The sequence below is a fragment of the Brenneria tiliae genome, assembly GCF_023347575.1.
Lineage (GTDB): Bacteria > Pseudomonadota > Gammaproteobacteria > Enterobacterales > Enterobacteriaceae > Brenneria > Brenneria corticis.
On the sequence record NZ_JAKPCB010000085.1, the window covers coordinates 1 to 57,671 of the forward strand.

Below are 57,671 nucleotides of genomic sequence, written 5' to 3' on the forward strand. Positions count from 1 at the left end.
AGTTCAGGAAGTTGACGAAAACCAAAGGCGCATTCCCTAACGAAAACAGCCTGTTAAAGCTACTTTATCTGGGGCTGATGAATGCGCAGGCAAAATGGACAATGCCGCTCCAGAACTGGAATTTGACATTGTCGCAGTTAGCCATTTATTTTGACGGACGGCTGAATAACGTGATTACGCTATAACGATTTTATTGTGACACGGAATTCTGAACGCTCTCTTCCTGATATTCTCCTCTTGCCATATTCAGCCATGACCGTTTCCCCGTTATCCGACGGTTTGCTGTATATTACGTTTCTTTAGTCCTCCGAAAGGGACCGTATAGCCGTCGGTATTTCTATCAGCCCGTGGGCTATATGTTATGAGGTAAGCACGATAGCAGTGGTAAGGGAGTTTTATGATCGGTCCTTTGATTAATGCCGCCGCCATTATTATCGGCGGCGGGCTTGGCATCGTGCTGCGGCGTTTTATCCCGCAGCGATTGCAGGACGGGCTGCCGCCGGCATTCGCCATGGTGTCGATAGCAATGGGCATTACGCTGGTTATTAAAGTGCAGCAGCTGCCCGCGGTGGCGCTGGCGATCATCATTGGCGTCGCGGCCGGCGAATTATTGCGTATGGAGTACGGGGTACAGAAAGCGGGGACTGCGGTGCAACGCGCGCTCAGCCGTATAGTTCCGGCGCCTGAGCATCGCCTGCCGCAGGAGGTTTACTCGCAGAATTTCACCGCGCTTATCGTGCTGTTCTGCGCCAGCGGCACCGGGGTCGTCGGGGCGCTGACCGAAGGGCTGAACGGCGACTACCAGTTGCTGATTATCAAATCCGCGCTGGATATTTTCACCGCGTTGATTTTTTCCATTACGCTGGGTGTCGCGGTTATGTCGATCGCCATCCCCCAGCTTATTGTCCAGTCGCTGCTGTTTTTCTCCGCCAAGCTGATTATGCCGTTTATGACGGAGGTCTCGTCCGGTGATTTCTCCGCCTGCGGCGGCATTATCATGATTGCGGTGGGGCTGCGGATTGCGCAGATTAAGACCTTCGCCGTGGTGAACTTTCTCCCCGCGCTGTTTCTGGTCATCCCCATATCGCTGTATTGGCATCGATTCTTTGCCTGAAGTCCAAACCTGATTTTATGACGGGCTTCCTGCCCGTCACCCTACGGGCCGTTGCTGCGCAACGTTAAAAATTGTTCCCGACATTTGCTATGACGGGCTTCCTGCCCGTCACCCTACGGGCCGTTGCTGCGCAACGTTAAAAATTGTTCCCGACATTTGCTATGACGGGCTTCCTGCCCGTCACCCTGCGGGCCGTTGCTGCGCAACGTTAAAAATTGTTCCCGACATTTGCTATGACGGGCTTCCTGCCCGTCACCCTTCGGGTCGTTGCTGCGCAACGTTAAAAATTGTTCCCGACAATTTTTTAATGCAATAAACAAAAAAACGATATTTATGCAAAAACAGAGCGACTTCGCGCTTTTTTTTCGCTAATTTGTTTAGGATAAAAAACACTACGGCCTGAATGGGGTGTTTTTGCGCGTTCAGGCCCCTGAGTTGTCATCATGGAAATCCATAATGAACATCCTTTTTGATAGCAATGAAACTATTTATCCCTTTCCGGCGAAGCCTAAGCCGTTATCGGATGAAGCAAAGCAGCGCTACCGCAGCAGAATAAAAACGCTATTGCGGCAGCGCGATGCGGTGATGGTGGCGCATTACTATACCGATCCGGAAATTCAATCTCTGGCGGAGGAAACCGGCGGCTGCGTCGCCGACTCGCTGGAGATGGCGCGCTTTGGCAGCACGCACCCCGCCTCGACGCTGTTGGTGGCGGGCGTGCGTTTTATGGGCGAAACGGCAAAGATCCTGAACCCGGAAAAAACGGTGCTGATGCCGACGCTCGAGGCCGAATGCTCGCTCGATCTCGGCTGCCCCATTGAAGCCTTCAACCGCTTTTGCGACGCGCATCCCGACCGCACCGTGGTGGTGTACGCCAATACGTCGGCGGCGGTAAAAGCGCGTGCCGACTGGGTGGTCACCTCCAGTATCGCGGTGGAGCTGATTGAACATCTGGATAGCCTGGGGGAAAAGATCATCTGGGCGCCGGATCGCCACCTGGGAAGCTATGTGCAAAAGCAAACCGGCGCCGATGTGCTGTGCTGGCAGGGGGCCTGCATCGTGCATGATGAATTTAAAACCCAGGCCTTAAAGCGTATGAAAACGCTCTATCCCGACGCCGCTATTTTAGTGCATCCGGAATCGCCGCACAGCGTGGTGGAGATGGCCGATGCCGTCGGCTCCACCAGCCAGCTTATTCAGGCCGCCAGAACCCTGCCGCAGCGGGAGCTGATTGTGGCCACCGATCGCGGCATTTTCTACAAAATGCAGCAGGCGTGTCCTGGCAAAACCTTGCTGGAAGCGCCGACCGCCGGCGAAGGGGCGACCTGCCGCAGCTGCGCGCACTGCCCCTGGATGGCGATGAACGGGTTGCAGGCGATTGCCGAAGGCCTGGAACAGAGCGGCGAGACGCATGAAATTCATGTCGATGCGGCGCTGAGGGAAGGCGCGCTGGTTCCGCTGAATCGAATGCTCGAGTTTGCTGCTACACTGAAGTTGCGCGTACGCGGCAATGCCTGATGGATTATGGTTTTTATTTATGCTTATGCATTGATATACCTAAAAAACCTTGTGGATGATGATTAAGACAGGATGGCGAGATGGATTTTTTCAGTACCGGTAATATTTTGGTTCATATCCCTTTGGGGGCGGGGGGATACGACCTTTCCTGGATAGAAGCGGTCGGCACGCTATTCGGGCTGCTTTGTATCTGGCTGGCAAGTCAGGAAAAAACCATTAACTATTTATTTGGTTTGATTAATGTCACGCTGTTTGCGGTGATTTTTTTCCAGATCCAGCTCTACGCCAGTCTGCTGTTACAGATTTTCTTTTTTGCCGCCAATATTTATGGCTGGTACGCCTGGTCGCGCAAGACGGATGCGAATCAGTTGGAGCTCAAGGTCCGCTGGCTGCCGCTGCCGAAACTGCTCGGCTGGACCGCGGTGTGCGTGGTGGCCATCGGGCTGATGACCCGCTATATCGACGCCGTATTCGCCGTGCTGACGCGTATTGCGGTCTCCGCTATGCAGGCGCTCGGACTGGGCGCGCAGATGCCGGAATTACAGCCGGATGCTTTCCCGTTCTGGGATTCCACCATGATGGTCCTGTCGATCGTCGCCATGATCCTGATGACGCGTAAATACGTGGAAAACTGGCTGCTGTGGGTGGTCATTGACGTTATCAGCGTGGTGATTTTCGCCTATCAGGGGGTTTACGCCATGGCGGTGGAATACGCCATTCTGACGCTGATCGCCTTGAACGGCTCCTGGCTGTGGATTAAAAGCGCCGGGGAAAACCGCTCCAGGCCGTTATCGCGCAGCCTGTAAGCCGGGCATAAGCTCAGAGCGCCAACCTGCAACCTTCATCCTGCGTTGGATAGCCGTCGAGTAGTTGATTATGTAGACTCGACCTATTTCAACGCCATGAAGTCGTCTGCTTGATATATAATAGCCAGTCTGCACGATGAAAAGTTTTGTTTTTCAATCTTACGGCTATCTTGCATAGGGATGGCGCATTGAGGGCGGTGCGAAATACCGCCCTGGAATTGATGGAATGACGATGAATTACCAAAATGATGATTTAAGGATTAAAGAAATTAAGGAACTTTTGCCGCCGGTGGCGCTGTTGGAGAAATTCCCGGCCACCGACCATGCCGCAGAAACGGTGTCGCTCGCGCGTTCCGCCATTCACAAAATTCTTAATCGCAATGACGACCGCCTGCTGGTGGTTATCGGCCCTTGCTCTATTCACGACCCGGAAGCCGCCAAGGAATATGCCGCCCGTCTGCTTAAGCTGCGTCATGAACTGCGTGACGATCTGGAAGTGGTGATGCGGGTTTATTTTGAAAAGCCGCGCACCACGGTCGGATGGAAAGGGTTGATTAACGATCCTCATATGGATCACAGCTTCCAGATCAATGACGGCCTGCGCATTGCCCGCCGGCTGCTGCTGGATATCAATGATGCCGGCATGCCCGCCGCGGGCGAGTTTCTGGATATGATCACCCCGCAATATCTGGCGGACCTGATGAGCTGGGGCGCCATCGGCGCCCGGACGACCGAATCCCAGGTGCACCGTGAACTGGCTTCCGGCCTGTCTTGCCCGGTCGGTTTCAAGAACGGCACCGACGGCACCATCAAGGTGGCGATCGACGCGATTAACGCCGCCAGCGCGCCGCACTGCTTCCTGTCGGTCACCAAGTGGGGACATTCGGCCATCGTTAATACCAGCGGCAACCGCGATTGTCACATTATTCTGCGCGGCGGCAAAACGCCGAACTACAGTGCGGAGCACGTTAAAGAGGTTAAGAGCGGTCTGGAAAAAGCCGGTCTGCCGCCGCAGGTGATGATCGACTTCAGCCACGCGAACAGCAGCAAGCAGTTCAAAAAGCAGATGGAAGTGGGTGAAGACGTCGGCCGCCAGATCGCGCAGGGCGAAAAAGCGATTGTGGGCGTAATGGTGGAAAGCCATCTGGTGGAAGGCAACCAGAATCTGGAAGGCGGCGAGCCGCTGGTATACGGCAAGAGCGTGACGGATGCCTGTATCGGCTGGGAAGATACCGACGTGCTGCTGCGCCGCCTGGCGGCCGCGGTGCGCGATCGCCGCAGCCGGTAAGCGGAATGGCGCTCAATAAAAAACCCGGCACGGCGCCGGGTTTTTTATGACGGGCTTCCTGCCCGTCACCCTGGCGGGCCGTCGCAAGCGACGTTGAAAATCGCTCCCGGCGATTTTTTATCGGTTCAGGATAGTTACTTGGCTTTACCCTGATTGGCTACCGCCGCCGCTTTAGCGGCGATTTCATCCTGGTTGCCCAGATAGTAGCGTTTGATCGGCTTGAAGTTTTCATCAAACTCATACACCAACGGCACGCCGGTCGGGATATTCAGCTCAAGAATTTCATCTTCGCCCAGGTTATCCAGGTATTTGACCAGCGCGCGCAGCGAGTTGCCGTGAGCGGCGATAACCACGCGCTCGCCGCTTTTGATGCGCGGCAGAATGGTTTCGTTCCAGTAGGGAACCACGCGCTCAATGGTCAGCGCCAGGCTTTCGGTCAGCGGCAGCTCTTTGTCGCTCAGAGAGGCGTAACGCGGGTCGTGCCCCGGGAAGCGCTCGTCATCGCGAGTCAGTTCCGGCGGCGTAACCGCAAAGCCGCGACGCCACTGTTTTACCTGATCGTCGCCGTATTTTTCAGCGGTTTCCGCTTTGTTCAGCCCTTGCAGCGCGCCGTAATGACGCTCGTTCAGCTTCCAGGATTTTTCCACCGGCAGCCAGGCTTGATCCAGCTCGTCCAGGATGCTCCACAGCGTATGGATGGCGCGTTTCAGCACGGAGGTGTAAGCGAAGTCAAAGGAAAAACCTTCGTCTTTAAGCAACTTGCCTGCGGCTTTCGCTTCTGTACGGCCCTTGTCGGACAGATCAACGTCGTACCAGCCGGTGAAACGGTTTTCGTTGTTCCACTGACTTTCACCGTGTCGTACCAGTACCAGCTTAGTTACAGCCATAGCTAAACTCCTTCATGTGCTAAGATTTCTGTGATAATTGGCTCCATTATAGGGGCGGGAAACGGTTATCGGCAATCGATAGTCGCCGGCGGCGTGATTTATCAGCCCGATATTTGTTCAAAATCACGCTCCGGCTTTATCGTTTCAGCTATTGCGCATCGTTCCTATGCAATAACAGATACACCGCCGGGATCACCAGCATGGAAAGCAGCGGCGCGCTGACCATTCCGCCGATCATCGGCGCGGCGATGCGCTGCATGATTTCCGAACCGCTGCCGCCGCCCCACATAATGGGCAGCAGGCCGGCCATAATGGTCGCGACGGTCATCATTTTCGGCCGCACCCGCAGTACCGCCCCTTCATGGATGGCGTCCATCAGCTGCCGCCGTGATAACGGCTGTCCCGGCAGACGATGTTTTTCCACCGCATGATTGAGATACAGCAGCATAATAACGCCAAATTCGGCCGAGACGCCCGCCAGGGCGATAAATCCCACCGCGCCGGCCACAGAGAGATTATAGCCGAGGATATACAGCAGCCAGACGCCGCCGATCAGCGCAAAGGGCAGGGTCGCCATAATCAGCAGGGCATCCTTGACCCGGTTAAAGGTGACATACAGCAGCACGAAAATAATCAGCAGCGTGAAGGGCACGACGATTTTCATTTTCTCCGTCGCGCGCTCCAGATATTCGAACTGCCCCGACCAACTTAGCGAAACCCCTTCCGGCAGCGTCACCTGCTGCGCAACGACCTGCTGCATTTCCTCAACGGCCGATTTCAGATCCCGGCCGCGCAGGTCGACGTAAATCCAGTCGGAAAGGCGGCCGTTCTCGCTTTTCAGCATCGGCGGACCTTCACTGACGCGGATATTCGCCAGCTCGGACAGGGCAACGCGGGCGCCGCTCTCCGTCACCACCGGCAAATCCCGCAGCTTTTCCAGCGAGTCGCGCAGTTCGCGCGGATAGCGGATATTGATGGGGTAGCGCTGGCGCCCTTCAATGGTTTCGCCGATATTCTGCCCGCCGATCAAGGTCGCCACCAGCGACTGCAACTCCTCCACCGACACGCCGTAGCGGGCGGCCCGCTGGCGGTCGATATCGATATCGATATAGCGGCCGCCGGCCAGACGTTCGGCCAGGGCGGACGTCACGCCCGGCACGTTTTTCACCACCCGTTCGATTTGCGCCGCAATACGTTCGATATCCTGCAGATTGTTGCCGTTCACCTTGATGCCCACCGGGCTTTTGATGCCGGTCGCCAGCATATCCAGACGGTTGCGGATCGGCGGCACCCAGACGTTGGCGATCCCCGGCAGGTTGACGGTGGCGTCCAGTTCGGCGATCAGCTTGTCCATGGTCATTCCCGGTCGCCACTGGTCGCGCGGTTTCAGGCGAATGGTGCTTTCCAGCATGGTGAGCGGCGCGGGGTCGGTGGCGGTTTCCGCTCTGCCGGCTTTACCGAAAACCGACTCGACCTCGGGAATGGTTTTGATCAGCCGGTCGGTCTGCTGCAGCAGCCGCGCCGCTTCCCGGGCGGAGATGCCGGGCAGGGTCGACGGCATATACAGCAGATCCCCCTCATCCAGCGGCGGCATAAATTCACTGCCGAGGCGGCTGAGAGGGAACAGGGTGAGCAGCAGTAATGCGCCGGAAATCAGCAGGGTGGTTTTGGGGTAGCTTAGCACTTTCTGCAGCACCGGGTGATAGGCGGCGATCAGCCAGCGGTTGAGCGGATTAGCCTGCTCATCGGGGATTTTCCCTCGCACGAAATAGCCCATCAGCACCGGCACCAGGGTGATCCCCAGTCCGGCGGCCACCGCCATCGCATAGGTTTTGGTGAAGGCCAGCGGGGAAAACATGCGCCCCTCCTGCGCTTCCAGCGAAAATACCGGCACGAACGACAGCGTAATGATCAGCAGGCTGCAAAACAGAGCCGGGCCGACTTCGGTGGCGGCGCGCTCGGTCAACCGCCACCAGTCCTTCTCGCGCGGCGTTTCCCCCGGGTGATCGTGACGCCACTGCTCAACCACCTTGTGCATGTTTTCTATCATTACGATGGCCGCGTCCACCATGGCGCCGATGGCGATCGCGATACCGCCCAGCGACATGATGTTGGCGTTCACCCCCTGATAGCGCATGATAATAAACGCCCCGAGGATGCCCAGCGGCAGGCTGATAATCGCCACCAGCGCCGAGCGGAAATGAAACAGAAACAGGGCGCAGATCACCGCCACCACCGCAAACTCTTCCAGTAACTTATGGCTGAGCGTTTCGATGGCGTGTTCAATCAGCTGCGAGCGGTCGTAGGTGGGGACGATTTCCACCCCGGCGGGCAGGCTTTTCTGGATTTCATTTAGCCGCGCCTTGACCGCATGCAAAGTTTCCAGGGCGTTTTTGCCATAGCGCAGCACAATGATGCCGCCCGCCACTTCGCCTTCGCCGTTCAGCTCGGCGATGCCCCGGCGCATTTCCGGTCCTTCCCGCAGGGTGGCGACGTCCTGCAGCAACACCGGAATGCCGTTACGAACGGTAATCACCACCTGATTGAAATCCTGCGCGCTGTGCAGATAGCCGGAGGTGCGCACCATATATTCCGCTTCCCCCAGCTCCAGCACCGAGCCGCCGCTCTCCTGATTCGCCGCCTGAATGGCGCTGATAATCTGCTGATGGGTAATATTCTGCGTGCGCATCCGCTCGGGATCGACCACCACCTGATACTGCTTCACCATGCCGCCGACGCTGGCGACCTCGGCGACGTTAGGCACGGTTTTCAGTTCGAACCTGAGCAGCCAGTCCTGCAGGGCGCGCAGGTCGGCCAGGCTATGCTTACCGCTGCGGTCCACCAGGGCGTATTCATAGATCCAGCCGACGCCGGTGGCATCCGGTCCCAGCGCGGTTTTGGCTTCCGCCGGCAGGCTGGACTGCACCTGGCTGAGGTATTCCAGCACCCGGGCGCGCGCCCAGTAAGGGTCGGTGCCGTCATCGAACAGAATATAGACGTAGGCATCGCCGAACATCGAGAAGCCGCGCACCGTTTTCGCCCCCGGCACCGACAGCATGGTGGTGGTCAGGGGATAGGTAACCTGATTTTCCACCACCTGAGGGGCTTTGCCCGGATAGCTGACGCGGATGATGACCTGTACGTCGGAAAGATCGGGGAGGGCGTCCAGCGGCGTTTTCTGCAGGGACATTATCCCCCAGGCCGCCATAAGCAACGCGGCCAGCAGCACCAGCAGCCGGTTTTTCAACGACCAGCGGATAACGTAGGCGATCATTGGTGGCCTCCATGCTCGGCGTGGGACGCGTCAAGGGGCGAGATCTGCTGAATATGAATGCCGCCGTCGTCCATGCGGAACTGGAAGCCGACCTGGCTGCCGATGCCGATACCCGGCGGCAGGCCCTCTGGCGGCAGGGTGAAATCCATGGTCATCGGCGACCAGTTAAGCGCCGGCACGGCGTCATGCTCGATGGTGAGCCGATTGCCGTTGACGGCCTTGATCACCCCCTGGGTTTGATAGCTGGCGCTATTTGCCCCATCGTTCTCCTGCCGTTCATCGCCAAACTGGGCGAGCGAGCTGCGCAGGCTGGCCTCGGAGTCAATCAGGAACTGACCTGACGTCACGACGTCGTCGCCTTCGTTCAGCCCGGCGGTGATCTCCGTCCAGTCGTTGTGGGTGATGCCGACGGTGACGTTGCGCGGTACGAAATGGCCGTCCCCTGCGCTCAGCAGTACCCGGTTGTGGCTGCCGCTCACCAGCAAGGCCTGTTGCGGTATCATCAATAGCCGTTGCGGCTGCGGGCCGGCAATCCGTACGGAGAGGTACATGCCCGGTTTTAGCTGATGCTCGGGGTTCTCCAGGATGACGCGGGCTTTCAGCGTTCTGGTGGCGCTGTCCAGCACCGGCAGCAGTTCGCTGACTTTTCCGCTGAAGGTTTTTCCCGGCCAGGCGCTGCTGCCGGCGACCACCTCGCTGCCAACGCTCAGCTGCGCGGCCTGGGCTTCCGGGTAATCCACTTCCACCCAGACCGGGTCCAGACTCGCCAACTCGAATAACGGCTGCGCCGGGGTGAGCTGCATCCCGGCGCGCACTTCCAGCTTATTCACGTAACCGGCTTGCGGCGCGGTAATCGTCATGCGCGGCTGTGGCTTGCCGCTGCGCTCCACCTGGCGAATCACCGCTTCCGGCATAAACGACAGCGCCAGCTTTTGCCGCGCCGCCTGCGTCAGCGAAGGGTCGCCGAATTGCCGCACCGCCAGATACTCCTGCTGCGCCGCCGCCCAGGCCGGGTTCCACAGCGTAGCCAGCGTTTCCCCTTGCTTTACCTGCTGTTGCGGCGCGTTCACCGCAAGCTGTTCGACAATGCCGCCGCTGGGGGCGACCAGCGTGCGCAGACCGCGTTCATTCAGCGCCACGGTGCCATAGCCCGACGTTTGCGCGTTGACGGTGCGTATTTCCGCCCGGGCGATGCGCACCCCCAGATTCTGCTGCTGGCGGGCGCTGATGGTCACGCCGCCGTCGTCCTGCGCCTCATCGGCGTAACGCGGAACCAGCTGCATATCCATAAACGGCGATTTACCCGGTTTATCGAAGCGTTTATCGGGCACCATCGGATCGTACCAGTACAGCACGGGACGTTCGGCCGCCGCCGGAGAGGCGGGCGCCGCCGCCCGATATTGCTGGCTGCCCCAGAAATAACCGCCGCCGACAGCGCTGACGATCGCCAGGGTAAGCAGGCCGAGAGTTAATGGCTTATTCATTGTAATGGGTTCCCCTGTGGCGTCAGATAGCGAATGGCCGCCCAAAGCTGCGCCATTTCCCGCGTGGCGTTCAGCGTGGCGATTTGGCTTTCCAGCATGGCGCGCCGCGCCTCCAGCACGTCGGCAAGGTTGCTGCCGCCGGACTGATACTGGGCCTGCATCAGCTTGTTGCGCTGCTGCTGGAGGGGAAGCACCTCATTTTTCTGGCGCTGCCAGCGTGACTGGGCCGCCTGATACTGCGCTATCAGCGTATCGAGCTGCGCCTGATGCTCCCGGCCGGTCAACAGCACCCTGTCGCGGGCCTCCTGGCTGCGGGCCACGTCGGCGGCGTAGTCTTTATCCTGCCGTTGGGATTTAAACAGCGGCAGGTCGACCGTCACCATCATGCCGGCCATATCGTCGTAGTTATCCCCGCGTTTGGCGTAATAGACTTCGACGCCCACGTCGGGGATGGCCGCCACCGCGGACTGCGCCGACCGCGCCTGAGCCAGCTCGGATTCGCGCTGCGCCAGCTGCATTTCCGGGTGCAGGTGGATGGTTTTACTCAGTTGTTCAGGTGAGGCGGGCAAACGTTCGATGCGGGGCAGCGCGCCGCGCACGTTGATATCCGGCACGCCGGTAAGTTGCACCATTCGCGCTTTCGCTATCTGCACATCCCGTTCGGCATCGGCCAATTTATCCTGCATCTCCGCCAGCGTCAGGCGGGCCTCCAGCACGCTGCTGGCTTCTCCTCCCGCGGCGACGCCGGCTTTTTGCAGTGCAATCTGCCGCTGGCTTTCGTTGACCAGCGAGCGCACGTCTTGCAGCGACTGTCGCGACAGCGCCAGTTCCAGCCAGGCCTGAGCGGTTTCCCGTTGCAGCCGGGCGCGAATGATGTCGTGATTGCTGCGCAGGCTGTCGGCTTCCACGCGCAAAGTCCGCGCCTTGTTGTCGCGTTTGGTGCTGCTGACATAGGTTTGCATAACGCCGATACGCTGCATCGTCATGCCTTCACGCGTCAGGCGGCTGCCGTTATTGCCGCCTAACGGCAGGTTTTCCACGCCGAACTTGAGTTGCGGATCGGGGAGTTGCGTGGCGGAGTCGGCCATGTTTTGCAGCGCGCGGATCTGGTGCTGATTGGCCGACAGGTCGGCGGAATAGCGTTCCGCCGCCTGTAAAGCCTGTTCAAGGTCCAGATCCGCCGCAAAGGAGGCGACAGGCAGCCACAGCAACATCGCCAGCCACGCTCCGGTTGAGAGCCGCTTGGATATGTTCATGTTCGTTCCCCGCTTATTTTTGCTGTGGCGTAATCGCGGTCAGGGTATAGCCGCTGTCGCTCTGGATAAAACTGAACGCAACGGGGGTCTCCGCCGGCAACGGCGCAAATTTGCCGGACTGCTGCGGCAGCCGGAACGCCATGGTCATCGCCGGCCACTGTAAATCGGCAATCGGACCGTGGGCGATGGTGACGCTGTCGGCGTTCCACTGTTTAACCGTACCGCTGGCCTGATAGGTCTTGGCGGCGGTATCCGCAGGGATCGCGGCGTGGTGCTGATGGTCGTTAGCCCACAGCGGGGAAGAGACAAGCAGACAGGCGAGAAACGCCGTATGAGTGACACGCATAATAATAGCTCCATAAAAACGATGAATAACAATCAATTACGCCAGCTGGCGCAGGTTGGTCATCAATCGTGGAGCTATTCTCTAAAGCGGCAGAAACGGATTTCAGCCGGGGGACCGGCGGCGGGGGGAGAAAACCAGGCCTCGCTGGCGCAGTTGACCGCGTGCGGCTGATCGGCCAGGGCCAGCTCGCTGCTGACCGGAAGAGCCAGCAACACCAGGGAGGCGTTGTCCTTCTTGATGGAGTCCGGCACGCAGTGTTTTTCGCACAGCGGCGTTTGCTGGTCGGCCGTAGGTTTCGGCATCACATCATGGTGGGAGTGATGAGAAGTTGTCTGTTGCAGATGCGCCTGATGCTGCATCAGCGGGGAATCTGGACCGACGGCCAAATCGCATTGATGCCCGGCGATGGCCAGTTGCGCATTCAGAAACAGCCAGCATAATGCCAACAGCCATCCCCACCTGCCTTTGTTGCGCAGATGATGAATGAACGACGGCGATAAACGGGATGCTGACATAACGTTTCCTTACAGAGCGTTATGCCAGTGTAATCGCCGGGATTTGTGCCGGGCAAGCACCGAATTGAAGAGATTTGTAAATTGGCGGGGGTAGGGTATTTTCTGCAACCTCGGGCCGCCGGCGGAAGCAGGTCCCCGCCTACAGCCGCGGGGACGACGAAAAGGCGTCATTCCCGCGCAGGCGGGAATCTCTTGCCTTGGTGCCGTATGCGGAAACGGGTCCCCGCCTACAGCCGCGGGGACGACGGAAAAGGCGTTATTCCCGCGCGGGCAAAAGTATTATTCCCGCACAGGAAAAGTGTTATACCCGCACAGAAAAAGTGTCATTCCCGCGCAGGCGGGAATCTCTTGCCTTGGTGCCGTATGCGGAAGCGGGTCCCCGCCTACAGCCGCGGGGACGACGGAAAAGGCGTTATTCCCGCGCGGGCAAAAGTATTATTCCCGCACAGGAAAAGTGTTATACCCGCACAGAAAAGGCGTCATTCCCGCGCAGGCGGGAATCTCTTACCCTCGGCGCCGTTTGCGAAAACAGGTCCCCGCCTGCGGCCGCGGGGACGACGATTCGGCAATAACCGCGGCAGTATGTCGTCGCCTACTGCGAAAAAAACTGGTAAGTCGTGTCGGAGCGGTACACCTGTCCCGGCCGCAGCCAGCAGTCTGGCTGCGGCCACTCCGGGTGATTGGGGCTGTCGGGCAGAAATTCGCTTTCCAGCGCTATCCCGGCGTAATTTTCATAGCCGCCGCCTTCCCGCGACGGCGTACCGGCCAGGAAGTTTCCGCTGTAAAGCTGTAAGGCGGGAGCGCTGGTAAATACGCTCATTAACACCCGCCTATCGGACGACCACAGATTCGCCGCCGGACTTTCACTGGCGCCGCAGGTGCCGTGCAACAGATAGGCATGATCGTAGCCGCCGACGGCAATCTGATCCTGGTCGCGCAGAAAGTCCTGCGCCAGCGTTTTAGGCTGCCGGAAATCCATCCCGCCGCCCTGTACCTGAGCGAGATGGTCGCCGGGGATACCCGCGGGGTTTACCGGCAGATAATAATCCGCGAACAGTTGCAGCTGATGTTGGCGTACGTCGCCCGGGCTGCCGTCGAGGTTAAAATAGGCGTGATTGGTCAGGCACACCGGACAGGCTTTCTCCGCGGTGGCCTGATAGACGATTTCCAGCGCGTTATTTTCGCTCAGCCGATAACATACCTGGGCGTTAAGCTGACCCGGATAGCCCTGATCGCCATCCGGCGAATAGAGCTGATAGGTGACGTGCGACGCATCCTGACTGAGAGTGCGCCAGCGCCGGGTGTGGAACCCTTGCGGTCCGCCGTGCAGCTGATGCTGGTCCTGATTGGCGTCCAGTTGGAAGATATCATCACCGCGACGGATCGTGGCGTTGGCGATACGGTTGGCGTAACGGCCGATCGAGGCGCCGAGATAGGCGCTTTGCCGTGGATATTGATCCGGCGATGCGCAGCCCAGCAGCACCTCCCGGATGTCGTCCTGGATGGGTAGCTGACAGGAAAGCCAGGTGGCGCCCCAGTCCATCAGGCAAACGCGCATACCGGCCGCATTCTGTAACCAGGTCAACTGAAACGGCCGTCCGTCCGGCGCCGCGGTTTTTTCATTCAGCATCGTTTGCTCCTGTGGCTCAAGTTAGTCCGGGTAGCCGTTAGGATGGGCGGATTGCCAGCGCCAGGTATCCTGCGCCATCTCTTGCAGCGAACGTTTTACCCGCCAGTTCAGGTCGTCGGCGGCTTTTTGCGCATCGGCCCAGTAGGCGGCCAGATCGCCCTGACGGCGCGGGGCGAAGTGATGGGCAACTGGCTTGCCGCATGCCCGACTGAAAGCCTCAACCACCTGCAAAACGCTGTAGCCGACGCCGGCGCCCAGATTGTAAATATGCACCCCGGCGCGGTTTTGCAGCGTATTCATCGCCGCGACGTGACCGTCGGCCAGATCGACAACGTGGATATAATCGCGCACGCCGGTGCCGTCCTCCGTCGGGTAGTCATTGCCGAAAATGGCCAGCGATTCGCGGCGGCCGACCGCAACCTGGGCGATATAGGGCATCAGATTGTTGGGAATACCCTGCGGATCTTCGCCCATTTCGCCCGAAGGATGGGCGCCGACCGGATTGAAATAGCGCAGCAGGGTAATGCTCCACTCAGGCTCCGCATGCTGCAAATCCTGTAAAATCTGTTCGACCATCAGTTTGCTGCGGCCGTATGGGCTGGCGGGATGGCCCGTCGGGAAGCTCTCCTGATAGGGGATGCGCGGCTGGTCGCCGTAAACCGTGGCGGAGGAGCTGAAAATCAGGTTTTTCACCCCGGCCCGCTTCATGGCTTCGACCAGCGCCAGCGTACCGTAGACGTTGTTGTCATAGTAGTCGATCGGTTTGCGGACGGATTCCCCTACGGCTTTCAAGCCGGCAAAGTGGATCACCGCATCAATCGCGTGGCGGGAAAAAATGTCATTCAGCAACGCGCCGTCGCGGATATCGCCCTGGTAAAAATCGGGGGCTTTGCCCGTCAATTGCGTGATGGTTTTAACCACGCTGGCTTTGCTGTTGCATAAATTGTCGAGAATGACGGGATGATGCCCGGCGGCCAGTAACTGTACGCAGGTATGGCTGCCAATGTAACCGCTTCCACCAGTAACAAGAACGTTCATAATGACCTCTATTGTGACGTTTCAGCAAAAATAACATGGCTGGTGGCTGAAAAAGGTGATCTACAGCGAAAACAGCGCCCGTTATCGATGATTATTTTAACAGGTAAACGTAAGTAAAAAGTTTAAGTAGCCGCTTCTGCTACGTGGATATTTTTTGAGTGGTATCGTTATCACCGCTTATATTTCCACGTACCAGCGTCATAGGATTGTGACTTTATGCCGGGAAAGCAATCAGAATCCTGAACATCTTCACTCTTCAGCCTGTTATTGCCGGGAAGCGGGAGGAATTTCTTCCGTTTGGTAGTCATACGCCTCATCTCCGGCGATAAAGGTTAGCCGGTGGGTAATGCACTGCGGCGCGTCCTCGGCGTGGTGGGAGACAAACAGCAGTTGCGTATCGCCTTCCCCAATCAGGATATCCAGCCAGCGGCGCACCAGCTGGCGGTTAAGGGGATCCAGCCCCTGCAACGGTTCATCGAGGATCAGCAAGGCCGGGTGTTTAACCAGCGCTCTGGCGATCAGCGCCAGTCGCTGTTGTCCCCAGGATAAAGCCTGGAACGGCGCATCCGCGAGGGGACCGTCCAGGCCCAGCAGGGTCAGCCATTGACCGGTCAACTGGCGCTGGCGGTCGGAAACGGCCTGATAAATGCCGATCGAATCGAAAAAACCGGACAGGATAACGTTTCGGACGCTGACGCTGACGCGATAATCAAGATGCAGGCTGCTGCTGACGTAACCGATATGCCGTTTGATATCCCAGATGGTTTCTCCGCTGCCGCGCCGGCGGCCGAACAGCGTGAGATCGTTGCTGTAGCCTTGCGGGTGGTCGCCGGTGATCAGGCTCAACAGGGTGGATTTTCCCGCGCCGTTCGGGCCGACGATCTGCCAGTGCTGGCCGGGCAGCACCTCCCAGTTCAGCCCGTGCAGTATCGGGCGATCGTTATACTGCACGATCCCGTTGCGCAGCGTGATGCGCGGTTGATCGGCGGGAAGCCTTGCGTGCTGCCGCGGATTTTCCGCTTCGGGAAGGGCGCTGCCCGACAGTTTCTCGCCGTAGGCCAACTGGGCGATAAGGGCTTCCGAAAGGATCTGTTCGCGTTCTCCGATGCGGGTCAGCGTACAGTCGGCAAGAATGCCCAGGTGATTGATAAAATCAGGAATATCGTCAAACCGATTCAGGATCAGCACCAGCGTATATCCCTGGGCGGCCAGCTCGGGCAGCTGCGCGGCAAGTTGCCCGCGGGAGGCGACGTCAAGCCCGTCGAAGGGTTCGTCGAGAATCAGCAGATCCGGCTGCGGCATCAGCGCCTGACACAGCATGGTCTTGCGCGTTTCGCCGGTGGAGAGATACTTGAAGCGGCGCTCCAGCAGCGGTTCAATGCCAAACTGCCGGGCAAGCCGTTGACAGCGCGCCCGATCTTTTACCCTATCCTGAATCACCTCGGCGGTGGTGCGCCCGGTATCGTCTTCGTCGGCGCTCAGCATATCGGTGTTATTACGCTGCCATTCCTCGGCGACCAACTGCTGCAACTGCTCAAACGACAAGCGGACGACTCGCTGAAAATCGCAGCGGCGTTCACCGCTCAGCAGCGGTAATTCGCCGGACAGCGCCCGCGCCAGCGCCGATTTCCCGCTGCCGTTTGCGCCGACAAACGCCGAGCACTGATTTTTCCTCAGCGTCAGTTCATCCAGACGCAGCATGCGGGTATCACTCAGCCGAAATAACCCTTGCGATATATGTAATAACGACATCTTTTATCCTTCGTCAGCGAATCGGACGGCAACTGCGAATGCGGGAGCGTATGGCCTGCCGGCCAATATTTAACAGAGCGTGGCGATAATGACTTTATCGGCGTCAAAATAAGCGCTGACATCCCCATCCTGCCTGAGCTGCTGTTGCGAGACCACCTCATTGGGGACGGTGGCGCACAGCGTTTCCCCGCCGGCCAGCGTCACCAGCACTTCGCTGTTTTCGGCACCGGGCTGAATGCCGGCGATGCGCCCATGCAGCACGTTGTCCGCTGACGCATCCGGGGGCGACCCCGCGCGTAAATTCACCCACGGCGCCTTAATCAGCGCCAGCACTTCTTTACCCGGCCGGAGCTGTAAACGCTCGGCGCTTTGCCGGGTAATCAACGCGCCGATGGTGGTTTTTCCGTCCGCGAGCAAAATTTCCAGATGCTGTTGCACCGGTCGATCGCTGCGGGCGAGCACGGTGCCAAAAAACTGATTTCTGGCGCTGGTCTGTAGCGAAAAACGGGCGATGGCGGCCAGCAGGCTATCCAGCGGCAAACTGTCTTCCTGCAGGACGTCAAAAGCCTTTTGCTGAATTTGCCCCAGCAGGTCATAAAGCTGAATCAGCCGTTCGCCATAGCCCGTTATGCGGGCGCCGCCGCCGCCTTTTCCGCCGGTCATGCGCTCAACCAGGGTGTGCTCGGCCAGCTGATTCATTTCGTTGATGGCGTCCCAGGCGCTTTTATAGCTGATCCCGGCCATTTTGGCGCCCTGACTGATTGATCCGCTTTGGCGGACCCGCTTCAGTAATTCGATGCGGCGCGGATCGGCAAATAGACGCTGCCGGAGTTTCAGGGTAAGGAGGATTTCAGCTTGCATGGCTAAGGGCCCGGGTAAGTGATGCCTGATTTTAATGTTTTGTATTGTCGCCATTTTCTTCATCAGGGGCAAATCGCACAAATGGCAGCGCTATTTTCTCTTGTTGAGGTACACTCCCGATCGAAGATTATGATAGCTTACGGTGAAACCGTTCGTTGAGTAAGCGACTGAAGTAACGGTAGCCGTTCGATAAGTGAGGTAAGCATGTTGGAATTATTGAAAAGCCTGCTGTTTGCAATCGCCATGGTACCGGTGATGATGGCGATTATTCTGGGCGCTATTTACGGCCTCGGCGAAGTATTTAACGTTCTTTCCAAAATTGGTCATACCGAAGAGCGTCGCGCTAAAAAGCAGTCTTGATTCATTTTTTATTCCCCTCCGATTCTGACGCCCGGCACGCCGCCGGGCGCTTTTCTGATGTTTGCGCAAATTGCCGTTAAACCGCATAGACACTGGCGGAATTATCGTTATATCATCAATTACACAACGATAATAATCGGGAGACGGAAATGAAACGGCAATGGTTTAAATGGTTGACGGCGCTGGTGCTCGGCGCAGGTATGGCGGTGCCGGCAATGGCGGCGGAAGAAAAGGTGACGGTATTCGCCGCGGCGTCGCTGACGAACGCGCTGCAAGAGATTGCGGCACAGTACCAGAAAGAGCAAAACGTTACGGTTGTCGCCTCATTTGCGTCGTCGTCAACCCTGGCCCGGCAGATTGAGCAGGGGGCGCCGGCGGAGCTGTTTATCTCCGCCGATCAGCAGTGGATGGATTATGTCCAGGATAAAAATCTGATCGACGCGGATAGTCGCCATACGCTGTTAGGTAATGAACTGGTGGTGATTGCCCCCAAGAGCAGTCAGCAAAAAGAGATCGCCATCAATGATAAAACCGACTGGAAAAGTCTGCTGCAAGGCGGACGTCTGGCGGTTGGCGACCCGGATCACGTTCCGGCCGGCATCTATGCCAAAGAAGCGCTGCAAAACCTGAAAGCGTGGGATGAACTTTCTCCGCTGATGGCGCGGGCGAATAGCGTACGCGCCGCCATGGCGCTGGTTGAACGCGAAGAGGCGCCCTTGGGTATCGTGTATGGTTCCGACGTGATCGTCAGTAATAAAGTCAAGGTTATCGGACAATTCCCGGCCAGCAGCCACAAACCGGTGGAATACCCGGTGGCGATAGTAAAAGATCGCCAAAACCCGGCGGTCAGCGCCTTTTACGCCTATCTGAAAACGCCGCAGGCCGCCGCGGTGTTTAAACGCTATGGATTTACCCCCCGTTAATGATGTTAAGCGACTACGAGTGGCAGGCGGTTGAGCTGAGCCTCAAGGTTTCGGTTGCGGCGGTGATTTGCAGCCTGCCGCTGGGGATACTGACGGCGTGGATTCTGGTACGCTGCCGCTTTCCGGGTAAATCCCTGCTGGATAGCGTGATCCATCTGCCGCTGGTGTTGCCGCCGGTGGTCATCGGTTATCTGTTGCTGGTGGCGATGGGGCGCCGGGGGGTAATTGGCGTCTGGCTGTATGACTGGTTTGGTTTCAGCTTCAGTTTCAGCTGGCGCGGCGCGGCGCTGGCGTCGGCGATCGTCGCTTTTCCCCTGATGGTCAGAGCGATACGTTTGTCGCTGGAAGCGGTGGACCGGCGTCTTGAACAGGCGGCGCGCACGCTGGGCGCCGCGCCCTGGCGGGTATTTTTCACCATTACCCTGCCGCTCTCTTTTCCCGGCATTGTGGTCGGTACGGTTCTGGCTTTCGCCCGTTCTCTGGGCGAGTTCGGCGCCACCATCACTTTTGTTTCCAATATTCCGGGGGAGACGCGAACCATCCCGCTGGCGATGTATACGCTGATCGAAACGCCCGGCGCGGAATCCGCCGCCGCGCGGCTGTGCGTTATTGCGATTGCGCTCTCGCTGGTGTCGTTATTATTGTCGGAATGGCTGACGCGCTGGAGCCGTAAGCGGTTGGGGGAATAATGCTGCAACTCGATTTTAACCAGCAGCTTGGCGATCTGAAGCTCAGCGTTAAAGAGGATTTACCCGCCAGCGGCATTACCGCCGTTTTTGGCGTCTCCGGCGCGGGGAAAACGTCGTTAATCAATGCCATCGTCGGCTTAACCCGGCCCGACTCGGGGCGTATCCTGCTCAACGATCGCGTGTTGGCGGACACCGGGCGGGGGATTTTCCTGCCGCCGGAAAAGCGCCATATCGGCTATGTGTTCCAGGATGCGCGCCTTTTCCCTCATTATCGCGTACGCGGTAATCTGCGTTATGGCATGGCCGCGGCCATGGGCAAACAGTTTGATGATATTGTCGCGCTGTTGGGCATTGCCCCGCTGCTCAATCGCTATCCGCTGACGTTATCCGGCGGTGAAAAGCAGCGCGTGGCGATCGGCCGCGCATTATTGACCGCTCCCCAACTGCTGCTGATGGATGAGCCGCTGGCCTCCCTCGATCTGCCGCGCAAGCGCGAGCTGCTGCCTTATCTGGAGCGGCTGGCGAAAGAAGTGAATATTCCCATTCTGTATGTCAGCCACAGCATGGAGGAAATTCTGCGGCTGGCGGATCGGGTGCTGGTGCTGGATCGGGGCAAAGTGAAAGCGCAGGGGCTGCTGGAGGAGGTCTGGGCCAGCAGCGCGTTACGTCCCTGGCTGCCGCGGGAAGAGCAGAGCAGCATACTCAATGTGCGCGTGCTGGAGCACCATGACCGCTACGCGATGACGGCGCTGTCGCTGGGCGACCGGCGCCTGTGGGTGGGGAAGGTTGACGCGCCGGTTAATACGCCGTTGCGTATCCGCATTAACGCCGCGGACGTGTCGCTGGTGCTTCAGCCGCCGCAGGTGAGCAGCATCCGCAATATACTGCCGGCCAGGGTGGCGGAGTGTATTGAGGTCGAGGATCAAATCGAGGTGAAGCTCGCCGTCGGCGAGCAAATCCTGTGGGCGAGAATTACGCCCTGGGCGCGGGACGATCTGGCGCTGCGCCCGAATCTGCCGCTCTATGCGCAGGTGAAAAGCGTGTCGATCACTCCCTAAGAGTGGTATCCGCCGGGGCGGGCCGTCTTGCCCGCCGCCCTTCAGGCCGTCTCTGGCAACGTTGAAAATCGCACCCGGCGATTTTCAAAATTTATGGAGGATTATTCCAAAGTTCACAATAAGCCCAACGCCAGGATGGCTATCAAGGTGTTATCGATAGTAACATCATCCCAATTCTGGAGCGGATGCAAGTCATGAACGTACAGCGGCCGCACGTGGCGGCAATGTTGAAGAATATGGCCCACAACCCCGCCAAAGCGAACCGTTCCCTTAGCGTTTTACGCAATCTGTCCGAAGTGTGGGGTTATCGTCCCGATGGCATAAACCCGTGCGCAAGACAGTCGAACGGGTGGGCGGCGTAAGGCTATCACGGTGGCACAATAAGTTCAGGGAGGAGCCGTATGATCAAACGTAAGGCATCCGTTACTCACGCCGAATCATCGGTTTTGCTAGGAGATATTCGAACACTGATCGCAGCATCGCGTCAGCGCACCGTTTCGGCGGTTAATGCCGAGCTGACTCTGTTATTCTGGCGCATTGGATATCGTATTCACACGGAGATTCTGGCGGGCCAGCGAGCAGACTATGGGGCAGAAATCGTACCAACCCTGGCGACTCAGTTGGTTCACGACTACGGTCGCGGATTCGCGGAGAAGAACTTGCGCCGGATGGTCAAATTCGCGACTGTCTTTCCGGACGAACAAATTGTCGCGACATTGTCGCGACAATTGTGTTGGTCTCATTTCGTCCTGTTGCTACCGCTTAAAGTGTCTATACAGCGGGAATACTACGCACACATGGCTAGCACTGAACGCTGGAGTGTACGAACGTTACGTGAACGTATTGACTCAATGCTCTATGAGCGTACGGCGCTGTCCCTGCAACCGGATGAATTAATCGCACGGGAATTGGCAACGTTGCATGGTGCGCAGCGCATATCGCCAGCGCTGGTCATGCGCGATCCCTATATCCTCGATTTCCTGGGACTGCGTGATAGCTGGCAGGAAAACGATCTTGAAGGGGCTATTGTCCGGGAAATGGAATCCTTTCTGTTGGAGCTTGGCGTCGGATTTACTTTCGTCGCCCGTCAGAAACGCATCCAGATCGACGACGAGGACTTCCATTTAGACCTTTTGTTCTATAACCGTAAGCTGCGGCGTCTGGTCGCGGTTGAATTGAAAGTGGGTGAGTTCAAGGCCGCCTACAAGGGACAGATGGAGCTTTACCTGCGCTGGCTGGACAAATACGAACGTGAGCCACAGGAAGCGCCACCTTTAGGTATCATTCTCTGTACCGGGAAGAAATCCGAGCAGATTGAACTGCTGGAACTGAACAAGTCAGGTATCCACGTCGCGGAATACCTGACTAGCCTGCCGCCGCGGGCTGTTCTGGTGGAACGGTTGCAACAGGCGACTCGGCGGGCGCAGTTACAAATCGAGCAGAATAAAAACAAATAACGGGAAAAATCGCTTCCAGCCATTTTTTATCTCAACACCCTGCTGCGGATCACCTCGGCGATGCCGGGCTCTTCGTTATGGCCGATAACCAGATCGGCGCAGGCTTTGATTTCATCCGCGCTGTTGCCCATCGCCACGCCGAGCCCGGCGCTCTTAAGCATGCTGAGATCGTTAAAGTTATCGCCAAAGGCGACAACCTCCTGCATGCGCATGCCTTGCTCTTCAACCCATTGGCGCAGCAGCTTACCTTTGCTATTGCCGGTTTGCGCGATATCCACCTGATCCTGCCACGACCACTCGCAGGCTAAACCGAGTTCCTGCTCCACGGTGCCGGAGAAATCGTTTAAGGTAGGGATATCCGCGTGGTGGGTGGCGAACTTCCAGATGGCGTGCGATAAATCCGCCTGTTGCGCCAAATCACCGACCTGTATGAACGACGGGCGTTGCAGTTCCGGCAGTGAAGCGGCCCAGGCCTGGGTGCGGGTAACATGTCCGGTCGGATGCTGGTAATACATGGCGTCATCGGCGTACATCAGGCCGTGGATGGCGAATTTTTGCAGCAGCGCCAGTACGCTTCGCGCCTGATCGGCGGAGAGCGGGCTGGTATGAGACGCCTGACCAGACAGATAGTCGTACACGTAGGTCCCGTTGCAGCAGATGGCGGGGGTATCGAGTTGCAGCGCCTGGTAAAAAGGATGGATCGCCGAATGATGGCGGCCGGTAACGATAACCACTTTGATGCCTTGCTGGCGCGCCAGCGCTAATGCGGCAAGTGATTCCGGCAAGATTCTTTTCTGTCGATCCAGAAGCGTTCCGTCGAGATCGAGCGCAATTACACGATAGGCCATAGTAGTCTCGTAAAGTGGTTGTAGAATAAAGGTATGGGCAATGATGGTACACCGTAAGTCAGGTTGCGCAAAATATGAGAAAGATGACTCATCTCTGCTTTTGATAAAAATTCTACGTATGCCTGAGCAGTAAAATTCGCATGAATGTAAAGGAGAATAGGATGCAGCAAGTAGTTTATGTCGCCAGTCCGGAGAGTCAGCAGATCCATGTATGGCAACTTGGCGCCCAGGGCGAACTGACGTTATTACAGGTGGTTGAAGCGCCCGGACAGGTACAGCCGATGGTGATTGCGCCCGATAGGCGTCATCTATACGTGGGCGTGCGCCCGGCGTTTCGCGTTATCAGTTACCGTATTGATAATAAAGGCCTGTTGACTGAGGCCGGGTCGGCGCCGTTACCCGGCAGCCCCACGCACCTATCTACCGATCGCCAGGGGCGTTTCCTGTTCAGCGCCTCCTACAGCGGCGCCAGCGTCAGCGTCAGTCCGATCGATGAAAACGGTCTGGCAGGCGCGCCGATCCAGCAGTTGGACGGTCTGGAAGGTTGCCATTCCACCAATATCGATCCGACCAATACGCTGGTGTGGGCGCCCTGTCTGAAAGAAGATCGCATTCGTCTGTATGATTTGAGCGCCGCGGGCGAACTGAGCGCGCATCAGCCGGCGGATTTGACCACCGTCGCCGGCGCCGGCCCGCGTCATATGGCGTTCCATCCCAATCAGCGTTTCGTCTACTGCGTGAACGAGCTGAACAGCTCGGTGGATGTTTACCAGCTTAACGCGCCGGACGGCAAGCCGCGCCGGGTTCAGACGCTGGATGCCATGCCCGCCGATTTTGCCGATACGCGCTGGGCGGCGGATATCCATATTACGCCGGACGGCCGCTTTCTTTACACCAGCGATCGCACCGCCAGCCTGTTAAGCATTTTCCAGGTATCGGAGGACGGCAGCGTGCTGTCATTAAGCGGCCATCAGCCGACGGAGACGCAGCCGCGCGGTTTCAATATTGACCATCGCGGTGAATTCCTGATTTCCGCCGGACAGAAATCCCGGCATATCGAGGTATATCGTATTAACGCCGCGGACGGCGCATTACAGCCGCTGGCGCGTTATGCGGTAGGGCAGGGGCCGATGTGGGTCAGCATTCTGGCGCTGGGCTGAGTCCAATGGCAATCATGTCGTCCGCAGCGAAGAGTATCACCGGTCATCTCGTGCAAATATTATCACCGGTCATTTCCTGTGAATATTAACGCCGTCATCCCCGCGCAGGCGGGGATCCTCTTCTTACCGCTCTGCGGTATCCGACAAAGCCGCTATCCGAAGTCGTCCGGTCAGCCGCGATACTCGATGATCGACAGGCCCGCGTTGTAGTCGGTGCTATAGATAATTCCCTCGGCATCGACAAACACATCGCAGGACTGGATCACCCGCGGCCGGCCGGGACGTTTGTCGACCATTTTCTGCGGCGCCGCCGGCACCAGCGCGCCGGTTTCCTTCGGCTGATAAGGGTTGCTGATATCGTAAGCCCGGACGCCGGCGTTCTGATAGGTGGCGAAAATCAGCGATGAGCTGATAAAACTCCCCGGCCGGTTTTCGTGCAGGTTATGCGGACCGAAATGGGCGCCTTTTTTCACATAATCCGTTTCGTTGGGCTGCGGGAAAGTGGCGATGCTGACCGGATTGCGCGGTTCCCGAATATCAAATACCCAGATAAGCTTCTCGCCGTCTTCCTGATTGTCCAGCACAGCTTCGTCCAGCACGATAAGCAGGTCGCGATCGGGCAACGGCAGCGCGGTATGCGTTCCGCCGCCGAATGGCGGGCTCCAGTTGCGGTGGCTGATAAGCTTGGGATGACGGCGATCGCTGACGTCCAGCAGTGTTAATCCGCCGTCGCGCCAGCTGCCGTAGGCGGTATCGCCGCTGACGATGGCATGGTGCAGCGCATAGCGCTTTCCTTGCGGCCAGTCCGCGGTTTCGCCGCCGGCGGTATGCATGCCGGGCAACCAGTAGCGCCCGGCGACCTCCGGACGGCGCGGATCGGCCAGGTCGATGGTGAGGAAAATGTAGTCGCTGTAGCCGTCCAGCAGCGCGGAAACATAGGCCCAGCGGCCGCCGACGTACCAGATACGGTGGATGCCGATGCCGTCCAGCGGCAGAAAGCTGATTTCGCGCGGCGTATCCGGCGTGGAAATATCAAAGATGCGCAGCCCGGCGCTCCAGCTTTTGCCCTGCTGTTTGGTGCTTACCGTCTCGGCGACCGAACGGGTGTAGTAAACTTTCTCTTCGGCGAAGCTGGCATCCGCGAACAGATCCCGCGCGTTGACCACCAGCAGTAAATCATCGTGCGCCTGCAGGTGTATGTTCCAGGTTCCGGGCGGCGCGGCGATAAAGCCGGCCGGCCGGGGATTTTTGGCATCACGGACGTCGACGATGGATACGCCCTGTGAAACCATATGTCCGATATAGGCGTAGCCGCGATGGACCATGACTTGCACGCCATCGGGTCTGCCGCCCTGGTCGCTGTGTCCGATCAGCCGCATATTGCGGCTGTAGTCCGGCGTCGGCAGGGGTTGTGATGCCATCGGTTGTCTCCGTTGTTATTTAGCCTTGGCCTGGGCTTCCAGCGTGGCGAACCACGGGGCGATAAAATCATCGGTCTGGCCCCAGCCGGGAATGATTTTACTCAGTCCGGCCACGTTTACCGGTCCCGGCTGGCTGGCTAACAGCGCCTGCGGGATCACCGCGGCTTTGAATTCATAGGTGGCCGGCGTCGGTTCACCGGCGATTTTATTGGCCACCAGGCGCAGGTTGACTTTGCCGATCAGTTTGGGATCGACCGCCACGCTCACTTTCCACGGACTGTTGGCTTCGCGCATCAGCTGCAGGTCCTGATTCGAGATATCAATACTGTAGATTTTGATTTCGGTGCGGCCGTTTTCTTTCAGCGCCTTATAAGCCCCCTGGGTGAATGCGTCCCATGAGCCCCAGATGGCGTCAATCTTGCCTTTCGGGTATTTCGCCAGCACCGCGCCGACCTTGTTGGCGGTGTCGCCCTGCACGTCAGATGATACCGCGCCGATGGATTCCAGCTCTTTGATGCCGGGATTTTCCTTAAGGAGCTGCTGATAGGCGAGCTGGCGGCGTTCCATCGGCGGGAAACCGGCTACCCAGAGTTTGATGATATTGGCCTTGCCGTTGAAGTCCTTGACCAACTGACCGAACGACCCGTGGGTGAGGGAAGCGTCATCCTGCTGAGAGACGGTCACGCCGGGGATTTCGCCGTTGACGGCGGTATCAAACACCGAAACCGCGATGCCGCTGTCGACGATGCGTTTGATTAAATCGGTGGAGTAGGGGTCGCGTCCCTGGGACAGAATGATGCCGTCGTATTTCTGGCTGATGGCCTGATTGACGAAATCCTGAAAGCGGGCGTCATCGCCGTTGCTCAGAAAGGTGCTGACCTTGAAGCCCAGCTTTTTGCCCTCTTCGAGCACGCCGGAAATAAACTGCGTGGTGTTGTCGTCAGACCCCAGATTACGAATAACCGCGATACGCACCGGGCCGTCATGCTGCGCCAGCGCCTGCGGGAGTGGCGCAATGGCGGCGGTCTCGGCGGCGAATACCGGGAAAGCGGTCGCCAGACTCAGCGCGAGCAGTGCAGGGGTAAATTTTTTCATTTATCGGCTCCATGGTGTATCAGCATTATATTGTGTTGGCAGTGGGCGACAGTTTTATAGCTGTCTTTATGTCTGGATGTCTGTTCCGCGACGATAGCGCATCATAACCGCTATGTTATAGGGGAGGAATGGGGCGGCGTTATGACTTTTGGGCGTAAGTTATAACCGTTGGTTTGTTTGGGGGAGCGCTGTTTCTGCATTGTCGCGCCTGAAGGTCCCTGCCTGCGCAGGGACGACGGAAAAGAGGCATCGGGATTTATCGCAGCCCGGTTACTTCTTCGCCTCTTTCTCTTTCAGGCTGCGCGCCCAGCGCGGATGGTGCTTTCTCGCCCACTTCTCGGAAACCTTCCCTTCAATCATGCCCTTGATCGATCCCTTGACCCAAAACGCCATATACATATGGATCAGGATGGCGTGGATCAGCACGATCGCCGCGGTGGCGTGAATCAGGATGGCGTAGCGCACCACGTCAATGGGAAACAGATGGGCGAAATAGGGCCGCCACATAATGATGCCGGTAATCAGCAGTACCAGCGTCAGCCCCATAATGCTCCAGAACATCATTTTCTGGCCGGGGTTGTATTTGCCCACGTCCGCCACTTCGTGCTCGTTGCCTTTCAGCACCTCGATGATATTGAGAAACCAGGGGATATCGCGCAGTTGCGGAATATTATGGCCGACAAAACGGATAAACATCGGGATCAGGCAGATAACGATCAGCACGCCGAAAATCGGGTGCATGATACGCCCCATCTGCGGCGTGCCGAATGTTTGCGTCAGCCACTGCAATGTCGGGAAAAACAAGGCGATTCCGGACAGTGAGACCAGAAAAAAACTGATGACGACAATCCAGTGACAGATGCGGTCAATGAATTTGGTGCGCAAAATCATTTTCTGTTTACTCATGTTTGTCCCCTTCCTCATTTTCGTGCTCTATTTCTTCGGTATTGGGGCCGATGCCCACATAGTGGAAGATTAATCCGGCAAACGTCGCGACGAACCCGAGCGCCGATAATGGTTTCAGAATGCCTTTCCACAGATCCACCGGCGTGGAGATTTGCGGGTTGTCAGGCAGGTTGTGATACAGCGACGGCCGGTCCGCGTGGTGCAGCACGTACATGACGTGGGTGCCGCCGACGCCCTGTGGATCGTAAAGGCCGGCCTGGGCGTAGCCGCGTTTTTTCAGGTCGATAAGCCGCTCTTCGGCAAGGTGTTTCATTTCCGCCTTGGTGCCGAAACGGATGGCGCCGGTCGGGCAGGTTTTCACGCACGCCGGCTCTTGCCCGACGCTGACGCGGTCGACGCACAGGGTGCATTTATAGACGCGGTTATCGTCTTTATTCAGCCGCGGGATATCAAACGGGCAGCCGGCGATACAGTAGCCGCAGCCGATGCAGTTTTCCGACTGAAAATCGACGATGCCGTTGGCGTACTGAATGATTGCCCCGGCGGACGGGCAGGCTTTCAGGCAGCCGGGGTCGCTGCAGTGCATACAGCCGTCCTTGCGGATCAGCCACTCCAGGCGGTCGTTTTCCTCCACTTCGGAAAAGCGCATCAGCGTCCAGGACTTGGCGCTCAGGTCGGCGGGGTTATCGTAGACCCCGGCGTTATGGCCCACCTCATCGCGGATATCGTTCCATTCGGAGCAGGCCACCTGGCAGGCTTTGCAGCCGATACAGGTGGTGACGTCGATAAGTTTGGCCACTTCGCTTTTATCGCTGCGCACCTGTGGAGGCGGTGTAAAGTCATTGGTGGCCGAACGTTTAATAATATCTTGAGATTGCATTGACATGGTTGGCTACCTTTACACCTTCTCTATGTTAACCAGAAACGCTTTATATTCAGGCGTTTGTGTATTAGCGTCACCGACGCTGGGGGTGAGTGTATTAGCCAGGAAGCCTTTGCGGGTCGCGCCCTCAAAGCCCCAGTGGCAAGGAATACCAACGGTTTCTACCGGCCGGCCGGCAATGTTCAGCGTTTTGATGCGCTTGGTGACCACGGCTTTCGCCTTGATATAGCCGCGCCGGCAGGAAACCCTGACTTCGTCGCCGGCCTTGATGCCTTTGTGCTGCGCCAGGTTTTCGCCGATTTCGATAAATTGCTCCGGCTGCACGATGGCGTTCAGCCTGGCGTGTTTGGTCCAGTGGCGGAACAGTTCGGTAATCGAGTAGGTGGTGGCGACGTAAGGGAAATCTTTCGCCGACCCCATGGTTTGCGCATCGCGGGCGAACAGCCGCGCCGCCGGGCTGGAAACCACGGACGGATGCAGCGGATTGGAGTCCAACGGCGTTTCAATCGGTTCATAATGCTCAGGGAACGGACCGTCCACCAGTTTGTCCACCGAGAACAGTCGGGCGAGGCCTTCCGGCAGCATAATAAACGGTCCGGTATCTTTGCCCGGCGGGACGGTGGCGGCGAAGTCGGGGATATCGATGCCGTGCCATTTCTTACCGTTCCACTCCAGCAGCTTACGCTTGCCGTCCCACGGTTTTCCCTGCAGGTCGGCGGAGGCGCGGTTGTACAGGATGCGGCGGTTTTGCGGCCATGCCCACGACCAGTTCGGCGTGCAGCCCAGACCGGCGTCGGCGTTATCGCGCTTATCCATCTGGTTGCCGGCTTCGGTCCAGCTGCCGGCGTAAATCCAGCAGAAACTGGCGGTGGTGCCGTCGTCGCGCAGCTGGGAGAAGTCGGCGAGCTGCTGGCCTTTTTGCAGGATAAGTTTACCGCTGTCGTCATAGATATCGGCCAGCGCCATCCCGTTCCCTTCGCGCGCGATCTCCTCGGGGGTCGGATCTTCCGGGTCCTGATAGTTCCAGTTGATGTTCATCAATGGATCGGGATAAGCCCCGCCTTCTTCGCGGTAGAGCTCGCGCAAGCGCATCAGCAGCTTGCCGAGGATCTTGCCGTCGTGCAGCGCTTCTCCCGGCGGCTCGGCCGCCGCCCAGTGCCATTGCAGCCAGCGGCCGGAGTTGGCGATGGAGCCGTTTTCTTCGGCAAAGCAGGAAGAGGGCAGGCGGAACACTTCGGTCTGGATCGATTGGGGAGCGACGTCGTTGAATTCGCCGTGGTTCTGCCAGAAGGTGGACGTCTCGGTCGCCAGCGGGTCGATGATCACCATAAATTTCAGTTTGGACAGCGCGGCGGTGGCCTTGTTTTTATCGGCGAAGGCGGCGATGGGATTAAAGCCCTGAACGATATAGCCATTTATTTTGCCCTCCATCATCAGCTCGGTCTGCGCCATGATGTCGTAGCTGCGATCCCATTTCGGCAGCCAGTCAAAGCCCCAATTATTCGACGCCTGCGCGTTTTCTCCGTAGAAGCTCTTCATCATGCTGATAAAGAATTTCGGCGTGTTTTTGAAGTAATTCACCTGATCGGGCAGCAGCGCGGTGGGCGTGATTTGCCCCAGATAGGTTGGCAAATCGATTTGTTTTTCCGACGGCAGCGGCATATAGCCGGGCAGGTTGGTGGTCAGCAGGCCGAGGTCGGTATAGCCCTGAATATTGGAGTGGCCGCGCAGGGCGTTGATGCCGCCGCCGGACATGCCGATATTCCCCAGCAGCAGTTGGATAATCGCCGCGGCGCGGATAATCTGCGCCCCGTTGGTATGGTGGGTCCAGCCCAGCGCATACATAAAAGTAGTGGTTTTGTCCGGTACGCAGGTTTCGGCCAGCGTACGGCAAATTTCTTCATAATCCCCGGCCGGCGTTCCGCACAGCGACGTCACCATTTCCGGGGTATAGCGCGCGACGTGTTTTTTCAGCAGATTCCACACGCAGCGCGGGTGAGACAGGGTGACGTCGCGTTTGGCGAAGCCGGAGGCGTCCAGTTCGTATTGCCAGCTGGATTTATCGTACTGGCGCGTCTGTGGGTTATAACCGCTGAACAGGCCTTCGTCGAAACTGAAATCATCGCGCACGATCAGGCTGGCGCTGGTATAGGACACCACATATTCGCGGTGAATTTTATCGTGGGTGATAAGGTAATTGACGATGCCCAGCAGGAAGGCGGCATCGGACCCGGCGCGGATAGGGGCGTAGAGATCGGCCACCGCGGCGGAGCGGTTAAAGCGCGGATCGACGACGATCAGCTTGGCGTTGTTGTGCGTTTTTGCTTCCACCGCCCATTTGAAGCCCACGGGGTGCGCTTCCGCCGGGTTGCCGCCCATGACGATGACCACATCGGCGTTTTTGATATCGACCCAGTTATTGGTCATGGCGCCGCGACCGAAGGTCGGCGCCAGTGCGGCGACGGTCGGTCCATGACACAGACGCGCCTGGCAATCAATGGCGACCATGCCCAGCGAGCGCACGAATTTTTGATCGAGGATCCCGGTTTCATTGCTGGCGGCGGAGGAGCAGAGCATTCCGGTGGTCAGCCAGCGGTTAACGGTGACGCCCTGGGCGTTGGTGCGCTCAAAGTTGGCGTCGCGGTCGGCCTTCATCAGCCGGGCGATGCGGTCGATGGCCTCATCCCAAGTGATACGCTGCCACTTGTCCGAGCCGGGCGCTCGGTACTCGGGATATTGCAGACGGTTTTCGCTGTGAATGTAGTCCACCAGGCCGGCGCCTTTCGGGCATAAGGACCCGCGGCTGACCGGATGGTCGGCGTCGCCTTCAATATGGAAAATGGAGGGTTTGGCGTTTTTGGCGCCGTCCCCCAGGCTATACATCAGGACGCCGCAGCCAACGGAACAGTAAGTACAGTTATTGCGTGTTTCTTTTGCTCGTAACAGTTTGTATTGACGTACTGACGCCATTGCTTCCGTAGGAGTGAAACCCAGCATTGCCAGCGTGGTCCCGGCCATCCCGCCCGCGCAAACTTTAAAGAAACCTCTTCGGTTCAGGTTCATTAGCTTCCCTATAATTATTATGTATCATTATTGTTACGGGCAATTTAACAATACAAAAAATGTGGGTTTTGCGCGAAATCAAAATTTAAGTATTTAAAGTATCTGATTAGCCCTTGATAGGTATGAATTGTGTGCGCTGTATCACGTTTTATACGGCGAGGGGTTAAATATGTGTTGAATTAGGGTTCGATAGTGGTAACGAAACGGGCAAGGAAAAACGGCGGACGGCAAGCGGGAAAAGCGGCGAAAATAGCAGGCCGAACGGATGTTCGGCCTGAGAGCGAGATTATTTAACCTGCATACCGGGTTGCGCCCCGCTGTCCGGGCTGAGCAGGAAGATATCTTTCCCGCCGGGGCCCGCCGCCATCACCATTCCTTCGGATAGGCCAAAGCGCATTTTGCGCGGCGCCAGGTTGGCGACCATTACGGTCAGCCGCCCTTCCAGCACCGACGGATCGGGATAAGCGGTACGGATGCCGGAGAATACCTGGCGGGTTTCACCGCCCAGATCCAGCGTAAGACGCAGTAGCTTATCGGAGCCGTCAACCAACTCGGCCTGTTTGATCAGGGCGATACGCATATCCACCTTGTCAAAGTCGTCAAAGCCGATGGTTTCCTGCACCGGTGTCTCCGCCAGCGGGCCGGAAGCGGTTTTTGTCGCCGTCATGTCCTCTTTGGAGGCGTTCACCATATCGTTGACTTTATCCACATCGATGCGGTTGAACAGCGCCTTGAAGGCGTTGATGCGATGGCCCAGCAACGGCACGGCGATCTCATTCCAACGCAGTTCCTGGTTCAGGAAAGACTCCGCCCGCTCAGCCAGCGACGGCAGCACCGGTTTCAGGTAGGTCATCAGCACGCGGAACAGGTTGATGCCCATGGAGCAGATGGCCTGCAGGTCGGCGTCGCGGCCTTCCTCTTTCGCCACCACCCACGGCGCCTGCTCGTCGACGTAACGGTTGGCCAGATCGGCCAGCGCCATCACCTCGCGGATTGCCCGGCCGGACTCACGCTGATTAAAGGCGTCGGCAATGCTGGCGGCGGCGTCGGTAAAGGTTTTATACAGCTCCGCGTCGGCCAGCTTATCGGCCAGCCTGCCGTCGAAACGCTTGTTGATAAAACCGGCGTTACGGGAGGCCAGATTGACCAGCTTGTTGACGATATCGGCGTTCACGCGCTGAACGAAGTCTTCCAGATTAAGATCGATGTCGTCGATGCGCGAAGAGAGCTTGGCCGCGTAGTAATAGCGCAGGCAGTCCGCATCCAGATGCTTGAGGTAGGTATCGGCCTTGATAAAGGTGCCGCGCGATTTTGACATCTTGGCGCCGTTGACCGTCACATAACCGTGGACAAACAGGTTGGTGGGTTTACGGAAATTACTGCCTTCCAGCATGGCGGGCCAAAACAGGCTGTGGAAATAAACAATGTCTTTACCGATAAAGTGATACAGCTCGGCGGTGGAACCCTGGCGCCAGAACTCATCGAAATCGATATCGCCGCGCTTATCGCACAGATTTTTGAATGAGCCCATGTAGCCGATTGGCGCATCCAGCCAGACGTAGAAATATTTGCCCGGCGCGTCCGGGACTTCAAAGCCGAAGTAAGGGGCGTCGCGGGAAATATCCCACTGTTGCAGGCCGGCGTCGAACCACTCCTGCATCTTATTGGCTACCTGCTCCTGCAGCGCGCCGGAGCGCGTCCAGGCTTGCAGCATGTCGCTGAAGGCGGGCAAGTCGAAAAAGAAATGCTCGGATTCGCGCATCACCGGCGTGGCGCCCGACACGGCCGACTTCGGATCGATAAGTTCGGTCGGGCTGTAGGTCGCCCCGCAGACTTCACAGTTATCGCCATACTGATCGGCCGCTTTACATCTCGGGCAGGTGCCCTTGACGAAACGGTCCGGCAGGAACATGCCTTTTTCCGGATCGTAAAGCTGCGAGATGGTGCGGTTTTTAATAAAACCGTTCTCCTTCAGCCGGCGATAAATCAGGCTGGACAGCTCGCGGTTTTCTTCACTGTGCGTGGAGTGATAATTGTCGTAGCTGATGTTGAAGCCGGCGAAATCCTGCTGATGTTCCTGACCTATCGCCGCAATCATCTGCTCGGGGGCGATCCCCATCTGCTGGGCTTTCAGCATGATCGGCGTGCCGTGGGCATCGTCCGCACAGATAAAGTAAACCTGGTTGTCGCGCATTCGCTGGTACCGAACCCAGATATCCGCCTGAATGTGTTCAAGCATATGACCGAGGTGGATCGAACCGTTGGCATAAGGCAGCGCGCACGTTACCAATATTTTCTTTGCGACTTGAGTCATGAGGAACTTGCTTTCTTTTGTGATAGAGGGAAGTTGATGTTAACCGATAGCGCCTTGCTGCGTAAACCGCTGCCTCGCCTAAATCCTTTCCGCAGGGATATGGCCGGGCGGATGATTCAGTATGAATGTCGGGGTCTCCTTCTGGTATGCTATAACCGTTTTCTATCGGTTAAATAATGAAAAATTCAAGGAGCCGGAATGAACTCTAAACTCCCCGATCGGCGTCCGGACGCTCTGCGTGCCCTGGTTACCGGGGTTCTGTCGACTTTTCAGCACCCGACGTTGAAAAATAATCTGACCACGCTGCATGCGCTGCACCACTGCGCGCTGCTGGACGATGTGCTGCATATTGAACTGACCATGCCGTTTGCCTGGCTGAGCGGTCTGGAAGCGTTAAAAGAAGCGGTAAGCGATGAGCTGCTGCGCCTGTCCGGGGCGAAAGCGCTGGAGTGGCGTTTGACGCACAGTATCGCCACCTTGCGACGGGTGAACGATCAGGCCGGGATAAAAGGGGTGAAGAATATCATCGCGGTCAGCTCCGGCAAGGGCGGCGTCGGCAAATCCAGTACCGCGGTGAATATGGCGCTGGCGCTGGCCGCGGAAGGCGCCAACGTCGGCATTCTGGACGCCGATATCTACGGGCCGTCGATTCCGACCATGCTGGGCGCGGCGAGCGAGCGGCCCACCTCGCCGGACGGTCAGCATATGGCGCCGATTATGGCGCACGGACTGGCGACCAATTCCATTGGCTATCTGGTCACCGATGATAACGCCATGGTGTGGCGCGGGCCGATGGCCAGTAAAGCGCTGTTGCAGCTGTTGCAGGACACCCTCTGGCCGGACCTGGATTATCTGGTGCTGGATATGCCGCCGGGCACCGGGGATATCCAGTTGACGCTGGCGCAGAGTATTCCGGTCACCGGCGCGGTGGTGGTGACCACGCCGCAGGATATCGCCCTGATGGATGCCATGAAGGGTATCGCCATGTTTGAGAAAGTCAGCGTGCCGGTTCTCGGCATCGTGGAAAACATGAGCGTCCATATTTGCAGCCATTGCGGCCATCTGGAGCCGATTTTCGGCGCCGGCGGCGCGCAGCGGCTGGCGGAGAAATACCACTGCGCGCTGCTGGGACAATTGCCGCTGCATATTTCGCTGCGCGAGGATCTGGATCGCGGCGAACCGACGGTGGTCAGCCATCCCGACAGTGAATTTACCTCATTATACCGCGAGCTGGCCGGGCAGGTCGCGGCGCAGCTTTACTGGCAGGGCGAGATTATTCCAACCGAGATTTCTTTCCGGGCGCTGTAGCGTCGTTGATGACGGAGTTGGGTGGGGGAGAGTAACTTGGCTATGGATGCTTAAACCGCATCCCCATTTCCGTCGTCCCCGCCTCCTCTCCGTCGTCCCAACCTCCTCTCCGTCGTCCCAACCTCCTCTCCGTCGTCCCTGCGTCTGTAGGCAGGGACCTGCTTCCACTGGTGGCTCGAAGTACCAGAGATTCCTGCTTTCGCAGGAACGACGGATGGGGAAGGCGGCGTTTCCGCTCCGTCGTCCCCGCTTCCTCTCCGTCATCCCCACCTCCTCTCCGTCGTCCCTGCCTCCTCTCCGTCGTCCCTGCGTCTGTAGGCAGGGACCTGCATTTGCTGGCGACTGGGTACAAAAAACGCCCTCTTACTCATCCATTCCTGGGACTCGCCCTACAGGTCGCCGCAGGCGGTATCAAAAACACATCTGGTGTTTTTGTGCGCAGGAATAACGGAAAAGGTTTCAAATAAGATGATGATATAGATCGTCCCAGCGGGGATTTATGCTTTCAATCAACCTGATTTTCCAGGCTCTTTTCCACTTTTTCATCTGTTTTTCTCGCAAAATGGCATTATTCATATCCTCAAAATATTCGTAATAGACCAGCATATGTAAGTGATATTTTTGAGTGAACCCACCAGTAATGCGATTTTTGTGTTGCCATATCCGTTTGGTCAAATGACTACTTACACCGATATAAAGTGAGCCATAAGGCTTGTTGGTCAAGATATATATACAAGGTTGTTTGCTCATATCCGCATTCTTAAAAACGGTTCTACGTGAGATAACTCGTTTTAATCTGAAAAATGCAAAGAGTCAGGTGCTCTAATTGAAATCAGGAATGCTATTCGCAGATTTAGGCCTGTTTCTGAGGTAATGTACCGCTGTTGGGTAGATTCCTCTCCGCGAAAGCGGGGACCTGCGGGAATGACGGATGGGGAAAGGCGGCGTTCCCTCTCCGGAGTTCCATCTCCTCTACGTCGCCCCGATTCCTCTCCGTCATCCCAACCTCCTCTCCGTCATCCCAACCTCCTCTCCGTCATCCCAACCTCTTCTCCGTCATCCCAACCTCTTCTCCGTCATCCCTGCGGCCGTAGGCAGGGATCTGCTTTTCGCTGGCGACTCGGAGTCCCAGAGATTCCCGCTTGCGCGGGAACGACGGAGGAGAAGGACTTGACTGCGGTGCTTATTTTACCACCGGTCATCCGCGTGTTTTACCATTGTCATCCCCACGCGGTAGGCGGAGACCTACTTTCACTGGAGGCTCAGAGTTGCTGAACTGCCTCCTCTCAGTGGTGGAAAGGCTGGCGCGAACAGCGCTAACTCCTTATAATTGCCGCGTCGCAGCACCATTGGTGTATCCCTCTCTTTTTTATGTTAATCAGGTCGTTAATTACCATGACTGATAAGTCTCATCAGTGTGTCATCATCGGGATAGCGGGTGCGTCTGCTTCCGGTAAAAGTCTTATTTCCAGCACGTTATACCGTGAATTGCGTGACCAGGTTGGTGACGAACATATTGGTGTGATACCCGAAGACAGTTACTACAAAGATCAAAGCCATCTGACGATGGAAGAACGGGTCAAAACGAATTACGACCATCCCAGCGCCATGGATCACAGCCTGCTGCTAACGCATCTGCAAATGTTAAAAGCCGGCCAGGCGATAGAACTTCCCCTCTATAGCTATGTTGAACATACCCGGATGCGGGAAACGGTGCATCTTGAGCCGAAGAAGGTCGTTATTCTGGAAGGTATTCTGCTATTGACCGAAGCCCGCCTGCGCGACGAGATGAATTTTTCCATTTTTGTCGATACCCCGCTGGATATCTGCCTGATGCGCCGTATGCGCCGCGATGTCAACGAGCGCGGCCGTTCCATGGACTCGGTGATGGAGCAGTACCAGAAAACGGTACGCCCGATGTTCCTGCAATTCATCGAGCCATCCAAACAATATGCCGATATTATTGTACCGCGCGGCGGCAAAAACCGTATTGCGATTGATATTCTGAAAGCCAAGATAAGCCAGTTCTTTGAATAATCTTTTTGGGCTTTTTTACCCATTACCGATTCGAGTGGAGAAAAAATGAGACTGTGTGATCGTGATATTGAAGCCTGGCTGGATGACGGCCGGTTATCAATTACGCCCCGTCCGCCAACAGAAAGAATTAATGGCGCGACCGTCGATGTCCGTTTAGGCAATCAGTTTCGGGTCTTCAGAGGACACACCGCGGCCTTTATTGATTTAAGCGGGCCGAAGGATGAGGTCAGCGCGGCGCTGGATCGCGTAATGAGCGATGAAATCAATCTGCCGGAAGGCGAAGCCTTCTTTCTGCATCCGGGCGAGCTGGCGCTGGCGGTCACGCTGGAGTCGGTAACCTTGCCGGATAATCTGGTGGGCTGGCTTGACGGACGCTCCTCGCTGGCGCGTTTAGGGTTAATGGTTCACGTTACCGCGCATCGTATCGATCCCGGTTGGCAGGGAAGAATTGTGCTGGAGTTCTATAATTCAGGTAAGTTGCCGTTGGCGCTACGCCCCGGCATGATGATTGGCGCGCTGAGTTTTGAGCCGCTTTCGGGGCCGGCGGCCCGCCCGTACAACCGCCGTCAGGATGCCAAATATAAAGATCAGCAGGGCGCAGTGGCGAGCCGCATCGACAAAGACTGACTGATTGCTGCCGTAGGCGAATGACAATGAGGATGGCATGAGAAGATTTCTGACGACACTGGCGATTCTGCTTGTTGTGCTGGTGGCAGGAATGACGGCGCTGGTGGTGCTGGTTAATCCCAATGACTTTCGCGCTTATATGGTCAGGCAGGTCGAGGATCGCAGCGGCTATCAGCTGCGGCTGGATGGCGAACTGCGCTGGCATGTCTGGCCGCAGCTGAGCATTCTCTCCGGCGGCATGTCGCTGAGCGCGCCGGGCGCGACCGCGCCGCTGGTCAGCGCCGAAAACATGCGTCTGGATGTTAAACTCTGGCCGCTTCTCTCCCATAAGCTCGCCGTCAAGCAGGTGATGCTGAAAGGCGCGGTTATTCGGCTGACGCCGGAAAGCGAAGCTAAATCCACCGGCAACGCCCCCATCGCCCCGCCAGGTTCGCCGGCGCCCGCCGAGACGCAAGGCTGGAAGCTGGATATTGATAAGTTAAGGGTTGCGGACAGTCTGCTGATTCTGCAACGCAACGACAATGAGCAAATAAACGTTCGCGATATCAACCTATTAATGGAGCAGGACGGCGACCGTCAGGTGAGCATCGAGCTGTCCAGCCGCGTCAATCGCGATCAGCGGGATATCGCTGTCTCGCTGTCCGCCGATCTGGATATGCTGCATTTCCCGCAGCAGGTCAATGCGAATATTGAGAAGCTGGATTACCAGATTCAGGGGGCGGACATTCCGGCGGGCGGCATTACCGGCAGCGGCAGCTTGCAGGTCAGCTATCAGCGCCAGCCTGAAAAGATTACCCTAAGCCAGCTGGCGCTGAGCGCCAATGAGAGTCAACTGACGGGAAGCGGCAGCGCCGCGCTTGGCGATATTCCCGACTATGTACTGGATTTGAAGTCCGACAAGCTCGATTTGGATGCTCTGCTCGGCATCAAGCTTGGCGTAGAGCACGGTTCCTCACCTGCTCAGGTTAAAGCGGGCAAGCCGGTTATCTCTGCTAAAAGCGCGGTGAAACCCGGCGAGAGTCCTCTACAGGAATTCACGGCGCGTTTGTCATTGCAGGCGGAATCATTGATTTATCGCGGGCTTAACATTAACCAGTTTACCGTGCAGGCGACCAATCAGCAGGGGCTGCTGAATATCGCCACGCTGAGTGGAAAATTGGGGGAGGGGCATTTTTCTCTGCCGGGCAAGATGGATATCACCGCGTCTCCCGCCATCACGCTGCAACCGGAATTGAATAATATCGATATCGCACCGCTGACGGCGGCATTTGCCTTGCCGGAAAGCCTGAGCGGTAAGCTCTCCATGCGCGGCGAGTTCGGCGGCGATGCCTTTACACTGCCGGCCTTGACGCAGCAGTGGCGGGGGAGCGCGGCGCTGCAAGCCCGCAATCTGCGTTTCCACGGATTGAACATTCAGCAGATGGTGCAGATGGCCGTCGCGCGCAGCAGCAACAGCGTGCGGGGTCAGGAACGCTACGAACGCTATACCGAAGTCCGGCAGTTGACGGCAAACATTCAGTTGAACGCCGGCAAGCTAAAGATAAATGAACTGAGCGGCAGCTCTGAATTCCTGGCGCTGACCGGGGCCGGGCAGATTGACCTCCCGGCGAGAACCTGCGATACCAACCTGAACGTGCGGGTTACCGATGGCTGGCAGGGCGATGAGCAGCTGATCGAGGTACTGCGGGATACGGCGATTCCGTTACGGCTATACGGTTCGTGGGACAAGCTGAATTATCAGTTGCAGGTAGATCAACTGCTGCGCAAGCGCTTGCAGAATGAGATGAAAAAGCGCTTAAACCAGTGGGCGGATAAGAACCAGCAAAGCCAGAAAGGTAAGGATCTGAAACAACTGCTCGATCGGCTTTAAAGCAGCGTATTCCAGCATTTTTGGGGTAGCTCCTCCCCCTGGAAAGGGGGAGGCCGGGAGGGGGTCATTAATGGCAAATCTCCGAACTTGGTCAAGCAATCTAACTACTCTTTTTCAGCCAACTGCGCCACTTCTTCAGGCGTAAGCCCGGTGATTTGCTGCACGGTTTCTTTATCCATGCCTTTGAGCAGTAATTGGCGGGCGATTTGCCGGGTACTGGTTTTGATTCCTTTTTCCATGCCCTTTTCTATACCTTTCTCGATTCCCTGCTGCATCCCCTGCTGCATCCCCTTTTTAAAACCAATCTGTTCCAGTTGCTGTGCGATGGTCATAATTTCCTCCCGGTGCTGAGGCAGTGTTTCCGTTAAGACCTGGGTGAAATGCGGCACTGAGCGAGTATTGCCGGATTTAATAATATAAACCAGTAACGCCTTTCGCAGTTCAGGGGGCGGCGCCCATTGACTAAATAATAACCCGATATCCTGGACCAGTTCCAGTATGTCCCGCTGGCGGATATGTTTTTGTACCAGTTCCAGCAGCGCCGCCTTGCGATGGGTTTTGATTTCGTCATCGGGGATGACGGTGAGGTCGATTAGCGGGAAAGGCTGACCGTATATCCTTTCGGCCAGCGACGGATGGTCAAAGTGGTCAAGCCAGCGCAGGCTATAGGGATAGGGTGTTTGGCTGCCATGGTAAAACAGCAGGGGAACGACCAGCGGCAGATTTTTATTGCCTTGCTCCAGATGCGACTGCATGGCGTTCAGACAGTAACGCAACAGGCGGAAGGCCATCAGCCGGTCGGGCGTGCTCTGGTGTTCGATCAGACAGTAGATATAGGTGGTGCCCTGCTGCGTTTGCAGCGAATAGAGCATATCGGACATACGGGTACGCAGCGTTTCATCGGTAAACGAGGTTGCTTCGAGCCTCAGCGTACTGAGATCGCAGATTTCACCAATATGCGGCGGCAGGTGGATAGTAAGAAAGTCGCGGGCGACTTCGATATTACTGAGGTAGGTTTTAAATAGCGCGTCGTGAGTTTTCATGCGGTCCATCGCAGTATTTCTTCCTGACGACGATGATAACGACGCGCGGCAAAGAAAAAACGGCCAGGGCAAGATTGTGCAAAGGCGCTCTGGGAAAATCTTATGCGTTTGCAGCGGGTGGCGGAAGTTTGCGATGCCGGCCCAAATATCTGGTTGGTGTTATTACGCTCCCCCAGGGATGTGTTTATGAAGCAACGCGTTGGTTATCGTGAGATGCCTGCTTATGCACTGAGGGCTACAAGATGGCAGTCCCATTACTCTTTTTCAGCCAACCGAGCCACTTCCTCGGGCGTAAGCCCGGTAATTTGCTGCACGGTCTCTTTATCCATGCCTTTGAGCAGTAATTGGCGGGCGATTTGTCGGGTACTGGTTTTGATTCCTTTTTCCATGCCCTTTTCTATACCTTTCTCCATTCCCTGCTGCATCCCCTTTTTAAAACCAATCTGTTCCAGTTGCTGTGCGATGGTCATAATTTCCTCCCGGTGCTGAGGTAGTGTTTCCGTTAAGACCTGGGTGAAATGCGGCACTGAGCGAGTATTGCCGGATTTAATAATGTAAACCAGTAACGCCTTTCGCAGTTCAGGGGGCGGCGCCCATTGACTAAATAATAACCCGATATCCTGAACCAGTTCCAGTATGTCCCGCTGGCGGATATGTTTTTGTACCAGTTCCAGCAGCGCCGCCTTGCGGTGAGTTTTGATTTCGTCATCGGGAATGACGGTGAGGTCGATTAGCGGGAAAGGCTGACCGTATATCCTTTCGGCCAGCGACGGATGGTCAAAGTGGTCAAGCCAGCGCAGGCTATAGGGATAGGGTGTTTGGCTGCCATGGTAAAACAGCAGGGGAACGACCAGCGGCAGATTTTTATTGCCTTGCTCCAGATGCGACTGCATGGCGTTCAGACAGTAACGCAACAGGCGGAAGGCCATCAGCCGGTCGGGCGTGCTCTGGTGTTCGATCAGACAGTAGATATAGGTGGTGCCCTGCTGCGTTTGCAGCGAATAGAGCATATCGGACATACGGGTACGCAGCGTTTCATCGGTAAACGAGGTTGCTTCGAGCCTCAGCGTACTGAGATCGCAGATTTCACCAATATGCGGCGGCAGGTGGATAGTAAGAAAGTCGCGGGCGACTTCGATATTACTGAGGTAGGTTTTAAATAGCGCGTCGTGAGTTTTCATGCGGTCCATCGCAGTATTTCTTCCTGACGACGATGATAACGACGCGCGGCAAAGAAAAAATGACCAGGGCAAGATTGTGCAAAGGCGCTCTGGGAAAATCTTATGCGTTTGCAGAGGCGAGCGGAAGTTTGCGATGCCGGCCCAAATATCTGGTTGGTGTTATTACGCTCCCCCAGGGATGTGTTTATGAAGCAACGCGTTGGTTATCGTGAGATGCCTGCTTATGCACTGAGGGCTACAAGATGGCAGTCCCATTACTCTTTTTCAGCCAACTGCGCCACTTCTTCAGGCGTAAGCCCGGTGATTTGCTGCACGGTCTCTTTATCCATGCCTTTGAGCAGTAATTGGCGGGCGATTTGCCGGGTACTGGTTTTGATTCCCTGCTGCATCCCCTTTTTAAAACCAATCTGTTCCAGTTGCTGTGCGATGGTCATAATTTCCTCCCGGTGCTGAGGCAGTGTTTCCGTTAAGACCTGGGTGAAATGCGGCACTGAGCGAGTATTGCCGGATTTAATAATATAAACCAGTAACGCCTTTCGCAGTTCAGGGGGCGGCGCCCATTGACTAAATAATAACCCGATATCCTGGACCAGTTCCAGTATGTCCCGCTGGCGGATATGTTTTTGTACCAGTTCCAGCAGCGCCGCCTTGCGATGGGTTTTGATTTCGTCATCGGGGATGACGGTGAGGTCGATTAGCGGGAAAGGCTGACCGTATATCCTTTCGGCCAGCGACGGATGGTCAAAGTGGTCAAGCCAGCGCAGGCTATAGGGATAGGGTGTTTGGCTGCCATGGTAAAACAGCAGGGGAACGACCAGCGGCAGATTTTTATTGCCTTGCTCCAGATGCGACTGCATGGCGTTCAGACAGTAACGCAACAGGCGGAAGGCCATCAGCCGGTCGGGCGTGCTCTGATGTTCGATCAGACAGTAGATATAGGCGGCGCCCTGTTGGGTTTGCAGCGAATAGAGCATATCGGACATACGGGTACGCAGCGTTTCATCGGTAAACGAGGTTGCTTCGAGCCTCAGCGTACTGAAATCGCAGATTTCACCAATATGCGGCGGCAGGTGGATAGTAAGAAAGTCGCGGGCGACTTCGATATTACTGAGGTAGGTTTTAAATAGCGCGTCGTGAGTTTTCATGCGGTCCATCGCAGTATTTCTTCCTGACGACGATGATAACGACGCGCGGCAAAGAAAAAACGGCCAGGGCAAGATTGTGCAAAGGCGCTCTGGGAAAATCTTATGCGTTTGCAGCGGGTGGCGGAAGTTTGCGAGCCAGCATCAAGAATCAGTCTGGGTGTTCCGGGCTATCTCTTTAATGAAGTCCTCAAAATCACCTAACCGATTCTGGATAACGTAAATCACGATATCTATATTCAGGGCCTGATAATCATGTACTGCTATATTGCGTAAACCCACTATCTTCTGCAGATTGTCGGATAGTTCGTTGGGTATGATGCCGTGTGTCGCGAGCAACGAAAAGCTGTCCCGGCTGCTTTGCGGTATGCCTAATTGCCGGCGGCGAATGAGGTAATTGGCCATATCAATGGCCGCTTCACAGGCACGCTGTAGATTAAGAATGATTGAATCCTGCTTGGTAAAGTTGCGTTTGAATAGCTCTTCACCGTCAAACTCTTCTTTAATTCGCCGTACGCATCTGCGGATTGTCGCGCTTTTGTTGAGCAAAATATCGTTCATTTTTTCAGGCTCTGTTGAAAGCTGGTGATGATATGAGCGCGTTCTCTTTGTAAATGTTGATACATGGAAAGCGCGGTCATTTCAAATTTCTCTGCTTCATCTTCCTGTTGATAAAGCAACCTACCGTTACGGATAATTTCTATCCGCAATACGGTCGAGGCTTGCAGGAGGTCAACAAGGTCAACATCACGATGCAATGTTTTTGCCAGTTGATTGGATAATTCCCACCGAGCGACAGGCTCCAACCGCTTTTCTGCCATAATCGCAACATCAACATCGCTGTCAGCTCTGGCTTGACCGCTAGCCTGAGAACCAAAAAGATAAATAATCTTGATATCAGGCAGGGCCTTTCTCAATACTGAAACGATCTTATCATTCATCACTATACCCCTCATCTTTTGGGTTCAGCGCTGAGTTGTAGGCCGACAGACTCCAGATACCGCTCCAGTATGTCGAGGGAACCTGTAAAACGGCCATTTTCTATTTTGGATAGCGTCGTTTTGACAATACCGGTGATATCGGCCATTTGTTGTTGCGTTTTTCCCATGCTCTTCCGCGCATCGGCAATTTTTTGGCCTATCGCTATTCTATTACTCATCATTTCCCCCACCGATGTTGCCTATATAAGAAACATTATAGGATATAACCAAGAGGTTTCCTATATAGGCAACAATAAGGCTGATAAGCGAAGGCGTTGTGACAAGCCTGCCGGGAGAAATGATTCAGGTCAGCGCCGCCAGCGTAGTTGAAATGGGAACGATGGCGGCGACATAATCAGACCTCGAAGTCAGATTGCTGCTCGCTGTTCGGGGTGATCAACACCTTGACGATACGATGGCTTTCCACCGTTAAAATTTTGAACTGATAACCGTCGATGGACAAGGTATCGCCGGCCTGCGGGATCCGTTGGGAGTGCTCCATCAGTAACCCTGCCAGCGTATAGTATTCGCGCTTTTCATCCAGTGTCAGCGGAACGTACATGGTCAGATCTTCCAGCGGAATATAACCGTTTGCCGTCCAGCTACCGTCCGCATTCTGCTGAATGTCATGGCGGGCATCCAGTTCTTCTCCCGCCAATGGCAGATTACCGGCAATGGTTTCCATCACGTCGCTTAAGGTGACGATGCCTTCCACCGAACCGAATTCATCAACGACAAATCCAAAGTGGGTACGCGCCTCCCTGAATTGATCGAGAGCCTGTAGCAGCGAAAGCTGTTCGGGAAACACCAGCGGCTGACGCATCAGAATACGCAGATCAAAAGGCTCATGGTTAAGCTGTTGCTGTAACAGGTCGGTGACATTCACGATCCCCAGCAGCTCATCCGAGGTATCGCTATCGGCAATAACCAGCCGGGTATGCTGATTGGTTTTTAATATCTGCGCCAATTCCTGCTGCGAGGTATTAAGCTCGACAGGGTCGATGTCGTGGCGGGACGTCATAATACTGCTGATGGTGCGCTGCGCCATACCAAGAACGCGTTCTATCATGCGGCGTTCCTGCTGGTTGAAAACCTCCTGGCCGGCGTGCGCGTTATCCGCAATCATCGAGGACGTCTGGTTATCCAGTTCGGCTTCGTCATGATCGCCGCGCAAAATACGCAGCACAACCTCGGCGGTGCGTTGACGCAGGGGAACGGAAGAGGAAAGAAAACGCCGGCGGTTAAACTGTGATACCTGATTCAGCAGTTCAATAACTACCGAGAAGCCAATGGCGGCGTAGAGATATCCCTTGGGAATATGGTAGCCAAATGCATCCGCGACCAGGCTGAAACCAATCATCAGCAGAAAGCTCAGACACAAAATAACAATGGTCGGATGTTCGCCGACAAAGCGGGTCAGCGGTTTACTGGCCAACAGCATCAGGAAGATGGCAATCGTCACCGCAGACATCATCACTAATAAGTGGTCCGTCATACCGACGGCGGTGATCACCGAATCAAGCGAGAAAATGGCGTCCAGAACGACGATTTGCGCCACCACGGGCCAGAAACGCGCCCCTTTGCGCTGCGCATGCTGCTCCTGATCCTTGCCTTCCAGGCGCTCGTTGAGCTCCATGGTCGCTTTAAATAACAGGAACACGCCGCCCACCAGCATAATGACATCGCGCGCGCTGAATGAATGTCCGAGCAGGGTGAAGAGGGGGGTAGTCAGGGATACGAGCCAGGAAATGGACGACAATAAAATCAGCCGCATCACCAGCGCCAGCAACAGGCCGACAACGCGGGCTTTATCTCTTTCTTGTTTAGGTAATTTTTCGGCCAGAATGGCAATAAAGACGAGATTGTCGATTCCCAGCACCAGTTCCAATACGACGAGCGTGGCCAAACCGGCCCATATCGTTGGATCTGCGATCCACTCCATACTTATTATTTCACCTTTATTTACATATGACGCCCGCTAGCGTAGCAGGGCAAACGCTGATGAACCAGAATTTGTGTATGGGTATTTGTTACCACAACGGCAGGGCGCTATGCGCAAGCGGCGTAAACCAGCGCTCTCCCTGCGAAATACTACCACTGTCATTCCCCGCGAATCCCTCTCCCGTCATCCCCGCGAATCCCCTCCCGTCATCCCCGCGCATCCCTTCCCATTATCCCCGCGCATCCCTTCCCATCATCCCCGCGAATCCCTCTCGTCATCCCCGCGCATCCCCCTCCCGTCATCCCCGCATCAGTTGGCGGGGACCTGCATCCGCCGGCAACTCCGAATCCAAGAGATACCCCCGCAAAGACAAATCCTTGACACAGTATCCTCACCCAGCGATCCACCAAAAGCTAACGCATTGTTATCAAAAAGTCTCCAGGTTACTCGCCGCGAGCCGCCCGCAGGAATAACCAACCTCAACAACCATATTCGGTCTTATATTTGACCAGTTGGCCGCTTTTTTATGCACTTTTCAGCTTTATGTCTCCGCCATGGCGCGTAACGTTTGAAGTATTGGCAAAGCGTGCCTAGAATATGTCTGGATGTAACAATGATTGCATCATGCATAGATTACCATCTTTACTAAAATTCACCTTAAAACATACTGACTTTATTCTTTAAGCCGGTGTTTTATGCTAATGGAGGCAACATGGACAGGGATGCGCGTAGTCTTATTCTGAAAAACTCTTCTTAAAACATCTTATCCTTGTGCTCTGCAATTACTCGTCAATACTATGGGAGTACAAAATTCAGTTTTTGTAATGAGGGTCACTTTTTTTAAAAAAACAAGGTTGTTAGTTTTTTGTTAACCCCACTACAGCCTTTGATAAACATATAAATGTCACACGTCTCGTGTGAACTACGGACCCAAACCCTACGCCAGCAGGATGGTATCCCGTACTTTTACAGCGCATTGGTTGCTAAAAGCCAAGGGCGGTAGCGTGTCTGATGCTGCATACTTATAACGGTTGATGGTGGTGCGAAAATGCAGGAATTTACGGTTATCTTCATCAGCGCATTTGTTGCGCTATTCTTTGCAAGAAAGGCCGCAATAAAAGTAGGGTTGGTGGATAAGCCCGACGCACGAAAGCACCATCACGGGCATATCCCCTATGTTGGCGGTATTTCCATCTATCTGGCGCTGTGGGTTTTATATGCGCTCCATCCTGAATGGTTACCTGAATTCCCCGTCTATATGGTCTGCGCCAGCGTGCTGCTGATTGTTGGCGTACTGGATGACCGCTTTGATCTTCCCGTATTACCCCGTATTGCAATACAGGCGCTTGTCGCCGGCATGATGATGTATGCCGGGTTGTATCTGGTCTCGTTGGGAAATATCCTGTTTAGTCGCGAGCTGTTTTTAGGCGTTATCGGCTATGCCGTTACGCTGTTTGCCGTATGGGGCGCCATCAACGCCTTTAATATGGCTGACGGTATCGATGGCTTACTGGGGGCGCTTTCCTGCGTAACCTTCGGCGCGCTGGCGGTGGTTTTTTATCTTGGCGGACATCACGAACTGGCTCAGTGGAGTCTATGTTTGCTGGCTGCTACGTTACCTTATATTTTGCTTAACCTGGGCATTCCACTGGGGGCAAAATTTAAGGTATTTATGGGCGATGCGGGCAGCACGCTGATTGGTTTTACGGTAATCTGGCTATTGGTGCTGGCGACCCAGGGCGAGGGGGCGGTAATAAGGCCGGTTACGGCGCTATGGTTTATCGCGCTCCCCCTGATGGATATGGTCGCCGTTATGGTGCGCCGTATTCGCAAAGGTAGTAGCCCGTTTAAACCCGACCGTGAACATTTGCATCATATATTGATGCGCGGCGGGTTAACGCCACGGCAGACGCTGGTTGCTATTGTCAGCGTGGCGATTTTATTTGCGACAATCGGCATCATTGGCGAGCGCAACGGCGTAACAGAGTCTATGATGTTAAGCGCATTTGTGGCGGCGTTCATTGGTTATTTATGGTCAATCACTCGTATATGGCGGGTGCTGGCCTGGGTTCGACGCATCAATCACGGCCGGAGTGCGGTAAGCAAGCGATACGGAGCAACACATCGTTAAAGCGGTAAATTACCCGCCTTTTAGCTGTTAGATGGCGGGTTTATTTGAATAAATCTTCTCTATAATCATTGGCTATTTTGTAGGGATTTGCGCAATTTTCAATTAAAAGCGATGGCATACATAGAATGATAAAGCACAGGTTAAAATTGATACCGCTGATGGTATCCGCAGCGTTGCTAAGTGGCTGTACCATTATTCCCGGCTCTCACCTTTCCACCGGTGGAAAAGAAGTGGTCAAGCAACAGGATGCTGATTTTGATATTGATAAACTGGTCAATGTTTATCCGTTAACCCCTTCTTTGGTGGATAAAATGCGTCCTAAACCGCTGGTGGCGCAGACCAATCCACAGCTGGATCAAGAATTGCAGCGCTATGAATACCGTATCGGTATTGGCGACGTGATTATGGTTACCGTATGGGACCACCCGGAGTTAACCACCCCGGCGGGGACCTACCGTACGGCGGCGGATACCGGTAACTGGGTTCATTCTGATGGCACTATCTTCTATCCCTATATCGGCAAGGTAAAAGTAGCCGGAAAAACGGTGACGCAGGTGCGTGATGAGATTATGGGGCGGCTGGCAACCTATATTGAATCCCCGCAGGTTGATGTCAGTATCGCCGCATTCCGCTCGCAAAAAGCGTATGTGACCGGTGAAGTGACCACCTCTGGCCAGCAGGAAATTACCAACGTGCCGTTGACGGTGCTGGATGCGATTAATAAAGCCGGGGGGTTAACGGAAAATGCCGACTGGCGCAATATTGTGCTGACCCATAACGGCAAAGAGCAACTTATTTCCCTCCAGGCGCTGATGCAAAATGGCGACCTGTCGCAAAACCGCCTACTGTATCCCGGTGATATTCTATACATCCCTCGTAATGACGATCTGAAAGTCTTTGTGATGGGCGAAGTGAGTAAACAGAGCACGCTGAAAATGGACCGCAGCGGTATGACGCTGACCGAGGCATTAGGTAATGCCGAAGGAATATCTCAGTCTGTGTCCGATGCCAGCGGAGTGTTTGTCATTCGTTCTTTACGCGGCACGGAAGGGAAAAAACTGGCGAATATTTATCAGCTCAATATGTCTGATGCCACGGCAATGGTTATGGGCACCGAATTTCACCTCCAGCCCTATGATATTGTTTATGTCACCACGGCACCGCTGGCGCGCTGGAACCGTGTAATCAGTCAGATTGTACCGACCATTTCCGGCTTTAACGAATTAACCGAAGGCACATTGCGTATTCGTAACTGGCCATAGAGATAAATGATGTTTGGTTCTATTTTAGTTGTCTGCGTGGGCAATATCTGCCGTTCCCCAACCGGGGAGCGGCTGCTAAAACAGTCGTTACCCGCCAAACAGATCGCCTCGGCCGGATTAGGGGCGTTGGTGGGTAAACCGGCAGATGCCACCGCGACTGAGGTGGCAAGTCAGCACGGCATTTCACTTGCAGGGCATAGTGCTCAGCAACTGACGTCCGCCTTGTGCCGTCAGTACGATCTGATCCTGGTAATGGAAAAAGGCCACATTGACGGGGTGTGCCGTATTGCTCCCGAGGTGCGCGGCAAAACCATGTTGTTCGGCCACTGGCTGAATCAGCAGGAAATCGCCGATCCTTACCGTAAAAGCCGCGAAGCGTTTGAATTTGTCTATTCACAACTTGAGCAGTCGGCCCAGAAATGGGTACAAGCATTAAGCCGTTAACCAGTCAGGGAAACCCATGGCAGAGAAAATTTCAGTGAAAGCATCTGAAACCAATTCAGATGAGATTGATTTAGGGCGTTTATTGGGAACATTACTGGACAATAGATGGTTGATTATTGGTGTTACCGCGCTATTTGCTATTGTCGGGATTTTATATGCCACCTTGGCGACCCCCATATATAAGGCTGATGCATTAATTCAGGTGGAGCAGAACTCCGGTAATAAACTTCTAAGTGATATCTCCAGCATGTTGCCGGAGGCTAAACCTCAATCGGCGGCAGAAATTGAGCTAATAAAATCCCGTATGGTGATTGGTAAAACCATTCGCGATCTTTCTCTGGATACGGCGGTTGAGCAAAAATATTTTCCTGTCGTAGGTAAAGGACTGGCGCGAATTTTAAATGAGGAGCCAGGAAAAATCGCAGTTTCTCGCCTGGAAGTACCTGCTTCCTGGCAGGATGAAAAAATTGAGCTGAAAGTATTAAGTAGCTCCTCTTATCAGGTAACGGCTGGTGATATCGTTAATTTTACTGGCACTGTCGGTCAGTTGGAAAAACACGATGGGCTTTCGCTATTAGTGAGTGATATTGCTGCGTCGGATGGCACTGTTTTTCGGTTAAAAAAACTTAATGAACTTACCGCGATTAATTCGCTGCTTGATGATTTCACTGTTGCTGATACGGGCAAAGATACCGGCGTTTTACAGCTTAGCCTGGAAGGGGAAGAACCGACCAAAGTCAGCAAAATTTTAAACAGTATTAGCCAGAACTATTTGCAGCAAAACGTTGAGCGCAAATCGGAAGAAGCGGGTAAAAGTCTGGCGTTTCTTAAAGAGCAACTGCCGTTTGTGCGTGATTCGCTGAATGAGGCCGAAAATAAACTGAACAGATTCCGTCAGCAAAATGAATCTGTTGACTTATCGTTAGAGGCTAAAGCGGTTCTGGATACCATGGTATCGGTAGAGTCGCAGCTTAATGAACTAACCTTTAAAGAAGCGGAAATCTCCAAGCTTTATACCAAAGAGCACCCGGCTTATCGCGCCTTAATGGAGAAGAGAGTAACGCTGGAGCAAGAAAGGGATAAGCTCAATAAACGCGTGGGCGGGATGCCAAAAACCCAGCAGGAAATATTGCGCTTAACGCGGGATGTGGAAGCAGGGCAGGAAGTGTATATGCAACTGCTGAATAAGCAGCAGGAGCTGAGCATTAATAAAGCCAGCGTTGTTGGTAATGTACGTATTATTGACTCTGCCGTTACACAGCTAAAACCAGTTAAGCCTAGAAAAGTATTAGTCATTTTATTAAGCCTGATTCTGGGCGGGATGCTTTCTACCGCTTTTGTGATCCTTAAGACCATGTTGCATAAAGGGATTGAAAGTCCGGAAGAACTGGAAGAACTGGGTATTAATGTTTATGCCAGCGTGCCGCTTTCTGAATGGCAGCAGAAAAAAGACCGGGCATTGCTGGGGCAAGGGAGTAAAAAGAATGCCCGTGCCACAGAGTTACTGGCAGTGGGCAATCCGGCGGACCTGGCGATTGAAGCGATTCGCAGCCTGCGCACCAGCCTGCATTTTGCCATGATGGAAGCAAAAAATAATGTGCTGATGATTTCCGGAGCCAGTCCGGCGATTGGTAAAACCTTTATCAGCGCCAACCTGGGGGCGGTGATTGCGCAGGCCGGGCAGCGGGTGCTGATTGTCGATTGCGATATGCGTAAAGGCTATGCCCATGAACTGATGGGAACCCATAGCACCGAAGGTCTTTCGGATATTTTATCCGGTCAGTGTAACGCAGAGCAAAGCGTGCGCAACACGGCGGTGGAAAATATGCATTTTATTCCCCGCGGGCAGGTGCCGCCCAATCCTTCCGAATTGTTGATGCACAGCCGTTTTGCCGAGTTTATAACCTGGGCCGGTGAGCATTATGATCTGATATTGTTGGATACTCCGCCGATTCTAGCGGTAACCGATGCGGCCATTATCAGTCGTCATGCTGGGACGTCGCTATTAGTCGCGCGTTTTGAAGAAAACACGTTAAAAGAAATTGAGGTAAGTATTCGACGTTTTGAACAGAATGGTGCGGAAATTAAAGGTGTGATCCTTAATGCGATTGTAAAACGTGCGGCTGGTTATTATGGGTATGGTAATTATCATTACTATACTTATGATTATAAATCGGATAAATAATTGATGTTATTTGAATGGGAACGGTAACGCTGTATTAAACAATTACGTTGTTATATGGCATTTGCCATATAACAACCAAAATATGTTTAAGTTTTATTTTTTCAATTTAGGGTGTTTTTCACTGAAAATTTCTTTTTTAATCACTAGTTAACCATTATTATTTAACACATAAATATTATCATATTTATGCGGTGCCATTTCTCCCATTGGTTATTTATTAAAATATCAATTTTATTAAATTGCTATGCGCGCAAATTTTAATCAGTTTGTTTTTAACGAGACTTGCTTATGTCTTTTTAGGGTATAGGTGTGTGCATAAATAACATATAAAGATGGTTGGGTTGATATTTAATATTCTGTGACTAATCTGTAGGGGAATATTATTTCATTGATTAATGAGTTACTAACATTAATTTTAATGAGTTTTTGTTGCATAAAATTAAAATGATAATATGAAGGTATATACATGAATATATTTTTGGGTGTAAGTAAAACAGATCTGGCGAAGCTGATTTTATCAGTATCAGATCTGATTTTTTTTAATCTATCATTATTGATAGCGGTTTTTATTGTCTTTTCTCTTGGAGTGGATATTCGCGAGCATATACCAGTATCAGAGTTGCCAGTTCGTTTTCTCTCTCATTTTATTCTGTCCATTCTATGTGTGGCGTGGTTTTGGGTTAGGTTAAGACATTACTCTTACAGAAAACCATTTTGGTTTGAGCTGAAAGAAATCTTACGGACACTCATTATTTTTGCTGTATTAGATCTCGCTATGGTGGCTTTTTCAAAGTGGCAATTTTCCCGCCATATTTGGATTTTGACATGGGGTTTGGCGCTAATATTGGTACCGCTATTCAGAACCATGACTAAAAAAATACTGGATAAATATGGTATGTGGAAAAAATCTACAACCATAATCGGTGATGGAAAAAACGCAAAGGATGCTTACGATGCATTACAAAGCGAGCCTATATTAGGGTTTGATGTTCGAGCATTTTTTTCAACAGGAAAGAATTGTTTAAATGATATTCCTAACGCTTCCGTCCTTACTTCTGAGGATGAGTTATGGAAAAACAGCGATCCTCGAAGCACGCAATTTATTGTGGCGTTAGAATATGATGAACAGACACAACGGGATGAATGGTTAAAAAACCTGGCTAAACATCATTGCCGTTCTGTTTCGGTAGTGCCTACATTGCGAGGCGTTCCTCTCTACGGAACAGATATGTCTTTTATCTTTAGTCATGAAGTGATTATTTTGAGGGTGAATAACAATCTTGAAAAAATGACTTCTCGTTTTTTGAAGCGTAGTTTTGATTTTTTAGGTGCGGTATTAATAACGATACTTCTTTCCCCATTACTGATTTTACTTATGTACTTAGTGTCCAGAGATGGCGGTCCTGCCGTTTACGGACATGAACGGGTGGGGAAAAATGGTAAAAAATTTAAATGCCTAAAATTCCGTTCTATGGTAGTCAACTCACAAGATGTATTAGAAAATTTACTGTTGACAGACCCTAAAGCAAGAGAAGAGTGGCACAAAGATTTTAAATTAAAAGATGATCCCCGAGTAACCAAAGTCGGTAAGTTTATTCGGAAAACCAGTCTGGATGAATTGCCGCAACTATTCAATGTGATAAAAGGTGAAATGAGTCTTGTTGGTCCGAGACCAATTATTGAAAAAGAGCTTGAAAGATATGCCGGTGACGTTGATTACTACTTTATGGCAAAACCTGGCATGACGGGATTATGGCAAGTTAGTGGACGTAGTGATGTTGATTATGATACTCGTGTCTATTTCGATTCCTGGTATGTCAAAAATTGGTCTTTATGGAATGATATCGTTATTTTGTTTAAAACAATCAACGTTGTTTTAAAAAGAGACGGTGCATATTAATTATAAAATCTCGAGCAATAAAATAAGATAGGAACGATTATTGGCATCAAAATTTTCCTTAGATTTGGCATTCCTATATTACTTCGTCCATATTTGTTTAAAGAGAGAAAATGAAATATTTTGTAGCGATCCCAACCTATAACGGCAACGGTGTTTGGAAAGTCGCGGCCGAAAACATCAAAAGTTATGCTCCTGATACGTTATTGGTTCAGGTTATTGACTCCGGTAGTAAAGATGGTACGGCCGAAATAGCCAAAGGTCTTGGGTTCGATATCATTAATATTGATGCTAAAGATTTTAATCATGGTGGAACTCGAAATCAGGCGGTCAAGGTTAACGCCGACCGGTTTGACGTTGTGATTTTCTTAACTCAGGATGCGATTCCGGAATCGGGTTTTATTGAAAAAATCCTTTCGGCTTTTGATGATCCTGGTGTTGCCTGCGCCTACGGTCGGCAGTTACCTCATCTGGATGCTAATCCTCTTGCCCAGCACGCAAGATATTTTAACTATCCGGAGAAAAGTCATATTTACAGTATTAGTGACTCAAAAAAAATGGGGTTGAAAACCGTTTTTATGTCTAATTCTTTTTCTGCCTATCGTATTGACGTACTCCAACAGTTAGGTGGATTCCCCTCAAACACTATTTTGTGTGAGGATATGTACTTTACTGCTAAAGCAGTATTATCCGGATATAAGGTCGCTTATATCTCTGACGCAGTAGTTAGGCATTCTCATAACTACAGGGCAGTTGAAGAGTTTAAACGCTACTTTGATATAGGGGTATTTCATGCTGATGAACCTTGGATTAGAGAGAATTTCGGTGGTGCAGGTGGCGAAGGTAAAAAATTCATTTTTTCTGAACTGCGTTTTCTTTTGAAACATGGTATGGCATATATTCCCTTTGCCTTTATAAATAACTTTATGAAAATATTAGGCTATAAGCTAGGTCAAAATTATAAACGTATTCCCCCTACACTGGTGAAAAAATTTAGTATGCATAAGCGTTATTGGAATTGATTTTATCGACGATCAAAATAGTAAGATGTCAATTTAATGAGGATAGTATGAAGATTATAGTGACTGGGGGTGCTGGTTTTATAGGATCAGCCGTTGTTCGTCATATTATTAATAATACCAATGATGAAGTATTGGTATTGGATAGTCTCACCTATGCGGGAAATCTGGAGTCATTAAAACCAGTCTCAGATCATAAACGGTTTAGATTTGAACGCATCAATATCTGTGACCGTGTTCAGTTGGATAGTATTTTTGATGAACATCAGCCTAATGCGGTAATGCATCTGGCTGCTGAAAGTCACGTAGACCGCTCTATTGATGGGCCGGCGGCATTTATTGAAACCAATATCGTGGGAACATATACCCTGTTGGAGGCTACTCGCCAGTATTGGAGCAGTTTAGATGAAGGGAGGAAGCAGGATTTCCGATTCCATCATATATCTACAGATGAAGTTTACGGTGATCTGCACGGTACTGACGACCTGTTTACCGAACTCACACCCTATGCTCCGAGCAGTCCGTACTCGGCCTCCAAAGCGTCCAGTGACCATCTGGTACGCGCTTGGTTGCGTACTTATGGCCTGCCAACCATCGTTACCAACTGCTCTAACAACTACGGTCCCTACCACTTCCCGGAAAAACTGATTCCGTTAATCATTCTCAATGCACTGGAAGGCAAATCATTGCCGGTATACGGCAACGGGGGTCAGATCCGTGATTGGCTGTATGTCGAAGATCATGCGCGTGCTTTATATACAGTAGTGACCGAAGGCAAAGTTGGTGAAACCTATAATATCGGTGGTCACAATGAGCGCAAAAATATTGAGGTAGTACACACTATTTGTCAGTTGCTGGAAGAACTGGTTCCCAGTAAACCGAGAGGTGTTACCAACTACGAAGATCTTATCACTTATGTGGACGATCGCCCCGGACACGATCTGCGCTATGCTATTGATGCAAATAAAATTTATAACGAGTTAGGCTGGAAACCACAGGAAACATTCGAAAGCGGAATTCGTAAAACCGTCAAATGGTATTTGGAGAATAAGGAATGGTGGCAGCGTGTTAAAGATGGTTCTTACGCTGGGGAACGACTGGGATTAACGCGTTAATTTTAGGAGGAATTAATATGAAAGGTATTGTATTGGCCGGTGGTTCCGGGACGCGTTTACATCCGATTACTCGCGGAGTGTCTAAACAGCTGTTGCCTATTTATGATAAACCGATGGTGTATTACCCGATATCCGTTCTGATGCTGGCCGGGATTAAAGATATCCTGATTATTTCGACGCCGGAGGATATGCCTTCATTCAAACGTCTGTTGGGTGATGGCAGCCGTTTTGGTGTCCAATTCAGTTATGCGATACAGCCGAGTCCCGATGGTTTGGCTCAGGCATTTCTTATCGGAGAGGAGTTTATAAACGGTGATCGCTGCGCCTTAGTGTTGGGAGATAACATTTATTTTGGACAGAGCTTTGGCAAAAAGTTGGAGACGGCAGCAGCTCGTACAGAAGGTGCGACGGTGTTTGGTTATCAGGTAGTTGATGCTGAGCGTTTTGGTGTAGTTGAGTTTGATGAAAATAACAGGGCGATATCTCTGGAAGAAAAACCGTTGAAGCCAAAATCAAATTGGGCAGTGACGGGACTTTATTTCTATGATGACCAGATCGTCGAGATGGCCAAGCAGGTAAAACCCTCTTCACGCGGCGAGCTTGAAATCACGACCTTAAATGAAATGTACCTCGAGAAAGGGTTACTGAATGTGGAGTTGCTGGGGCGTGGTTTTGCCTGGCTGGATACCGGTACGCACGACAGCCTGATCGAAGCATCGCAGTTTGTTCATACTATTGAAAAACGCCAGGGCTTTAAAGTGGCCTGTCTGGAAGAGATTGCTTTCCGTAAAGGGTGGATGACTAAAGAACAAGTTGCTGAAGAAGCAAAGTCACTGAGTAAGACGCACTATGGGCAATATCTGGCCCGGTTGATTGGGGAAAAATAATATGCAGGTTAAAGATACCCGTGTCACGGGCGTAAAAATTATCCAGCCAAAAGTTTTTGGCGACGCGAGAGGCTTCTTTCTAGAAACGTATGAAAAAAAACGTTATCAGGAGATGCTGCAAATTGATTTGGATTTTGTTCAGGATAATCACTCTCGATCCTCGAAAGGCGTATTACGCGGGCTGCATTTTCAGAAGTCGAATCCGCAGGGGAAACTGGTGCGTGTTGTAAGAGGAGAAGTCTTTGATGTCGCCGTCGATATTCGACCCGACTCACCGACGTATGGTGCCTGGGAAGGCGTTATTCTTTCAGAAGAAAATAAAACGCAATTCTGGATCCCACCTGGTTTGGCCCATGGGTTTGTTGTGTTGTCGGATGTGGCCGATTTTGAATACAAATGCACGGATTATTATAACCCGGCAAACGAAGGCTGCCTGCTGTGGAATGATCCTGACGTCGGCATTGAATGGCCGGTAACCGCTCCACTGCTCTCCGAAAAAGACAAACTAGGCAAACTGTTTAAGGAACTCGGTGCATGAAAGTATTACTGACGGGATCGAAGGGGCAGCTCGGACGTTGTTTCCAGGATCGCCTGCCTGCTGGCTGGCTGCTATGGGCAACAGATAGCGATGAGCTTGATATTACCAACCAGGAAA

Annotated in this window: 49 protein-coding genes and 1 pseudogene (1 of these 50 running past the window's edge); 25 read left to right on the forward strand and 25 right to left on the reverse strand. The window is 54.2% G+C overall.

Annotated elements, in window-relative coordinates; translation table 11 throughout:
* The 5 genes and pseudogenes from MFP24_RS02010 to aroG all read left to right on the forward strand — a co-directional run.
* Positions 1–185: pseudogene (locus MFP24_RS02010) on the forward strand (IS256 family transposase); the annotation flags it as partial.
* 212 nt (positions 186–397) lie between these two features.
* Positions 398–1,114 carry a DUF554 domain-containing protein gene (locus MFP24_RS02015; protein ID WP_249228938.1) on the forward strand — a complete coding sequence of 239 codons (717 nt, stop codon included), beginning with the start codon at positions 398–400 and terminating at the stop codon, positions 1,112–1,114.
* A gap of 456 nt (positions 1,115–1,570) precedes the next feature.
* Positions 1,571–2,632 (forward strand): quinolinate synthase NadA, encoded by a 1,062-nt coding sequence (gene nadA, locus MFP24_RS02020; protein ID WP_249228939.1) that lies wholly within the window; start codon positions 1,571–1,573, stop codon positions 2,630–2,632.
* 80 nt (positions 2,633–2,712) lie between these two features.
* On the forward strand, positions 2,713–3,438 hold the full coding sequence (gene pnuC, locus MFP24_RS02025) for a nicotinamide riboside transporter PnuC (RefSeq protein ID WP_249228940.1): 726 nt from the start codon (positions 2,713–2,715) through the stop codon (positions 3,436–3,438).
* Positions 3,439–3,670: 232 nt separating this feature from the next.
* Complete coding sequence (gene aroG / locus MFP24_RS02030; protein ID WP_249228941.1) at positions 3,671–4,726, forward strand: 3-deoxy-7-phosphoheptulonate synthase AroG; 1,056 nt, start codon at positions 3,671–3,673, stop codon at positions 4,724–4,726.
* Positions 4,727–4,860: 134 nt separating this feature from the next.
* Here aroG and gpmA read toward each other — a convergent pair whose 3' ends face one another.
* From gpmA to modE, 10 genes are all read right to left on the reverse strand, one after another.
* Complete coding sequence (gpmA, locus tag MFP24_RS02035) at positions 4,861–5,613, reverse strand: 2,3-diphosphoglycerate-dependent phosphoglycerate mutase (protein ID WP_136167950.1); 753 nt, start codon at positions 5,611–5,613, stop codon at positions 4,861–4,863.
* Between the two features lie 148 nt (positions 5,614–5,761).
* Positions 5,762–8,887: an efflux RND transporter permease subunit gene (locus MFP24_RS02040; protein WP_249228942.1), complete on the reverse strand. Its 3,126-nt coding sequence runs from the start codon at positions 8,885–8,887 to the stop codon at positions 5,762–5,764.
* Positions 8,884–10,371: an efflux RND transporter periplasmic adaptor subunit gene (locus MFP24_RS02045; protein ID WP_249228943.1), complete on the reverse strand. Its 1,488-nt coding sequence runs from the start codon at positions 10,369–10,371 to the stop codon at positions 8,884–8,886. The genes MFP24_RS02040 and MFP24_RS02045 overlap by 4 nt, the downstream gene beginning before the upstream one ends.
* The gene (locus tag MFP24_RS02050) at positions 10,368–11,627 is read right to left on the reverse strand and encodes a TolC family protein (protein WP_249228944.1); all 1,260 of its coding nucleotides are present in this window, start codon (positions 11,625–11,627) and stop codon (positions 10,368–10,370) included. The genes MFP24_RS02045 and MFP24_RS02050 overlap by 4 nt, the downstream gene beginning before the upstream one ends.
* A 13-nt stretch (positions 11,628–11,640) precedes the next feature.
* Positions 11,641–11,973 (reverse strand): copper-binding protein, encoded by a 333-nt coding sequence (locus tag MFP24_RS02055; RefSeq protein ID WP_249228945.1) that lies wholly within the window; start codon positions 11,971–11,973, stop codon positions 11,641–11,643.
* Between the two features lie 74 nt (positions 11,974–12,047).
* Positions 12,048–12,488: a hypothetical protein gene (locus MFP24_RS02060; RefSeq protein WP_249228946.1), complete on the reverse strand. Its 441-nt coding sequence runs from the start codon at positions 12,486–12,488 to the stop codon at positions 12,048–12,050.
* 592 nt (positions 12,489–13,080) lie between these two features.
* On the reverse strand, positions 13,081–14,118 hold the full coding sequence (galM, locus tag MFP24_RS02065; RefSeq protein WP_249228947.1) for a galactose-1-epimerase: 1,038 nt from the start codon (positions 14,116–14,118) through the stop codon (positions 13,081–13,083).
* A 21-nt stretch (positions 14,119–14,139) separates the two neighbouring features.
* Complete coding sequence (gene galE / locus MFP24_RS02070; RefSeq protein ID WP_249228948.1) at positions 14,140–15,156, reverse strand: UDP-glucose 4-epimerase GalE; 1,017 nt, start codon at positions 15,154–15,156, stop codon at positions 14,140–14,142.
* Positions 15,157–15,420: 264 nt separating this feature from the next.
* The gene (modF, locus tag MFP24_RS02075; RefSeq protein WP_249228949.1) at positions 15,421–16,908 is read right to left on the reverse strand and encodes a molybdate ABC transporter ATP-binding protein ModF; all 1,488 of its coding nucleotides are present in this window, start codon (positions 16,906–16,908) and stop codon (positions 15,421–15,423) included.
* A gap of 69 nt (positions 16,909–16,977) precedes the next feature.
* The gene (modE, locus tag MFP24_RS02080; RefSeq protein WP_249228950.1) at positions 16,978–17,769 is read right to left on the reverse strand and encodes a molybdenum-dependent transcriptional regulator; all 792 of its coding nucleotides are present in this window, start codon (positions 17,767–17,769) and stop codon (positions 16,978–16,980) included.
* A gap of 204 nt (positions 17,770–17,973) precedes the next feature.
* Between modE and MFP24_RS02085 the strand changes: the two genes are divergently transcribed.
* The 5 genes from MFP24_RS02085 (at position 17,974) to MFP24_RS02110 (ending at position 22,256) form a co-directional block, all read left to right on the forward strand.
* Positions 17,974–18,129 (forward strand): AcrZ family multidrug efflux pump-associated protein, encoded by a 156-nt coding sequence (locus MFP24_RS02085; RefSeq protein ID WP_249228951.1) that lies wholly within the window; start codon positions 17,974–17,976, stop codon positions 18,127–18,129.
* A 149-nt stretch (positions 18,130–18,278) separates the two neighbouring features.
* Positions 18,279–19,052: a molybdate ABC transporter substrate-binding protein gene (gene modA / locus MFP24_RS02090; RefSeq protein ID WP_249228952.1), complete on the forward strand. Its 774-nt coding sequence runs from the start codon at positions 18,279–18,281 to the stop codon at positions 19,050–19,052.
* Positions 19,052–19,741, forward strand: a complete 690-nt coding sequence (gene modB / locus MFP24_RS02095) for a molybdate ABC transporter permease subunit (RefSeq protein WP_249228953.1) — start codon at positions 19,052–19,054, stop codon at positions 19,739–19,741. The genes modA and modB overlap by 1 nt, the downstream gene beginning before the upstream one ends.
* Positions 19,741–20,799 carry a molybdenum ABC transporter ATP-binding protein ModC gene (modC, locus tag MFP24_RS02100; protein WP_249228954.1) on the forward strand — a complete coding sequence of 353 codons (1,059 nt, stop codon included), beginning with the start codon at positions 19,741–19,743 and terminating at the stop codon, positions 20,797–20,799. The genes modB and modC overlap by 1 nt, the downstream gene beginning before the upstream one ends.
* 401 nt (positions 20,800–21,200) lie before the next feature.
* Complete coding sequence (locus MFP24_RS02110) at positions 21,201–22,256, forward strand: PDDEXK nuclease domain-containing protein (protein WP_249228955.1); 1,056 nt, start codon at positions 21,201–21,203, stop codon at positions 22,254–22,256.
* A gap of 26 nt (positions 22,257–22,282) precedes the next feature.
* Here the strand turns inward: MFP24_RS02110 and MFP24_RS02115 are convergent, their stop codons facing one another.
* Positions 22,283–23,104, reverse strand: a complete 822-nt coding sequence (locus MFP24_RS02115; RefSeq protein ID WP_249228956.1) for a pyridoxal phosphatase — start codon at positions 23,102–23,104, stop codon at positions 22,283–22,285.
* Between the two features lie 161 nt (positions 23,105–23,265).
* Between MFP24_RS02115 and pgl the strand changes: the two genes are divergently transcribed.
* Positions 23,266–24,264, forward strand: coding sequence for a 6-phosphogluconolactonase (gene pgl / locus MFP24_RS02120; RefSeq protein WP_249228957.1), 999 nt, complete (start codon positions 23,266–23,268; stop codon positions 24,262–24,264).
* 170 nt (positions 24,265–24,434) lie between these two features.
* Here pgl and MFP24_RS02125 read toward each other — a convergent pair whose 3' ends face one another.
* The 6 genes from MFP24_RS02125 to metG all read right to left on the reverse strand — a co-directional run bounded on the left by MFP24_RS02125 (position 24,435) and on the right by metG (position 33,946).
* Positions 24,435–25,685 (reverse strand): LVIVD repeat-containing protein, encoded by a 1,251-nt coding sequence (locus MFP24_RS02125; RefSeq protein WP_249228958.1) that lies wholly within the window; start codon positions 25,683–25,685, stop codon positions 24,435–24,437.
* 15 nt (positions 25,686–25,700) lie between these two features.
* Positions 25,701–26,780, reverse strand: coding sequence for a sugar ABC transporter substrate-binding protein (locus MFP24_RS02130; protein WP_249228959.1), 1,080 nt, complete (start codon positions 26,778–26,780; stop codon positions 25,701–25,703).
* A gap of 270 nt (positions 26,781–27,050) precedes the next feature.
* Positions 27,051–27,686 carry a formate dehydrogenase-N subunit gamma gene (gene fdnI, locus MFP24_RS02135; RefSeq protein WP_249228960.1) on the reverse strand — a complete coding sequence of 212 codons (636 nt, stop codon included), beginning with the start codon at positions 27,684–27,686 and terminating at the stop codon, positions 27,051–27,053.
* Positions 27,679–28,572, reverse strand: coding sequence for a formate dehydrogenase subunit beta (gene fdxH, locus MFP24_RS02140; RefSeq protein ID WP_249228961.1), 894 nt, complete (start codon positions 28,570–28,572; stop codon positions 27,679–27,681). The genes fdnI and fdxH overlap by 8 nt, the downstream gene beginning before the upstream one ends.
* A gap of 12 nt (positions 28,573–28,584) precedes the next feature.
* Positions 28,585–31,632: a formate dehydrogenase-N subunit alpha gene (fdnG, locus tag MFP24_RS02145; protein WP_249228962.1), complete on the reverse strand. Its 3,048-nt coding sequence runs from the start codon at positions 31,630–31,632 to the stop codon at positions 28,585–28,587.
* A 286-nt stretch (positions 31,633–31,918) separates the two neighbouring features.
* A complete protein-coding gene (metG, locus tag MFP24_RS02150) occupies positions 31,919–33,946 on the reverse strand; it encodes a methionine--tRNA ligase (protein ID WP_249228963.1) in 2,028 nt (675 codons plus the stop codon).
* Between the two features lie 198 nt (positions 33,947–34,144).
* Between metG and apbC the strand changes: the two genes are divergently transcribed.
* Entirely contained in the window at positions 34,145–35,254 is a 1,110-nt protein-coding gene (gene apbC / locus MFP24_RS02155; protein WP_249228964.1) for an iron-sulfur cluster carrier protein ApbC, read from the forward strand.
* 459 nt (positions 35,255–35,713) lie between these two features.
* Here apbC and MFP24_RS02160 read toward each other — a convergent pair whose 3' ends face one another.
* Positions 35,714–36,004, reverse strand: coding sequence for a GIY-YIG nuclease family protein (locus tag MFP24_RS02160; protein WP_249228965.1), 291 nt, complete (start codon positions 36,002–36,004; stop codon positions 35,714–35,716).
* Between the two features lie 645 nt (positions 36,005–36,649).
* Here MFP24_RS02160 and udk point away from each other — a divergent pair.
* From udk to asmA, 3 genes are read left to right on the forward strand one after another with little or no spacing between them, the layout of a single operon-like run.
* Entirely contained in the window at positions 36,650–37,291 is a 642-nt protein-coding gene (gene udk / locus MFP24_RS02165) for a uridine kinase (protein ID WP_249228966.1), read from the forward strand.
* 45 nt (positions 37,292–37,336) lie between these two features.
* Positions 37,337–37,918: a dCTP deaminase gene (gene dcd / locus MFP24_RS02170; RefSeq protein ID WP_009113730.1), complete on the forward strand. Its 582-nt coding sequence runs from the start codon at positions 37,337–37,339 to the stop codon at positions 37,916–37,918.
* Between the two features lie 37 nt (positions 37,919–37,955).
* Positions 37,956–39,788 (forward strand): outer membrane assembly protein AsmA, encoded by a 1,833-nt coding sequence (asmA, locus tag MFP24_RS02175; RefSeq protein ID WP_249228967.1) that lies wholly within the window; start codon positions 37,956–37,958, stop codon positions 39,786–39,788.
* A gap of 104 nt (positions 39,789–39,892) precedes the next feature.
* Here asmA and MFP24_RS02180 read toward each other — a convergent pair whose 3' ends face one another.
* From MFP24_RS02180 to MFP24_RS02210, 7 genes are all read right to left on the reverse strand, one after another.
* Entirely contained in the window at positions 39,893–40,840 is a 948-nt protein-coding gene (locus MFP24_RS02180; protein ID WP_249228968.1) for an Rpn family recombination-promoting nuclease/putative transposase, read from the reverse strand.
* Positions 40,841–41,085: 245 nt separating this feature from the next.
* Positions 41,086–42,021: an Rpn family recombination-promoting nuclease/putative transposase gene (locus tag MFP24_RS02185; protein ID WP_249228969.1), complete on the reverse strand. Its 936-nt coding sequence runs from the start codon at positions 42,019–42,021 to the stop codon at positions 41,086–41,088.
* Between the two features lie 245 nt (positions 42,022–42,266).
* Positions 42,267–43,166: an Rpn family recombination-promoting nuclease/putative transposase gene (locus MFP24_RS02190; RefSeq protein WP_249228970.1), complete on the reverse strand. Its 900-nt coding sequence runs from the start codon at positions 43,164–43,166 to the stop codon at positions 42,267–42,269.
* Between the two features lie 132 nt (positions 43,167–43,298).
* Positions 43,299–43,715 carry a type VII toxin-antitoxin system HepT family RNase toxin gene (gene hepT, locus MFP24_RS02195; RefSeq protein WP_249228971.1) on the reverse strand — a complete coding sequence of 139 codons (417 nt, stop codon included), beginning with the start codon at positions 43,713–43,715 and terminating at the stop codon, positions 43,299–43,301.
* Positions 43,712–44,095, reverse strand: a complete 384-nt coding sequence (gene mntA, locus MFP24_RS02200) for a type VII toxin-antitoxin system MntA family adenylyltransferase antitoxin (RefSeq protein ID WP_249228972.1) — start codon at positions 44,093–44,095, stop codon at positions 43,712–43,714. The genes hepT and mntA overlap by 4 nt, the downstream gene beginning before the upstream one ends.
* 11 nt (positions 44,096–44,106) lie before the next feature.
* On the reverse strand, positions 44,107–44,316 hold the full coding sequence (locus tag MFP24_RS02205) for a helix-turn-helix domain-containing protein (protein WP_249228973.1): 210 nt from the start codon (positions 44,314–44,316) through the stop codon (positions 44,107–44,109).
* A gap of 173 nt (positions 44,317–44,489) precedes the next feature.
* Positions 44,490–46,076, reverse strand: a complete 1,587-nt coding sequence (locus MFP24_RS02210; protein WP_249228974.1) for a TerC family protein — start codon at positions 46,074–46,076, stop codon at positions 44,490–44,492.
* Positions 46,077–47,124: 1,048 nt separating this feature from the next.
* Between MFP24_RS02210 and wecA the strand changes: the two genes are divergently transcribed.
* The 10 genes from wecA to rfbD form a co-directional block, all read left to right on the forward strand.
* A complete protein-coding gene (wecA, locus tag MFP24_RS02215) occupies positions 47,125–48,207 on the forward strand; it encodes a UDP-N-acetylglucosamine--undecaprenyl-phosphate N-acetylglucosaminephosphotransferase (protein ID WP_249228975.1) in 1,083 nt (360 codons plus the stop codon).
* Positions 48,208–48,332: 125 nt separating this feature from the next.
* Entirely contained in the window at positions 48,333–49,469 is a 1,137-nt protein-coding gene (locus MFP24_RS02220) for a polysaccharide export protein (protein ID WP_249228976.1), read from the forward strand.
* A 9-nt stretch (positions 49,470–49,478) separates the two neighbouring features.
* Positions 49,479–49,913, forward strand: coding sequence for an arsenate reductase/protein-tyrosine-phosphatase family protein (locus MFP24_RS02225; protein WP_249228977.1), 435 nt, complete (start codon positions 49,479–49,481; stop codon positions 49,911–49,913).
* 16 nt (positions 49,914–49,929) lie between these two features.
* A complete protein-coding gene (wzc, locus tag MFP24_RS02230) occupies positions 49,930–52,098 on the forward strand; it encodes a tyrosine-protein kinase Wzc (RefSeq protein WP_249228978.1) in 2,169 nt (722 codons plus the stop codon).
* Positions 52,099–52,564: 466 nt separating this feature from the next.
* Positions 52,565–53,998: an undecaprenyl-phosphate galactose phosphotransferase WbaP gene (gene wbaP / locus MFP24_RS02235; RefSeq protein WP_249228979.1), complete on the forward strand. Its 1,434-nt coding sequence runs from the start codon at positions 52,565–52,567 to the stop codon at positions 53,996–53,998.
* A gap of 110 nt (positions 53,999–54,108) precedes the next feature.
* The gene (locus MFP24_RS02240) at positions 54,109–55,017 is read left to right on the forward strand and encodes a glycosyltransferase family 2 protein (RefSeq protein ID WP_249228980.1); all 909 of its coding nucleotides are present in this window, start codon (positions 54,109–54,111) and stop codon (positions 55,015–55,017) included.
* Between the two features lie 47 nt (positions 55,018–55,064).
* Complete coding sequence (rffG, locus tag MFP24_RS02245) at positions 55,065–56,129, forward strand: dTDP-glucose 4,6-dehydratase (protein ID WP_249228981.1); 1,065 nt, start codon at positions 55,065–55,067, stop codon at positions 56,127–56,129.
* 17 nt (positions 56,130–56,146) lie between these two features.
* Positions 56,147–57,016, forward strand: coding sequence for a glucose-1-phosphate thymidylyltransferase RfbA (rfbA, locus tag MFP24_RS02250; RefSeq protein WP_249228982.1), 870 nt, complete (start codon positions 56,147–56,149; stop codon positions 57,014–57,016).
* Position 57,017: 1 nt separating this feature from the next.
* Positions 57,018–57,554: a dTDP-4-dehydrorhamnose 3,5-epimerase gene (rfbC, locus tag MFP24_RS02255; protein ID WP_249228983.1), complete on the forward strand. Its 537-nt coding sequence runs from the start codon at positions 57,018–57,020 to the stop codon at positions 57,552–57,554.
* Positions 57,551–57,671, forward strand: the 5' portion of a protein-coding gene (gene rfbD, locus MFP24_RS02260; protein ID WP_249228984.1) for a dTDP-4-dehydrorhamnose reductase. The gene runs 734 nt beyond the window's last position; the window shows 121 of its 855 coding nt (coding positions 1–121); the start codon lies at positions 57,551–57,553; its stop codon lies off the right edge, out of view. Before rfbC ends, rfbD begins: the two co-directional genes overlap by 4 nt.

Bases quoted from the DNA above. Each gene is read 5' to 3' on its own strand.
- MFP24_RS02015 (WP_249228938.1), top strand. From the start codon at position 398: ATGATCGGTCCTTTGATTAATGCCGCCGCCATTATTATCGGCGGCGGG.
- nadA (WP_249228939.1), top strand. From the start codon at position 1,571: ATGAACATCCTTTTTGATAGCAATGAAACTATTTATCCCTTTCCGGCG.
- pnuC (WP_249228940.1), top strand. From the start codon at position 2,713: ATGGATTTTTTCAGTACCGGTAATATTTTGGTTCATATCCCTTTGGGG.
- aroG (WP_249228941.1), top strand. From the start codon at position 3,671: ATGAATTACCAAAATGATGATTTAAGGATTAAAGAAATTAAGGAACTT.
- gpmA (WP_136167950.1), bottom strand. From the start codon at position 5,613: ATGGCTGTAACTAAGCTGGTACTGGTACGACACGGTGAAAGTCAGTGG.
- MFP24_RS02040 (WP_249228942.1), bottom strand. From the start codon at position 8,887: ATGATCGCCTACGTTATCCGCTGGTCGTTGAAAAACCGGCTGCTGGTG.
- MFP24_RS02045 (WP_249228943.1), bottom strand. From the start codon at position 10,371: ATGAATAAGCCATTAACTCTCGGCCTGCTTACCCTGGCGATCGTCAGC.
- MFP24_RS02050 (WP_249228944.1), bottom strand. From the start codon at position 11,627: ATGAACATATCCAAGCGGCTCTCAACCGGAGCGTGGCTGGCGATGTTG.
- MFP24_RS02055 (WP_249228945.1), bottom strand. From the start codon at position 11,973: ATGCGTGTCACTCATACGGCGTTTCTCGCCTGTCTGCTTGTCTCTTCC.
- MFP24_RS02060 (WP_249228946.1), bottom strand. From the start codon at position 12,488: ATGTCAGCATCCCGTTTATCGCCGTCGTTCATTCATCATCTGCGCAAC.
- galM (WP_249228947.1), bottom strand. From the start codon at position 14,118: ATGCTGAATGAAAAAACCGCGGCGCCGGACGGACGGCCGTTTCAGTTG.
- galE (WP_249228948.1), bottom strand. From the start codon at position 15,156: ATGAACGTTCTTGTTACTGGTGGAAGCGGTTACATTGGCAGCCATACC.
- modF (WP_249228949.1), bottom strand. From the start codon at position 16,908: ATGTCGTTATTACATATATCGCAAGGGTTATTTCGGCTGAGTGATACC.
- modE (WP_249228950.1), bottom strand. From the start codon at position 17,769: ATGCAAGCTGAAATCCTCCTTACCCTGAAACTCCGGCAGCGTCTATTT.
- MFP24_RS02085 (WP_249228951.1), top strand. From the start codon at position 17,974: ATGTTGGAATTATTGAAAAGCCTGCTGTTTGCAATCGCCATGGTACCG.
- modA (WP_249228952.1), top strand. From the start codon at position 18,279: ATGAAACGGCAATGGTTTAAATGGTTGACGGCGCTGGTGCTCGGCGCA.
- modB (WP_249228953.1), top strand. From the start codon at position 19,052: ATGATGTTAAGCGACTACGAGTGGCAGGCGGTTGAGCTGAGCCTCAAG.
- modC (WP_249228954.1), top strand. From the start codon at position 19,741: ATGCTGCAACTCGATTTTAACCAGCAGCTTGGCGATCTGAAGCTCAGC.
- MFP24_RS02110 (WP_249228955.1), top strand. From the start codon at position 21,201: ATGATCAAACGTAAGGCATCCGTTACTCACGCCGAATCATCGGTTTTG.
- MFP24_RS02115 (WP_249228956.1), bottom strand. From the start codon at position 23,104: ATGGCCTATCGTGTAATTGCGCTCGATCTCGACGGAACGCTTCTGGAT.
- pgl (WP_249228957.1), top strand. From the start codon at position 23,266: ATGCAGCAAGTAGTTTATGTCGCCAGTCCGGAGAGTCAGCAGATCCAT.
- MFP24_RS02125 (WP_249228958.1), bottom strand. From the start codon at position 25,685: ATGGCATCACAACCCCTGCCGACGCCGGACTACAGCCGCAATATGCGG.
- MFP24_RS02130 (WP_249228959.1), bottom strand. From the start codon at position 26,780: ATGAAAAAATTTACCCCTGCACTGCTCGCGCTGAGTCTGGCGACCGCT.
- fdnI (WP_249228960.1), bottom strand. From the start codon at position 27,686: ATGAGTAAACAGAAAATGATTTTGCGCACCAAATTCATTGACCGCATC.
- fdxH (WP_249228961.1), bottom strand. From the start codon at position 28,572: ATGTCAATGCAATCTCAAGATATTATTAAACGTTCGGCCACCAATGAC.
- fdnG (WP_249228962.1), bottom strand. From the start codon at position 31,632: ATGAACCTGAACCGAAGAGGTTTCTTTAAAGTTTGCGCGGGCGGGATG.
- metG (WP_249228963.1), bottom strand. From the start codon at position 33,946: ATGACTCAAGTCGCAAAGAAAATATTGGTAACGTGCGCGCTGCCTTAT.
- apbC (WP_249228964.1), top strand. From the start codon at position 34,145: ATGAACTCTAAACTCCCCGATCGGCGTCCGGACGCTCTGCGTGCCCTG.
- MFP24_RS02160 (WP_249228965.1), bottom strand. From the start codon at position 36,004: ATGAGCAAACAACCTTGTATATATATCTTGACCAACAAGCCTTATGGC.
- udk (WP_249228966.1), top strand. From the start codon at position 36,650: ATGACTGATAAGTCTCATCAGTGTGTCATCATCGGGATAGCGGGTGCG.
- dcd (WP_009113730.1), top strand. From the start codon at position 37,337: ATGAGACTGTGTGATCGTGATATTGAAGCCTGGCTGGATGACGGCCGG.
- asmA (WP_249228967.1), top strand. From the start codon at position 37,956: ATGAGAAGATTTCTGACGACACTGGCGATTCTGCTTGTTGTGCTGGTG.
- MFP24_RS02180 (WP_249228968.1), bottom strand. From the start codon at position 40,840: ATGGACCGCATGAAAACTCACGACGCGCTATTTAAAACCTACCTCAGT.
- MFP24_RS02185 (WP_249228969.1), bottom strand. From the start codon at position 42,021: ATGGACCGCATGAAAACTCACGACGCGCTATTTAAAACCTACCTCAGT.
- MFP24_RS02190 (WP_249228970.1), bottom strand. From the start codon at position 43,166: ATGGACCGCATGAAAACTCACGACGCGCTATTTAAAACCTACCTCAGT.
- hepT (WP_249228971.1), bottom strand. From the start codon at position 43,715: ATGAACGATATTTTGCTCAACAAAAGCGCGACAATCCGCAGATGCGTA.
- mntA (WP_249228972.1), bottom strand. From the start codon at position 44,095: ATGAATGATAAGATCGTTTCAGTATTGAGAAAGGCCCTGCCTGATATC.
- MFP24_RS02205 (WP_249228973.1), bottom strand. From the start codon at position 44,316: ATGATGAGTAATAGAATAGCGATAGGCCAAAAAATTGCCGATGCGCGG.
- MFP24_RS02210 (WP_249228974.1), bottom strand. From the start codon at position 46,076: ATGGAGTGGATCGCAGATCCAACGATATGGGCCGGTTTGGCCACGCTC.
- wecA (WP_249228975.1), top strand. From the start codon at position 47,125: ATGCAGGAATTTACGGTTATCTTCATCAGCGCATTTGTTGCGCTATTC.
- MFP24_RS02220 (WP_249228976.1), top strand. From the start codon at position 48,333: ATGATAAAGCACAGGTTAAAATTGATACCGCTGATGGTATCCGCAGCG.
- MFP24_RS02225 (WP_249228977.1), top strand. From the start codon at position 49,479: ATGTTTGGTTCTATTTTAGTTGTCTGCGTGGGCAATATCTGCCGTTCC.
- wzc (WP_249228978.1), top strand. From the start codon at position 49,930: ATGGCAGAGAAAATTTCAGTGAAAGCATCTGAAACCAATTCAGATGAG.
- wbaP (WP_249228979.1), top strand. From the start codon at position 52,565: ATGAATATATTTTTGGGTGTAAGTAAAACAGATCTGGCGAAGCTGATT.
- MFP24_RS02240 (WP_249228980.1), top strand. From the start codon at position 54,109: ATGAAATATTTTGTAGCGATCCCAACCTATAACGGCAACGGTGTTTGG.
- rffG (WP_249228981.1), top strand. From the start codon at position 55,065: ATGAAGATTATAGTGACTGGGGGTGCTGGTTTTATAGGATCAGCCGTT.
- rfbA (WP_249228982.1), top strand. From the start codon at position 56,147: ATGAAAGGTATTGTATTGGCCGGTGGTTCCGGGACGCGTTTACATCCG.
- rfbC (WP_249228983.1), top strand. From the start codon at position 57,018: ATGCAGGTTAAAGATACCCGTGTCACGGGCGTAAAAATTATCCAGCCA.